At 73.6% G+C, this 55,757-nt stretch carries 43 protein-coding genes, 3 pseudogenes and 1 riboswitch; of the genes and pseudogenes, 19 read left to right on the forward strand and 27 right to left on the reverse strand.

What is annotated here, in order from left to right; translation table 11 throughout:
• Positions 1-115: 115 nt before the first annotated feature.
• Positions 116-1,669: an ABC transporter substrate-binding protein gene (locus ABZ945_RS29425; RefSeq protein WP_361275632.1), complete on the forward strand. Its 1,554-nt coding sequence runs from the start codon at positions 116-118 to the stop codon at positions 1,667-1,669.
• A gap of 64 nt (positions 1,670-1,733) precedes the next feature.
• Here the strand turns inward: ABZ945_RS29425 and ABZ945_RS29430 are convergent, their stop codons facing one another.
• The 5 genes from ABZ945_RS29430 to ABZ945_RS29450 form a co-directional block, all read right to left on the reverse strand.
• Positions 1,734-2,828 carry a hypothetical protein gene (locus ABZ945_RS29430; protein WP_361275635.1) on the reverse strand — a complete coding sequence of 365 codons (1,095 nt, stop codon included), beginning with the start codon at positions 2,826-2,828 and terminating at the stop codon, positions 1,734-1,736.
• Positions 2,829-2,861: 33 nt separating this feature from the next.
• Positions 2,862-3,893: an NlpC/P60 family protein gene (locus ABZ945_RS29435; RefSeq protein WP_361275638.1), complete on the reverse strand. Its 1,032-nt coding sequence runs from the start codon at positions 3,891-3,893 to the stop codon at positions 2,862-2,864.
• A gap of 282 nt (positions 3,894-4,175) precedes the next feature.
• Positions 4,176-5,231: an NlpC/P60 family protein gene (locus ABZ945_RS29440; RefSeq protein ID WP_361275641.1), complete on the reverse strand. Its 1,056-nt coding sequence runs from the start codon at positions 5,229-5,231 to the stop codon at positions 4,176-4,178.
• 324 nt (positions 5,232-5,555) lie between these two features.
• Positions 5,556-6,911, reverse strand: a complete 1,356-nt coding sequence (locus ABZ945_RS29445) for an NYN domain-containing protein (protein ID WP_361275644.1) — start codon at positions 6,909-6,911, stop codon at positions 5,556-5,558.
• Between the two features lie 112 nt (positions 6,912-7,023).
• Entirely contained in the window at positions 7,024-7,266 is a 243-nt protein-coding gene (locus tag ABZ945_RS29450; protein WP_361275646.1) for a hypothetical protein, read from the reverse strand.
• 155 nt (positions 7,267-7,421) lie between these two features.
• Between ABZ945_RS29450 and ABZ945_RS29455 the strand changes: the two genes are divergently transcribed.
• Together ABZ945_RS29455 and ABZ945_RS29460 are read left to right on the forward strand one after the other, a co-directional pair.
• On the forward strand, positions 7,422-8,117 hold the full coding sequence (locus ABZ945_RS29455) for a rhomboid family intramembrane serine protease (protein WP_361275649.1): 696 nt from the start codon (positions 7,422-7,424) through the stop codon (positions 8,115-8,117).
• Positions 8,114-8,398 (forward strand): Lrp/AsnC ligand binding domain-containing protein, encoded by a 285-nt coding sequence (locus tag ABZ945_RS29460; protein WP_361275652.1) that lies wholly within the window; start codon positions 8,114-8,116, stop codon positions 8,396-8,398. The genes ABZ945_RS29455 and ABZ945_RS29460 overlap by 4 nt, the downstream gene beginning before the upstream one ends.
• A gap of 754 nt (positions 8,399-9,152) precedes the next feature.
• Here the strand turns inward: ABZ945_RS29460 and ABZ945_RS29465 are convergent.
• From ABZ945_RS29465 to ABZ945_RS29490, 6 genes are all read right to left on the reverse strand, one after another.
• Positions 9,153-10,562 carry an aminotransferase class V-fold PLP-dependent enzyme gene (locus ABZ945_RS29465; RefSeq protein WP_361275655.1) on the reverse strand — a complete coding sequence of 470 codons (1,410 nt, stop codon included), beginning with the start codon at positions 10,560-10,562 and terminating at the stop codon, positions 9,153-9,155.
• 171 nt (positions 10,563-10,733) lie between these two features.
• Positions 10,734-10,851, reverse strand: a riboswitch (SAM riboswitch).
• A gap of 93 nt (positions 10,852-10,944) precedes the next feature.
• Positions 10,945-12,009, reverse strand: coding sequence for an anthranilate phosphoribosyltransferase (gene trpD, locus ABZ945_RS29470; protein ID WP_361275657.1), 1,065 nt, complete (start codon positions 12,007-12,009; stop codon positions 10,945-10,947).
• A 139-nt stretch (positions 12,010-12,148) separates the two neighbouring features.
• Positions 12,149-13,777, reverse strand: coding sequence for a ubiquinol-cytochrome c reductase cytochrome b subunit (locus tag ABZ945_RS29475; protein WP_361275660.1), 1,629 nt, complete (start codon positions 13,775-13,777; stop codon positions 12,149-12,151).
• The gene (locus ABZ945_RS29480) at positions 13,774-14,823 is read right to left on the reverse strand and encodes a Rieske 2Fe-2S domain-containing protein (RefSeq protein ID WP_361275663.1); all 1,050 of its coding nucleotides are present in this window, start codon (positions 14,821-14,823) and stop codon (positions 13,774-13,776) included. The genes ABZ945_RS29475 and ABZ945_RS29480 overlap by 4 nt, the downstream gene beginning before the upstream one ends.
• A complete protein-coding gene (locus ABZ945_RS29485; protein ID WP_361275666.1) occupies positions 14,820-15,629 on the reverse strand; it encodes a c-type cytochrome in 810 nt (269 codons plus the stop codon). The genes ABZ945_RS29480 and ABZ945_RS29485 overlap by 4 nt, the downstream gene beginning before the upstream one ends.
• A 63-nt stretch (positions 15,630-15,692) precedes the next feature.
• A complete protein-coding gene (locus ABZ945_RS29490; RefSeq protein WP_248635501.1) occupies positions 15,693-16,313 on the reverse strand; it encodes a heme-copper oxidase subunit III in 621 nt (206 codons plus the stop codon).
• Positions 16,314-16,513: 200 nt separating this feature from the next.
• Between ABZ945_RS29490 and ABZ945_RS29495 the strand changes: the two genes are divergently transcribed.
• Positions 16,514-16,915 carry a hypothetical protein gene (locus ABZ945_RS29495; protein ID WP_361275669.1) on the forward strand — a complete coding sequence of 134 codons (402 nt, stop codon included), beginning with the start codon at positions 16,514-16,516 and terminating at the stop codon, positions 16,913-16,915.
• A gap of 58 nt (positions 16,916-16,973) precedes the next feature.
• On the opposite strand, the gene ABZ945_RS29500 is transcribed toward ABZ945_RS29495, so the two are convergent.
• From ABZ945_RS29500 to coxB, 4 genes are all read right to left on the reverse strand, one after another.
• Positions 16,974-18,212 (reverse strand): Ig-like domain-containing protein, encoded by a 1,239-nt coding sequence (locus ABZ945_RS29500; protein WP_361275672.1) that lies wholly within the window; start codon positions 18,210-18,212, stop codon positions 16,974-16,976.
• Positions 18,213-18,361: 149 nt separating this feature from the next.
• Positions 18,362-18,760: a cytochrome c oxidase subunit 4 gene (locus tag ABZ945_RS29505; protein WP_361275674.1), complete on the reverse strand. Its 399-nt coding sequence runs from the start codon at positions 18,758-18,760 to the stop codon at positions 18,362-18,364.
• On the reverse strand, positions 18,757-20,508 hold the full coding sequence (gene ctaD / locus ABZ945_RS29510) for a cytochrome c oxidase subunit I (protein WP_361275677.1): 1,752 nt from the start codon (positions 20,506-20,508) through the stop codon (positions 18,757-18,759). Before ctaD ends, ABZ945_RS29505 begins: the two co-directional genes overlap by 4 nt.
• Positions 20,505-21,449 (reverse strand): cytochrome c oxidase subunit II, encoded by a 945-nt coding sequence (gene coxB, locus ABZ945_RS29515; RefSeq protein WP_361275680.1) that lies wholly within the window; start codon positions 21,447-21,449, stop codon positions 20,505-20,507. The genes ctaD and coxB overlap by 4 nt, the downstream gene beginning before the upstream one ends.
• A gap of 268 nt (positions 21,450-21,717) precedes the next feature.
• Here coxB and ABZ945_RS29520 point away from each other — a divergent pair, with 268 nt between their 5' ends.
• On the forward strand, positions 21,718-23,121 hold the full coding sequence (locus tag ABZ945_RS29520; protein WP_361275683.1) for an aminotransferase class V-fold PLP-dependent enzyme: 1,404 nt from the start codon (positions 21,718-21,720) through the stop codon (positions 23,119-23,121).
• A gap of 24 nt (positions 23,122-23,145) precedes the next feature.
• Here ABZ945_RS29520 and ABZ945_RS29525 read toward each other — a convergent pair whose 3' ends face one another.
• On the reverse strand, positions 23,146-24,120 hold the full coding sequence (locus ABZ945_RS29525) for a carbohydrate kinase family protein (RefSeq protein ID WP_361275686.1): 975 nt from the start codon (positions 24,118-24,120) through the stop codon (positions 23,146-23,148).
• A 128-nt stretch (positions 24,121-24,248) separates the two neighbouring features.
• On the opposite strand from ABZ945_RS29525, the gene ABZ945_RS29530 reads away from it, so the two are divergent.
• Together ABZ945_RS29530 and ABZ945_RS29535 are read left to right on the forward strand one after the other, a co-directional pair.
• Positions 24,249-24,455 carry a hypothetical protein gene (locus tag ABZ945_RS29530; protein WP_361275689.1) on the forward strand — a complete coding sequence of 69 codons (207 nt, stop codon included), beginning with the start codon at positions 24,249-24,251 and terminating at the stop codon, positions 24,453-24,455.
• Positions 24,456-24,673: 218 nt separating this feature from the next.
• Complete coding sequence (locus ABZ945_RS29535; RefSeq protein WP_361275691.1) at positions 24,674-26,248, forward strand: hypothetical protein; 1,575 nt, start codon at positions 24,674-24,676, stop codon at positions 26,246-26,248.
• Between the two features lie 127 nt (positions 26,249-26,375).
• Here the strand turns inward: ABZ945_RS29535 and ABZ945_RS29540 are convergent, their stop codons facing one another.
• Positions 26,376-26,732, reverse strand: coding sequence for an iron-sulfur cluster assembly accessory protein (locus tag ABZ945_RS29540; protein ID WP_105869238.1), 357 nt, complete (start codon positions 26,730-26,732; stop codon positions 26,376-26,378).
• A 296-nt stretch (positions 26,733-27,028) separates the two neighbouring features.
• On the opposite strand from ABZ945_RS29540, the gene nadA reads away from it, so the two are divergent.
• Entirely contained in the window at positions 27,029-28,216 is a 1,188-nt protein-coding gene (gene nadA / locus ABZ945_RS29545; protein ID WP_361275693.1) for a quinolinate synthase NadA, read from the forward strand.
• 138 nt (positions 28,217-28,354) lie between these two features.
• Here nadA and ABZ945_RS29550 read toward each other — a convergent pair whose 3' ends face one another.
• The 4 genes from ABZ945_RS29550 to ABZ945_RS29565 form a co-directional block, all read right to left on the reverse strand.
• Positions 28,355-31,519 (reverse strand): efflux RND transporter permease subunit, encoded by a 3,165-nt coding sequence (locus ABZ945_RS29550; protein ID WP_361275696.1) that lies wholly within the window; start codon positions 31,517-31,519, stop codon positions 28,355-28,357.
• Between the two features lie 229 nt (positions 31,520-31,748).
• A complete protein-coding gene (locus tag ABZ945_RS29555; RefSeq protein ID WP_361275699.1) occupies positions 31,749-32,426 on the reverse strand; it encodes a response regulator transcription factor in 678 nt (225 codons plus the stop codon).
• On the reverse strand, positions 32,423-33,709 hold the full coding sequence (locus tag ABZ945_RS29560; RefSeq protein WP_361275731.1) for a histidine kinase: 1,287 nt from the start codon (positions 33,707-33,709) through the stop codon (positions 32,423-32,425). Before ABZ945_RS29560 ends, ABZ945_RS29555 begins: the two co-directional genes overlap by 4 nt.
• Before the next feature lie 318 nt (positions 33,710-34,027).
• Positions 34,028-34,843: a PspA/IM30 family protein gene (locus ABZ945_RS29565; protein WP_361275701.1), complete on the reverse strand. Its 816-nt coding sequence runs from the start codon at positions 34,841-34,843 to the stop codon at positions 34,028-34,030.
• Positions 34,844-35,096: 253 nt separating this feature from the next.
• On the opposite strand from ABZ945_RS29565, the gene ABZ945_RS29570 reads away from it, so the two are divergent.
• The 4 genes from ABZ945_RS29570 to ABZ945_RS29585 all read left to right on the forward strand — a co-directional run bounded on the left by ABZ945_RS29570 (position 35,097) and on the right by ABZ945_RS29585 (position 40,084).
• Positions 35,097-35,696 carry a DUF3043 domain-containing protein gene (locus ABZ945_RS29570; RefSeq protein WP_361275704.1) on the forward strand — a complete coding sequence of 200 codons (600 nt, stop codon included), beginning with the start codon at positions 35,097-35,099 and terminating at the stop codon, positions 35,694-35,696.
• 41 nt (positions 35,697-35,737) lie between these two features.
• A complete protein-coding gene (locus ABZ945_RS29575) occupies positions 35,738-36,490 on the forward strand; it encodes a methyltransferase domain-containing protein (RefSeq protein ID WP_361275734.1) in 753 nt (250 codons plus the stop codon).
• A 624-nt stretch (positions 36,491-37,114) separates the two neighbouring features.
• Entirely contained in the window at positions 37,115-38,944 is a 1,830-nt protein-coding gene (locus tag ABZ945_RS29580) for an ABC transporter ATP-binding protein (RefSeq protein WP_361275736.1), read from the forward strand.
• A gap of 51 nt (positions 38,945-38,995) precedes the next feature.
• On the forward strand, positions 38,996-40,084 hold the full coding sequence (locus ABZ945_RS29585) for a trypsin-like peptidase domain-containing protein (protein WP_361275706.1): 1,089 nt from the start codon (positions 38,996-38,998) through the stop codon (positions 40,082-40,084).
• Here the strand turns inward: ABZ945_RS29585 and ABZ945_RS29590 are convergent.
• Positions 40,030-40,665 (reverse strand): hypothetical protein, encoded by a 636-nt coding sequence (locus ABZ945_RS29590; protein ID WP_361275709.1) that lies wholly within the window; start codon positions 40,663-40,665, stop codon positions 40,030-40,032. The two genes, ABZ945_RS29585 and ABZ945_RS29590, sit on opposite strands and share 55 nt — an antisense overlap.
• Positions 40,666-40,809: 144 nt before the next feature.
• Between ABZ945_RS29590 and ABZ945_RS29595 the strand changes: the two genes are divergently transcribed.
• Positions 40,810-42,372 carry a hypothetical protein gene (locus ABZ945_RS29595; protein ID WP_361275711.1) on the forward strand — a complete coding sequence of 521 codons (1,563 nt, stop codon included), beginning with the start codon at positions 40,810-40,812 and terminating at the stop codon, positions 42,370-42,372.
• Between the two features lie 85 nt (positions 42,373-42,457).
• On the opposite strand, the gene ABZ945_RS29600 is transcribed toward ABZ945_RS29595, so the two are convergent.
• Positions 42,458-42,682, reverse strand: coding sequence for a hypothetical protein (locus ABZ945_RS29600; protein ID WP_361275714.1), 225 nt, complete (start codon positions 42,680-42,682; stop codon positions 42,458-42,460).
• 81 nt (positions 42,683-42,763) lie between these two features.
• Between ABZ945_RS29600 and ABZ945_RS29605 the strand changes: the two genes are divergently transcribed.
• From ABZ945_RS29605 to ABZ945_RS29620, 4 genes and pseudogenes are all read left to right on the forward strand, one after another.
• Positions 42,764-43,963 (forward strand): bifunctional adenosylcobinamide kinase/adenosylcobinamide-phosphate guanylyltransferase, encoded by a 1,200-nt coding sequence (locus tag ABZ945_RS29605; RefSeq protein WP_361275716.1) that lies wholly within the window; start codon positions 42,764-42,766, stop codon positions 43,961-43,963.
• Positions 43,964-44,049: 86 nt separating this feature from the next.
• Positions 44,050-45,177: a nicotinate-nucleotide--dimethylbenzimidazole phosphoribosyltransferase gene (cobT, locus tag ABZ945_RS29610; protein WP_361275718.1), complete on the forward strand. Its 1,128-nt coding sequence runs from the start codon at positions 44,050-44,052 to the stop codon at positions 45,175-45,177.
• 596 nt (positions 45,178-45,773) lie between these two features.
• Entirely contained in the window at positions 45,774-47,534 is a 1,761-nt protein-coding gene (locus tag ABZ945_RS29615; protein WP_361275719.1) for a phosphatidylglycerol lysyltransferase domain-containing protein, read from the forward strand.
• Positions 47,531-48,184, forward strand: a pseudogene (locus ABZ945_RS29620) (hypothetical protein); the annotation flags it as partial. The gene ABZ945_RS29615 and the pseudogene ABZ945_RS29620, both read left to right, overlap by 4 nt.
• A 212-nt stretch (positions 48,185-48,396) precedes the next feature.
• Here ABZ945_RS29620 and ABZ945_RS29625 read toward each other — a convergent pair.
• Positions 48,397-49,134: pseudogene (locus tag ABZ945_RS29625) on the reverse strand (hypothetical protein); the annotation flags it as partial.
• 68 nt (positions 49,135-49,202) lie between these two features.
• On the opposite strand from ABZ945_RS29625, the gene ABZ945_RS29630 reads away from it, so the two are divergent.
• Positions 49,203-50,012: an adenosylcobinamide-GDP ribazoletransferase gene (locus tag ABZ945_RS29630; RefSeq protein WP_361275722.1), complete on the forward strand. Its 810-nt coding sequence runs from the start codon at positions 49,203-49,205 to the stop codon at positions 50,010-50,012.
• A 24-nt stretch (positions 50,013-50,036) separates the two neighbouring features.
• Here ABZ945_RS29630 and ABZ945_RS29635 read toward each other — a convergent pair whose 3' ends face one another.
• The 3 genes and pseudogenes from ABZ945_RS29635 to ABZ945_RS29645 form a co-directional block, all read right to left on the reverse strand.
• Positions 50,037-50,651: a spherulation-specific family 4 protein gene (locus tag ABZ945_RS29635; RefSeq protein ID WP_361275725.1), complete on the reverse strand. Its 615-nt coding sequence runs from the start codon at positions 50,649-50,651 to the stop codon at positions 50,037-50,039.
• Between the two features lie 657 nt (positions 50,652-51,308).
• Positions 51,309-51,572 (reverse strand): annotated as a pseudogene (locus tag ABZ945_RS29640) (DUF3492 domain-containing protein); the annotation flags it as partial.
• Between the two features lie 103 nt (positions 51,573-51,675).
• Complete coding sequence (locus ABZ945_RS29645) at positions 51,676-53,694, reverse strand: hypothetical protein (RefSeq protein ID WP_361275727.1); 2,019 nt, start codon at positions 53,692-53,694, stop codon at positions 51,676-51,678.
• A gap of 401 nt (positions 53,695-54,095) precedes the next feature.
• Here ABZ945_RS29645 and ABZ945_RS29650 point away from each other — a divergent pair, with 401 nt between their 5' ends.
• Positions 54,096-55,616, forward strand: a complete 1,521-nt coding sequence (locus ABZ945_RS29650; RefSeq protein ID WP_361275729.1) for a leucyl aminopeptidase — start codon at positions 54,096-54,098, stop codon at positions 55,614-55,616.
• The last annotated feature ends 141 nt before the right edge of the window (positions 55,617-55,757 follow it).

Genomic DNA, 55,757 nt, shown 5'->3' on the forward strand with positions numbered 1-55,757 from the left:
GTTCGGGCCGGCGGGGGCGTTCTCGGCGCGGTTCCCGCAGGTGGGGTGCGGGGGTGAGATGGCCGGGGGTGGTGGCTGGGCCACCCACCTCCCCCCACCCCCAAGGACTGAGGACATGCGGTTCTCACGCCTCACCCTCATCGTCGTCTGCACCGCCTTAATCGCGGCCGCCACCGTCTCCTGGCGGCTGTGGCCGCCAGGCGGCGACCGGACCGACCCGATCGTGGTCGGCACCACGGGCGCGGTCACCTCCCTCGACCCGGCCGGCGCCTATGACACCGGCTCCTGGGCGCTGTTCGAGAACGTGTACCAGAAGCTGCTGACCCTGGCCCCCGGGTCCACCAGCCCCGCCCCGGACGCCGCCGAGAGCTGCCGGTTCACCGGGCCGGGCATGCGGACGTACACCTGCCGGCTCCGCCGCGACCTGGTCTTCCCCGACGGCCGCCCGGTCACCAGTGCCGACGTCAAGTTCTCCATCGACCGGGTCCGCGCCATCGCCTCGCCGGTCGGGCCGGCCGCGGTGCTGGACACCCTGCGGGAGGTCCAGGCTCGGGACGGGGAGGTCGTCTTCCACCTCCGCACCCCCGACGCCACCTTCCCGCTCCGGCTGGCCACCGGGGCCGGCTCCATCGTGGACCGCGCCCACTACCCGGCGACCTCGCTGCGCCAGGGGAACACGGTGGACGGCACGGGGCCGTACCGCATCCGCTCGTACGAGCCGGGCAAGCGGATCGTCCTGACCCCCAACGACCGCTACCGGGGCGCCGTCCCGCGCCGGGGCTCCCCGGTGGAGATCCGGTACTACGACGACCCCGGCGAGCTGGCCCGGGCCTGGGACCGCCGCCGGATCGACGTGGTCAACCGCGGGCTGCCGCCGAAGATGCTCACCTCCTTCCTGGACGGCACCTCCGACGCGCAGGTGGACGAGGCGAGCAGCGGGGAGTCCCGGATGCTGGTGTTCAACCTGCGGGACCGCTCCCCCGCCGCGGACCGCGCGGTACGCCGGGCCGTGGCCGCGCTGGTCGACCGGCCCCGGATCGCCGCCGGGCCCTATCTCTCCACCGTCGACCCGCTCCTCTCCGTGGTGCCGCGTGGCTACGTCGGCCATGTGAACGCCTTCCAGGACGAGTACCCGCGCCCCTCGCCCGAGCGGGCCGCGCGGCTGCTCCGCGAGGCCGGGATCACCCCGCCGGTCCGGCTGACCTACGGCCACCGGGCCGGCCCGACCTTCGCCAAGGAGGCCGCGGAGCTGCGCCGGCAACTGGAGGCGGGCGGGCTGTTCCGGGTCACGGTGGCCTCCGCCGACTGGCCCGACTTCCAGCGGGGCTTCCTGGCCGGCCGCTACGACCTGTACGGCTTCAGCTGGACGCCCGACTTCCCCGACCCGGACAACTTCGTCCAGCCGCTGGTCGGCACCCGCAACGCGCTCGCCAGCCGCTACTCCAACCCCCGCATCGACACCCTGGTCTCGGCCACCCGAGGCCACGAGGAACGGGTGCGGGCCGTGGGCGACTTCCACACCCTCCAACGCGAGGTGGCCCGCGAGGTCCCCGTCCTGCCGCTCTGGCAGCGCAAGGAGTACGTACTGAGCACCCCGGACGTCACCGGCGCCCAGTACCTGGTGGACGGCGGCGGCGCCTGGCGCCTCTGGGAGCTGCGCTGGCTGTGAGGCCAGGTGACCACCGCCGGGCCCCTGGGGATGGCGCGGGGCCCCGGCCCGGACACCTGTGGCCTCACCGCCCCGCCCCGGGGCCCAACTCCTCCCGCACAGAGGCGCGCCAGCGAGCGGTGAAGGCCTCCGGGGTGGTGCCGAGCACCGTGCGCAGGGCCGTCGGGCCGCCGGACGTACCCGCGCGGCGGTACAGGGCGCGCAGCCGGTCCTCGCCCCACTCCTCGGCCACCAGCGCGCAGGCGAGGTGGGCGCCTTCGTAGGCGCGGGCCAGGGCGGGCGGGTCGCCGCCGAAGGCGAAGTCGTCGTCCTGGGGCAGGGTGTGCGGGGGGCCGGTACGGGTGAGTTCGGGAGCGATCTCGCGCGGGGCGAGCTTCCTGCCCCGCCAGGCCGCCCAGTCGGCGAAGCCCTCCGAGAGCCAGAGCGGGGTGCGCTCGGTGGTGGCGCGGCGGGTGGCCACATGGGTGGTCTCATGGGCGATCACCACCTCCCGGCCCAGCGCGCTCAGCCCGGCGTACTCCTCGGGGTTGACGACCACCCGGTCCGCGGGCGCCCCGGGGCCGGTGCGCCCGGTGGTCACCGCGGCGGTGCCCGCGTACGCGCTGGCCGACTGGCCCAGCAGGGCGCCCATGGCCGCCTGCGAGGGCGGCAGCAGGACCAGGACGCGGCGGGCCCAGGGGTCCGGCCAGGCGGCGGACGCGGCGGTGACGGCCCGGTCGGCGGCCCGGGCGACCTCCGCCAGCCGCTCCGGGAGCTGCCCCACCCCGAGGACGAGGGCGCGCGCACCGCGCCGCGCGCGTACCGGGCCCTGGTCCCAGGGCTGCGCGGCGGCGCCCGGCGCGGGGCGGTCGGCGTCCACCCGCCAGCCGTCGGCGGCGCGGTGAAGGTCCAGCGTGCGGGCGGCGGTGACCGGGGCGGTGTCGTATCCGGCGAGGCGGTACGTCAGTTCGGCGCTCGCGGTCGCCCGGTCGCCGTCCAGCCGGACGCCGGTGGGCCGCAGCGTCCAGGAGGCGAGCTCCGCCCCGCCCAGCGCGGAGGCGGGCCGCCCGGCGACGGCGGCGCGGACGGCGGCGGCCTCGTCCCGGGGCGCATGCCGCGCGCAGCCGCCGGCGAGCAGTCCGGCGGCCCCGAGAACGGCGGCCCGCCGGGAGATGGCCATCCCCCGATCGTACGGGGCGGCCCGCCGTACGCCTCAGACGCGGGTGACGGCGGAGACCGGCATCATGCCGACCGGGTCGTAGCGGACCGGGGCGCCCGGGTAGGGGGCGTGCACCACCTGGCCGTTGCCCATGTACATGGCGACATGGCTGGCGTCGTCGCGGTAGGTGACCAGGTCCCCGGGGCGGGCCTCGGCGAGCGGGACATGGCGGCCGGCGCCCCGCTGGGCCTGCGAGGTGCGCGGGATGCCGACACCGGCCTGGGCGTACGACCACTGCATCAGCCCCGAGCAGTCGAAGCCGTCGGGGCCGTTGGCGCCCCAGACGTACGGCCGGCCGACCGCCCCCCGGGCCGCGGCCACCGCGGCGGCGGCCCGCCCGGAGACCCCGCCGGCGACCGGCGGCAGGTCTTCGCGCCCACCGGAGCGGGAGGCCCGGTCAGCCCCGTCGATATCCTGCCGCTCCTTCGCGGTCAGCGCGTTGAGCACGGTACGGGCCTCGGCGAGCTTCCGCTCCACGGTGCGCTTGTGCGCGGCGACCGCGGCCCGGCTGCGCTCCAGATCGGCCAGCGTACGGGTGGCCTCGGCGCGCTGCTGGTCCAGCCGGCGCTGCTCGCGCCCCAGACCGGCCAGGACGCCGGCCTGCTGCTCGCCCATCCGGTCCAGGGCCGCGGCCCGGTCCAGGTAGCCGTCCGGGTCGGAGGTGAGCAGCAGCCGCAGAGCCGGATCCATCCCGCCGGAGCGGTACTGGGCGCCGGCCACGCTGCCGAGGACGCCCCGCATCCGGTTGATCCGCTCCTGGCCGCGGGCCACCTCGTCCTGGAGGGCGCCGACCCGCTCGCGCAGGTGGTCGCTGCGCTCGGCCGCCGCGTTGAACCCCTCGGTGGCCTTCTCGGCCTCCGCGTAGAGCCGGTCGACCCGCGCCTTGGGCCCGTCCGCGGGGGCGGTGGGCGCGGCGCCCGCCGGGGCGGCGGCGAGGGCGGCGGCGGTGGCCGCCGCGGCGGACAGGACGGTGGTTCTCGCGCTGCGGGTGAGCCCCGGCTGCGAGGACCGGCGATGGGACGCCACGGACCGCGCTCCCTTCACTGGACGGCTGGACGCGCACGCGCACGGATCCGTCCGGCGGGGCGGTCGGCCGCCCGGGTCGCCACTCGGTGCACGCGGTGCGCGGCAGACAGTAGCCAAGTGCGGGGGGTGCGGCCAGCGGCCGAAGGGGCCGGGAACGGCTCCGCCCCGCCGGAGACCACAGGTCACCGACGGGGCGGGGTGTCAGCTTGAGGGGCGGCGAACCACCCGATCGGGCGGGTGTGCCGGGCGCGCCGGGCGGTCTGCCGAACCGTCAGGCAAGCGTCAGATGCGGACGCCGAACTGGAAGTCGCCGAGCCACTCCATGGACTCGTAGCGCACCTGGGTGCCGGGCTTGGGGGCGTGCAGCACCTGGCCGTTGCCGGCGTAGAGGCCCACATGGGCCAGGTTGTTGAAGAACACCAGGTCGCCGGGCTGGAGTTGGCTGCGGCCGATCTTGGTGCCGTCGTTGTGCTGGGTGAAGGTGGTGCGGGTGATGCTCACCCCGGCCTGGCCGTAGGCCCACTGGGTCAGCCCGGAGCAGTCGTAGGCGTTGGGGCCTTCCTCGCCCGACTGGTAGGGCTTGCCGACCTGGGTGGCGGCGGCGGACAGCGCGGCAGCGGCCACACCCGAGCCCTTGACCGGGGGTGCCTCCGGCTTGCCGGCCTCGTCCTGCTTGCCGAGCTGGGCGCGCTCGCCGGCCTCGCGGCTGGCGCGCTGCTCCTCCTGCTGGATCTTGGCCCGCTCCTCGGCGGTGAGGGTGTTGAGGAGCTTCTGCGCCTCGGCCAGCTTGCCCTGGTAGGCCTTCTTCTTGGCGCCGATGGTCTTGCGGACGTCCTCCAGGTCGGCCAGCTTCCGGGTGGCCTCGGCGCGCTCCTGGGCGAGGACGCGCTGCTTCTCCTGGACCTCGGCGAGAGCCTCGGCCTGCTTGGCGCCGACCGCGTCCGCGGTGGAGGCCCGGTCGAGGTAGCTGTCCGGGTCGGAGGAGAGCAGCAGCTGGAGCGCCGGGTCCATGCCGCCGGAGCGGTACTGGGCGGTGGCGACCGAACCGAGGCCGTCACGCAGCTCGTTGAGCTCCTGCTGGCTGCGGGCCACCTTGTCCTGGAGGGCGTCGGCCTCCTTCTGGAGCTTGCCGCGCTGCTCGTCGGCGAGGTTGTACTGCTCGGTGGCGGCCTCGGCCTCGTGGTGCAGCTTGTCGACCTTGGCCTTGACCTCGTCCTTGGTCGGCTTCGGGGCGGCCTGAGCGGCCTGGGAAGTCAGGGCGACGGCAGCGGCGGCGGCCGCGGTGATCACGGTCACGCGGGCTCGACTCGGCTGCTTGGGACGGCGGTGGGACCCCACGGAGGCGAGCTCCTTCTTCCTCTTCCGGCCGCCTGCCGGGCCGACGGATCGGCACCCGGCCCCGTACCCGGCGCCCGGCTTCCCCCGCGAAGCGACCCCGGACCGTACGGAACTGGCGGTCCCTCCGCTGCCACTCCGGATGAGTGATCACCTGCGCAGAGGTTTGAGGCCAGACCCTAGTGACCATCTTGTGATCAGTTCAAATCCTGATGCGAAAAATCTCGCTCACGAAGCACTTTCTTTACATCTGTCACACGGACAGTCATGGCGAGTTGACCCACCGTTCAAACCCCGACGCCTCAATTCGGGCAAGTGGGCCAGGCGTTACGCAAGCCGCGAAAGCCGCTTCAGCAGCATCGCGGACGCCACCGGGCGGGCCCCGGACCGGGCCACCCCGTCGGCCACCTCCCGGTCGGTGGAGGCCACCACCACCGGCCGCCCCGGCGGTTCGGCCCGCACCAGCTGGCGGATCAGCTCGTCCGCGGTCACCCCCGGCTTGGAGAACAGCACCCGCACCCCGCGCGGCGGCGCCAGCAGCACCGGGGCGGCCAGCTCGGCCCCGTCGAAGACACAGGTGACCTCCGCCCCGGTCCGCGCCGCCAGCGCCGACAGACCGCCCAGCAGCCGCAGCCGCTGCTTCTCCAACGGCATCGTCGGATAACCGGTCTTGGTCACGTTGTAGCCGTCCACCACCAGATGCGCCTGCGGCAGCGCCAGCAACTGGTCGAGCAGCGCCGGATCGGTCTCCGACAGCGCCCGGGCCGCCACGTCCTTGGGCGACATCCGCCCCGGCCGCACCGCGTCCACGGTGTCCGCCGGGTGCGTACCGGCCGGCGGCAGCGCCAACTCCCGGCGCAGCCCCTGCGCCGACTCCAGCACGGTGTCCAGCAGCAGCCGCAGCCGCATGTCCTCCACCGAGCGACCCTCGCGGGCCGCCTTGCGCCCCGCCTCCACGGCCGACTCCGCCTCGCCCAGCCGGGCCTTCAGCCGGCGGTTCTCGCTCTCCGCGGCGGACAGCTGGTGGGCCGCCTCACCGCGGGCCGTCTCCCACTCCGCCTGGGCGCGGCGCAGCGCCGCCTCGCCCCGCTTGACGTCGCTGAGCGCGCTGCGCAGTTTGCGCTGAAGCGATTCGGCGTCCTTGCGGGCCGTCTCCAGCTCCGCCCGCAGCCGCTCGTTCTCACCCTTGCCGCGCTCCTTGGCCTCCGCCAGCTCGGCCCGTAGCCGCTCCAGCTCCCGCCGCCCGGCCTCGTCGGCCCGCTCGGCGTCCACCCGCTGGGCCTCCTCACCGGCGGCGGCGACCAGTTTCACCCAGTCCGCGGGGCGCAGGATGTACGCGGCCGCCGCGACGTCCACCGGGTCGGCCGCGGCCGGGACGGCGCCGGACTCCACCGCGCCGGCCAGCTCCGGCTGCCCCGATCTCAGCTTCTCGCCGATCCGCTGCCGGAACACCGTGTCCGACTCCAGCGCGGCCGCCATGGCGTTGCCGGCGAACTTCAGCCGGCGGCTCGGGGTGAACCGGGCGTACTGCCGCAGCTGCGCGGGCAGCTCGGCCACGGTCAGTCCGCCGAAGGCCTCCGCGACCAGCGCGACCACCCGGCGCCGCACCGCCTCGGGCAGCGGGCGGTCGAGCGCCTCGCCCGCACCGCCGGCCACCTCGGCGCCGTCACCGGGCTGCTCCACGATCCGTCACCTCTACCCGTCGTCCTCGCGCCCTGCCGGGCCCTGCGCCACCCCCCGTAGCCATACTCCGTACACCGCCCGCGATCCCCCGCGGGCCCCGCGCCCCTCGCCGCTACGAGACGGCGTCCGGCCGGTCCACCAGTTCGATCTGGTCCACCGCGTTGCACCAGCGGCAGCGGACCGACTCGATGGTCTCACTGACCACCTCGCGCTCCTCCACCTTCGGCTCCCCGGCCAGATCCAGATGGACGTACTCGACGACCTTGGACGAGCGGGTCACATCGAAGCGCGTGAGATTGCCGCACAGCGTGCAGCGCCAGCGGGTCGTCGCGGTCGGCAGGGGAACCGTCGTCATCGTGCCGTCTCTTCCCTCGTACGTACGGATGCGGGAGCCGCGGTGCGCCGTCGGACTGCGGTGTCTGGTGCCCGTAACCCTACGGCCTAGCGGGTACCCCCGTGGTGCGGCGAGGCACCCTGTCCCGCTGTTGCCGTTTACGTCATGATCTGTCCATGGTCGATCGCCGCGGACCGGTTGTGACGTACGGGCTGATCGTCGCCTGCGTCCTGGTCTTCCTGCTCAGCCCGGTCTCCGGACTGAACCCCACCCATGGCAGCGGTGACGCGCTGCTCTCCGCCCAGAGCGCCTACTTCCGCCGCTGGGGCGTGGTCCCCGCCGAGCTGCTCAGCGGCTCCCCCCGCGCCCTCCTCACCCCCCTCACCGCGCTCTTCGTCAGCGGCAGCTGGCTGCATCTGCTGGGCAACATGCTGTTCCTCTACGTCTTCGGCGCGATGGCCGAGGAACGGCTGGGCCGTGTCGAGTACGCCCTCTTCTACACCGGCTGCGGCTACCTGGCCCTGCTCGCCTACGCCCTCGCCCACGCCGACTCCACCCAGACCCTGGTGGGCGCGTCCGGCGCGATCTCCGGGGTCCTCGGCGCGTTCCTGCTCCTCTTCCCCCGCGCCCGGGTGACCAGCCTCTTCCCCTTCCTCTTCTTCCTCCCCCTGCGCTTCCCGGCCTGGGCGGTGCTGGTCTTCTGGTTCGTCCTCCAGTGGCTCGCCGCCCGCCAGGCCACCACCGGCCCGGGCGTCGCGTACCTGGCCCATGTGGTGGGCTTCTGCCTGGGCTTCCTCTACGCCTGGGTCCGCCATGGCCGTCCGGCTAGAGTGAGACGGCAAGCAGCGGCCCCCGAGGAAGGACAGCCGTGATCACCGCGATCGTGCTCATCAAGACCAGCGTGGACCGCATCCCCGAGATCGCCGAGTCGATCGCCTCCCTGGACAGCGTCAGCGAGGTGTTCTCCGTGACCGGCACCTACGACCTGATCGCCATGGTCCGGGTCGCCCGCCACGACGACCTGGCGGACGTCATCCCGGGCCGCATCAGCAAGATCCCGGGCGTCGAGGCGACGGACACCCATGTGGCGTTCCGGACGTACTCGCAGCACGACCTTGAGGCGGCGTTCGCGATCGGCCTGGACGGGGCCTAGAGCGGAGTGGGCGGCTGGCGCCGCCGGTGTCCGGGCCTGCCCGCTCCCGGTGGCTTCGCTGCCGCGGGTGGGTCTGTGCTCGGTTGCGGTCCGGTGGCCTGCCCGCTGCCCGGCGGTCTCGCTGACGCGGGTGGGTCTGTTCTGATTGCGGTCCGGTGGCCTTTCGCAGGTCCGGCGGTCGGGTCTGCGGTCCGGTGGGTGGGGGCGTGGGCACTCCGGGCTCACGTGCTCGCCGCTCGCGCTCACCGTTCGACGCTCAAACGACCGCCACATTACGCTCGGCGGCTCCGCGCGCGACCCTGCGTACCCCCACCCGACCGGCGGCGCACTGACCGATTCGCCGTGGCTGATGACCACCATCCCGGGCCAAGGGCCCGGATCGGTCGCCCGCCACCGCCCGGCGGTTGATACGGCCCACCGGGCCCCTGCCCCATACCGCCGCCTGGTGCTGAGACCCGCCCGGTGGGGGTGACTGCCTCTTTCACGGTGGCCCACCATCCCCGGGCCGAGGGCTCGCACCGGTGGGACGCTAGTGCCCGGCGGGTGGGACGGCCCCCCGGCCCGTACCGCCGGATGCGGCCCTTTCGGGCCTGGGGCCCGTACCGCCGCCCGGCTGTTTCCCGGCCGTCAGGCCGGGGTCGTGCCACCGGGGGTGCAGTCGCCCTCCGAACGTTGGGTGGGGTACGCAGGGTTGCGCGCGCTGGGGGCACCCCCTGGACGAAGTCCTTGGGGGAGAGGCCACCGGGCCGCGGGGTTACCGGCCAGCCACCACCCCGGAGGGGACACAGCGGCCGTCTTCGGTGTGGTAGTTCCAGCGGGCCCCGTTGCGGACGAGCTCCTTGACGGCGCGGACGAAGCGGTCGATGTGCTCGTCGGGAGTGCCCGCGCCGAAGCTGACGCGGATGGCGTTGAGGGATCGCTCGCCGGGGGCCGCCTCGGGGGCGCCGCATTCGCCGACGACCTGGGGGTCGCTGCCGAGGAGGGTGCGGACCAGGGGGTGGGCGCAGAACAGGCCGTCGCGGACGCCGATGCCGTACTCCGCGGAGAGCGCCGCCGCGAAGTGGGAGCTGTTCCAGCCCTCGACGACGAACGAGAGGACCCCGACCCGGGGGGCGTCGTCGCCGAAGAGGGAGAGGACGCGCACCTCGGGGACGTCGGCCAGGCCGGAGCGGACCGCCTCGATCAACTGCTGCTCGCGGGCGACGAGGTGGTCGAACCCGGCCTCGGTGAGGGCCTTGCAGGCGGAGGCGATGGAGTAGACGCCGATGACGTTGGGCGAACCGGCCTCGTGGCGGGCCGCGGTGGTGTGCCACTGGACGTCCACGCCGCCGTCGGCGCGGCGGGTGACGGTGCGGGAGGCGCCGCCGCCCGCAAGGTAGGGCTCGGCGTCGCGCAGCCAGTCGGCGCGGCCGGCGAGGACGCCGGAGCCGAAGGGGGCGTAGAGCTTGTGGCCCGAGAAGGCCACCCAGTCGACGTCCAGGTCGCGGACGGACACCGGGTGATGCGGGGCGAGTTGGGCCGCGTCCAGGACGATCCGGGCGCCATGGGCGTGGGCCGCGGCGGCGAGTTCGCGGACCGGCCACAGCTCGCCGGTGACGTTGGAGGCGCCGGTGACGCAGACCAGGGCGGGGCCGTAAGGGTCGCGGGAGGCGAGGGCGCGTTCGAGGATCTCGACGGCCTGCGCGGGGGTGCGGGGCGCGTCGAGGTAGGTGACGCGGTGGGCGCTCCAGGGGAGCAGCGAGGCGTGGTGCTCGGTCTCGAAGACGAAGACCTGGCAGTCGGCGGGCAGCACCGCGGCGAGCAGGTTGAGCGAGTCGGTGGTGGAGCGGGTGAAGACGACCTGGTCGTCCACTCGGCAGTCGAGGAACTCGGCGACGGTGGTGCGGCTGTTCTCGAACAGGTCGGTGGAGAGCTGGGAGAGGTAGCCGGCGCCGCGGTGGACGCTGCCGTAGTAGGGGGCGTACGCGGCGACGTCGTCCCAGACGCGCTGGAGGGCGGGGGCGCTGGCGGCGTAGTCGAGCGCGGCGTAGACCACTTCGCCGCCGGTGACGAGCGGGACGGTGACGTCGCGGCCGAGCACCGGCAGCGGGGCGGCGCAGGCGGGGTCGGCGTCGGCGGAGGGGGCGGAGACGGCGGCAGGCGTGGCGGTGGCGTCGACGGACATGGCGAAACTCCCGTTGCAGGCAGGCGAGTTCACACGCACGGGGCCGAAGGAAGAAGGGGCCCGGCGGTGCGTGGAGAAGGAAGGGGGTGCGAAGAGGGGGCTGTCGCCCTATCGCATTCGCTTGCTCACGAGGCTGCTCCCTTGAGGACCAGGACCCCAGGGTTACGCAGGGGTCCGCGCTTGCCACTGACGTTGTCGTCAGCGGCCTGGTCTTCACCCGGGGCACCCCGCCACGGACGGAGGGTTGCCGGACAGCGGGCCGGGGCCGTGTTCGCTGTCACTCATGACCTTGCAGAGCATCCTGCCATACGTCTCGGAATGCGCAAGGCGCGGTCCGGGATGTGGACCGCGCCGTGCATCACATGGGGAGTGTGGCTGGGGGCTATGACTGGGTGGCGGTGACCCAGCGATCGAGGGCGGTGCGGGCGGCGCCGGAGTCGATGGCCTCGGCGGCGCGGGCCATGCCGGCGCGGATCTGGTCGTTCAGGGGGGCGGGGGCGGGGTCGAGGGCGACCAGCGCGGCCGCGGCGTTGAGCAGGACCGCGTCGCGGACCGGGCCGCGTTCGCCGGCCAGGAGGCGGCGGGCGACCTCGGCGTTGTAGGAGGCGTCGGCGCCGCGCAGGGCCTCGACGGGGACGAGGTCGATGCCGACGTCGCGGGGGTCGAAGGGCTGCTCGGTGACCCCGCCGCCCTGGACCACCCAGACCCGGGAGGTCGCCGTGGTGGTGAGCTCGTCCAGGCCGTCGTCGCCGCGGAAGACCAGCGCGGAGGAGCCGCGTTCGGCGAGGACCCCGGCGAGGATGGGCGCCATCCGGGCGTCGGCGACCCCGGTGGCCTGGGCGCGGACCCGGGCCGGGTTGGTGAGCGGGCCGAGGAAGTTGAACGTGGTGCGGATGCCCAACTCCTTGCGAGCGGCGGCGACATGGCGCAGCGCGGGGTGGAACCTGACCGCGAAGCAGAAGGTGATGCCGGCCTCCTCGGCGACCTCGGCGACCCGGCTGGGGCTCAGTTCGAGGTTGACGCCGAGCTTCTCCAGGACGTCGGAGGCGCCGGAGGCGGAGGACGCGGCGCGGTTGCCGTGCTTGACGACCTTGGCTCCGGTGCCGGCGACCACGATCGCCGACATGGTGGAGATGTTGACGGTCTTGGCGCCGTCGCCGCCGGTGCCGACGATGTCCACGCAGCGGCCGGGGACCTCGATGACCCGGGCGTGCTCGTACATGGTGCGGACCAGGCCGGAGATCTCCTCGACGGTCTCGCCCTTGGCCCGCAGGGCGACCGCGAAGCCGGCGATCTGGGCGTCGGTGGCCTCGCCGCGCATGATGCGGTCCATGGCCCAGGCGGTGTCGTCGGCGCTCTGGTGGCGGCCCTCCAGCAGTCCGTTGAGGACCTGGGGCCAGGAGCGGCCCGCCGCGGTCGGTCCTCCAGCGGGGTACACAGCGCTCATGGTCGCTCCTGGGCTTGGTGTCGGGGCTCGATGGCAACCCTATCCAGTCCCGGGGACGGCGAAGAGCCCCGTCCGTGGACCGGACGGGGCTCTTCTCCGTGGCGGGTCACCGGCTCGCGCGGCCGGTGGGGTCAGCGGGTCAGTGGTGGCCTCCGTGACCGCTGCTGATCTCCCGGTACTCCTCGGCGGTGGCCTTGGAGACCTGGTTGCCCTCGCCGTAGTAGCCCTTGCTGAGCTTGGCGCGGAGCTTCTCGCCGCGGGTGAGCTTGCGCTCGACGCCGTTCTCGTCGACCGCGGGGCCGATCTCGACCGGCTCGTACTGCTCGTGCGCGGTGAGGGAGTAACGCTGCGACTGGCTGAGCGGCTCGTGGATCTCCACGAACTCGCCGTGCGGCAGGCGCTTGATGATGCCGGACTCGCGTCCGTGTAGCACCTTGTCGCGGTCGCGGCGCTGGAGGCCCATGCAGATCCGCTTGGTGACGATGAACGCGATGACCGGTCCGACGAAGTAGAAGATCCGGACGAACCAGGTGATCGAGTTGATCGACAGATGCAGGTGGGTGGCGAAGATGTCGTTGCCACCGCCGATCAGCATGACCATGTACGAGGTCACCCAGGCGACGCCGAGCGCGGTGCGGGTCGGGGCGTTGCGCGGGCGGTCCAGGATGTGGTGCTCGCGCTTGTCGCCGGTGATCCACGACTCGATGAACGGGTAGACCGCGATCGCGGCGAGGACCAGGCCGAAGACGACCAGCGGGATGAACACACCGAGGACCAGGGTGTGGCCCCACAGGTTGATCTCCCAGCCCGGCATCACCCGGACCAGGCCTTCGGCGAAGCCCATGTACCAGTCGGGCTGGGCGCCGGTGGACACCTGGTCCGGCCGGTACGGGCCGAGCGCCCAGATCGGGTTGATCGTGAACAGTGCCGCGATCACCGCGATGACGCCGAAGACCAGGAAGAAGAAGCCTCCGGCCTTGGCCATGTAGACCGGCAGCAGCGGCATGCCGACCACGTTCTTGTTGGTCCGGCCGGGGCCGGGGAACTGCGTGTGCTTGTGGTAGAAGACCAGGATGAGGTGGGCCACCACGAGGCCGAGCATGATGCCCGGCAGCAGCAGGATGTGGATCGAGTAGAACCGGGCGATGATGTCGTGGCCCGGGAACTCCCCGCCGAACAGGAACATCGAGATGTACGTGCCGACGATCGGCACGGACAGGATGGCGCCCTGGGTGAAGCGGACACCGGTGCCGGAGAGCAGGTCGTCCGGGAGCGAGTAGCCGGTGAACCCGGTGAACATGCCGAGGGCGAACAGCAGGAAGCCGAACAGCCAGTTGATCTCACGCGGCTTGCGGAACGCGCCGGTGAAGAAGACGCGCATCATGTGCACGAACATGCCGGCGATGAAGATCAGCGCCGCCCAGTGGTGGATCTGCCGGATGAGCAGGCCGCCGCGGACGTCGAAGCTGATGTCAAGGGTCGACGCGTACGCCTCGGTCATCCGGATGCCCTGCATCGGGACGTACGAGCCGTGGTAGTGGACCTCGTTCATGCTCGGGTGGAAGAACAGCGTCAGGTACACACCCGTGAGGATGATGATGATGAAGCTGTAGAGGCAGATCTCGCCCAGCATGAAGGACCAGTGGTCCGGGAAGATCTTGCGCATGTTGGCCTTGGCCAGGGAGTAGATCCCGAGCCGGCCGTCCGCCCAGTCGGCCACCCGCTCACCGGCGGGCGCCTTGCGCTTGGCGTCGGTCGTGGTGCTCATCCGCGCTCCCAGAATGCAGGGCCGACGGGCTCGGCGAAGTCGCCGAGCGCTTGGAGGTTGCCCTCGCCGTTCACACCGATCCGCAGCTGCGGCAGCGGATGGCCGGCCGGACCGAAGATGACGCGCGCGCCGTCGGAGAGGTCGAAGGTGGACTGGTGGCACGGGCAGAGGACGTGGTGCGTCTGCTGCTCGTACAGCGAGATCGGGCAGCCCACGTGGGTGCAGATCTTCGAGAAGGCGACGATGCCCTCGTGCGACCACTCCAGCTCGCGGCGGTCCTTGATGTCCTGCGGCTGGATCCGCACGATCATCAGGGCGTCCTTGGCGATCTTGTTGTTGAAGTTCTCGTCGTCCTCCTCCAGGCCCTCGGGCTTGGCGAAGGTCAGCGAGCCCACCACGACGTCCTCGGGACGCAGCGGCTCGTTGGTGTTCATGTTGATGAGCTGGAGGCCCTTCTTCCACGAGGTGTGGAAGAGCTTCTTCTCGGGCAGCGGGCCCAGCTCGCGCAGCAGCACCACGCCGGAGAGCGGCACCATGGCCAGCGCGCCGAGCATGGTGTTGCGGATCAGCGGGCGGCGGCCGATCGCGGACTCCCGGGCGCCGTCGGCGAAGTCGGCCATGACCTTGGCCTTGACCTCGGGGGTCGCCTCGATCGCGTGCCGGTCGTCGGCGACCTCCTCGTCCGACATCAGGGTGCGGGCCCAGTGGACCGCGCCGGCGCCGATGCAGAACAGCGCCACGCCCAGGGTCAGACCCAGGGACAGGTTCGTCGCGCTGACGTGGCCGATCGGCCACACGTAGACGATCTTGTCGACCGGGAAGACGACGAAGGAGGCGATGAAGCCGATCGTCGCCAGCATCGACAGGGTGAACAGCAGGGCGACCGTGCGCTCGGAGCGCTTGGCGGCCCGCTCGTCCACATCCTGGATGCGGGGCTTGTGGGGCGGCAGCCCCGGGTCGGCGAACGGGTTCTCGGCTACCGCCGTGCCGTGCGCGCTGCCCTGCTCGTGCGGCAGGTTCTTGTCTGAAATCTCGTGGCTACTCATGACTTCTTGGCCTTAGCGGTGTGGGCCGCGACCCAGATGGCGACAGCGATGAGGGCACCCAGACCGAAGATCCATCCGAAGAGGCCCTCGCTCACCGGACCGAGTCCGCCGAGCGCGAAGCCGCCGGGGGTCGGCGTCTCGTCACCGTTCACGGACTTGACGTACGCGATGATGTCCTTCTTCTCCTTCTCCGGCATCGTGGTGTCGGGGAAGGACGGCATGTTCTGCGGGCCGGTCTGCATGGCCTCGTAGATCTGCTTGGGAGTGGAGTCCTCCAGGCTCGGCGCGTACTTGCCCTTGGTCAGGGCGCCGCCCTCACCGGTGAAGTTGTGGCACTGGGCGCAGTTGGTGCGCCACAGGTCGCCGCCGCGCGCGATGTCCGCGCCCTCGGGGTTGTACTGCTTCTCGGTCGGGGTGACCGGGCCGGGGCCGAGGGAGGCCACGTACGCGGCGAGCTGGTCGATCTGCGCCTGGTCGTAGATGACCGGCTTCTTCGGCACCTGGGCGCCGGGCTGCTGCGCGGGCATGCGCCCGGTCGCGACCTGGAAGTCGACGGCGGCGGAGCCCACGCCGACCAGGGACGGGCCGTCAGTGGTGCCCTGACCGCCGGTTCCGTGGCAGCTCGCGCAGCCGACGGAGTAGAGCTTCTTGCCCTCCTCGATGGCGAGGGACTGGGCGGATTCGTCTGCCTGGGCCTTGCTCGCGGGCGCGAACGCGGCGTACAGCCCCCCGGTGGCCGCCAGCGCGAGGAGTAGGACGACGACAGCCGCCAGCGGATGGCGTCGTCGTGCGGAGAGCTTTTTCACGGATTACCCCGGTGTCAGGATCTTCTGCGTCGGTGCTTGCTGGATGTCGGGTGCCGGAGCCGACTACTTGATCATGTAGATCGTGGCGAAGAGGCCGATCCAGACGACATCGACGAAGTGCCAGTAGTAGGACACGACGATGGCGGCGGTTGCCTGCTCGTGGGTGAATCTCCGGGCCGCGTACGTCCGGCCGAGGACCAGCAGGAACGCGATGAGGCCACCGGTCACATGCAGTCCGTGGAAGCCGGTCGTCAGGTAGAACGCCGAGCCGTAGGGGTCGGAGGAGAGGGAGAGCCCGTGCTCCTTGACCAGCTCGGTGTACTCGAAGACCTGGCCTCCGATGAAGATCGCACCCATGACGAACGTGATGATGAACCACGCCCGGAGCTTCTTCACGTCACCGCGCTCGGCGGCGAACACGCCGAGCTGGCAGGTGAGTGAGGAGAGCACCAGGATCGTGGTGTTCGTCGCCGAGAACGGGAAGTTCAGGTAGCTGGCCTTCTCGGACCAGAACTCGGCGCCCGTCACCGATCGCAGGGTGAAGTACATCGCGAAGAGGGCCGCGAAGAACATCAGCTCGGAGCTCAACCAGATGATGGTTCCGACGCTGGTGAGGTTCGGCCGGTTGACCGACGGGTGCGCGTGCCCGGTTTCTACTGTCGTTGCTGTCGCCACGACCGACATTATGTCGGTCGCTTATCCCGCCCTCACTCCGGGGGGTGCCGTTCGGAGTGTTGATGGGCTCTGTCCAGCCCGAACGGCCCATCCCGGGGCCCGGACAAGGCCCCTCGAAGGGGTGATCGGACCGGTGCCCGGGGAGCGGTGGACGGAGTAGCATCCGGCGCATCGGATCCGCCCGCACCGCCGACGTCCTCGGAGGAACCATGCAGTCGAGTGCCACCGTGCTGGTCTACAGCGACGATGCGAACACCCGCTCCCAGGTGCGGCTCGCGGCCGGGCGCAGGCCCGCCGCGGACATCCCCCCGGTGGAGTACGTGGAGTGCGCCACGCTGCCCGCCGTGCTGGCCCACCTGGAGGCCGGCGGGATCGACGTCTGCGTGCTGGACGGCGAGGCGGTGCCCGCGGGCGGCATGGGCGTGGCCCGGCAGATCAAGGACGAGATCTTCCGCTGCCCGCCGGTGCTGCTGCTGATCGGCCGCCCGCAGGACGCCTGGCTGGCCACCTGGAGCCGCGCGGAGGCCGCGGTGACCCTGCCGGTGGACCCGGTGGAGCTGGCGGACGCCCTGGCGGCGCTGATCCGCTCCCGGTTGTCGGTGGAGGCCTGATGCCGGTGTCCCCTGTCCGGCGGTCGCGGACAGGGGACACCGGCGCGCTGCCGGGGAGCTAGACCCCCGGGCTGAGCCTGAGGGGGGCGGTGTTGGGGGCGCCGGCCTTGGCGGAGCTGCCGGTCTGCCACTTGTCCCAGGACAGGTTCCAGTCGCCGTAGCCGTTGCCGAAGTGGTTCATCTCGTCGCCGCCGCTGTTGACGACCTTGACGATGTCGCCCTCCTTGACGGTCTCGTAGAACCAGGACGCGTTGGCGGTGGACATGCCCACGCAGCCGTGGCTGACGTTGGCCGAGCCGTGCGAGCCGGCCGACCAGGGGGCGGCGTGCACGTACTCGCCGCTCCAGGTGACCCGGGTGGCGTAGTACACCGGCAGGTCGTAGCCCTCGCTGCTGCCGGCCGCGATGCCGACGGTGGTGCCGCGCATACGGACGAAGTACTCCTTGCCGAGCACCACCTTGACGCCGTTGCGGGTGTCGAAGCCGGGCTTGCCGGTGGTCACCGGAATGGTGTTGATCACTTCTCCGTTGCGGAACACCGTCATCTCGTGCGCGGACGCGTCGGTGACGGCCTCGATCCGGTCGCCGATGTCCAGCTTGAGGACGCCGGGGTCGGCCCCGTAGAGGTCCTTGCCGATCCGCACCCCGGCGAGGGTGCCGGAGACGGTGACCTTGGCACCGGTCGGCCAGTACTCCTTGGGCCGGAAGTGCAGCTTCTCGTCGTCCACCCAGTACCAGGCGCCCTCCACGGCGGGGGTGGAGCGCACCTTCAGGGAGCGCTCGACGGCGGCCCGGCCCTCCTTGGAGGAGACCGGCTCGCTCAACTCCGCGGTGATGGGCTGCCCGACGCCGTAGGTGCCCTCCTCCGGACCGAACGCGACCCGCAGGACCTTCTTGGCGGCGGCCGTCTGGAAGGTCTGCGTACGGGCGCCCGGGGCGCCCTTGGCGTCCTCGGTGGCGACCCGCACGGTGTAGCGGGCACCGGCGACCAGCGGGGCGGTGGAGCGCCAGCGGGTGCCGTCGGCGGACAGCTCGCCGGCCAGGAAGTGGCCGGCCGCGTCGACGGCGGTGACGTCGGTGATCCGGCTGTCCTTCTCCCGGGCGGTCACCTCCAGCGGCTTGTCCAGCGGGGCCTTGGCGGCGCCCGAGGTGTTGAACGCCACCTGGGCGGCCGCGTCGGCGGGGCGGCCGGCGAGGGGGTGGCCGTCCGGCTGACCGCACGCGGTCGCGGCCGCGCCGGTGACGGCGACCAGCAGGGTGCAGCTGATGGCGGTGCGCAGACGGGGTGTGTCGTTCATACGCTCAACGTACGAACGGGCGTTGGCAGCGGCACCCGGTGTGAGCCGAAAGGGTGACCCACCTGGGTGATACCGGGCCGGAGAACGCCGCACCGGCGGCCTCCCTGAGGGAGACCGCCGGTGCGGGTGGTGCGGGGTGGGCGCGGAACCTACTGGTTCTGGTTCTCGCCCCGGTAGTACTCGAACACCCAGCCGAAGAGCCCGACGAGGATCAGCGGGAGGGAGAAGTACAGCAGCCACCAGCCGATGGCCACGCCGAGGAAGGCGAACCCGCCGCCGATGGCGAGCGAGAGCGGCTGCCAGCTGTGCGGGGAGAAGAAGCCGACCTCGCCGGCCTCGTCCGCGACGTCCGCCTCCTTGTCGTCCTGCGCCATGGCGTCGACCCGCTTGGCCGTGAAGGCCAGGTAGAAGCCGATCATCACGGTGAGGCCGAAGGAGAGGAACAGGGCGGTGGTGCCGACCGGCTCCTTGGACCACAGGCCGTACAGGATGGCCATGGCGAGCACGAAGGCGCTCAGCCAGAGGAACATCTTGCCCTGGATCTTCACTTGCCCGCCTCCTTGGCGCCGCCGAAGAGGGCGGTGTCCTTCTGCTCGTCGTTTTCGAGCTGGCCGACGGCCGCGATCTCAGGGTGGTGCAGGTCGAACGCCGGGGATTCGGACCGGATGCGCGGCAGCGTGAGGAAGTTGTGCCGCGGCGGCGGGCAGGAGGTCGCCCACTCCAGCGAACGCCCGTAGCCCCAGGGGTCGTCCACCTCGATCTTCTTGCCGTACTTGGCCGTCTTCCAGACGTTGTAGAAGAACGGCAGGATCGACAGGCCGAGCAGGAACGAACTGATCGTGGAGACCGTGTTCAGCGCGGTGAAGCCGTCCGCGGCCAGGTAGTCCGCGTACCGGCGGGGCATGCCCTCGGCGCCCAGCCAGTGCTGCACCAGGAAGGTGCCGTGGAAGCCGATGAACAGCGTCCAGAAGGTGATCTTGCCGAGGCGCTCGTCCAGCATCTTGCCGGTGAACTTCGGCCACCAGAAGTGGAAGCCGGCGAACATCGCGAACACCACGGTGCCGAAGACCACGTAGTGGAAGTGCGCCACCACGAAGTACGAGTCGGAGACGTGGAAGTCCATCGGCGGCGAGGCCAGGATGACACCGGTCAGACCACCGAAGGTGAAGGTGACCAGGAAGCCGATCGTCCACAGCATCGGTGTCTCGAAGGACAGCGAGCCCTTCCACATGGTGCCGATCCAGTTGAAGAACTTCACACCGGTCGGTACCGCGATCAGGAAGGTCATGAAGGAGAAGAACGGCAGCAGCACACCGCCGGTGACGTACATGTGGTGCGCCCACACCGTCACCGAGAGGCCGGCGATCGCGATGGTGGCCGCGATCAGACCGAAGTAGCCGAACATCGGCTTGCGGCTGAAGACCGGGATGATCTCCGAGACGATGCCGAAGAACGGTAGCGCGATGATGTACACCTCTGGATGGCCGAAGAACCAGAAGAGGTGTTGCCAGAGCAACGCGCCGCCGTTGGCGGCGTCGAAGATATGGGCACCGAACTTGCGGTCCGCCTCCAGGGCGAACAGCGCGGCCGCCAGCACCGGGAAGGCGAGCAGGACCAGCACACCGGTCAGCAGCACGTTCCAGGTGAAGATCGGCATCCGGAACATCGTCATGCCGGGGGCGCGCATGCAGATGATCGTGGTGATGAAGTTGACCGAGCCGAGGATGGTGCCGAAGCCGGAGAAGGCCAGACCCATGATCCACATGTCGGCGCCGACGCCCGGCGAGCGGACCGCGTCCGACAGCGGGGAGTAGGCGAACCAGCCGAAGTCGGCCGCACCCTGCGGAGTGAGGAAGCCGGCCACCGCGATCAGCGAGCCGAACAGGTAGAGCCAGTAGGCGAACATGTTCAGCCGCGGGAACGCCACATCGGGCGCGCCGATCTGCAGCGGCATGATCCAGTTGGCGAATCCGGCGAACAGCGGCGTCGCGAACATCAGCAGCATGATCGTGCCGTGCATCGTGAACGCCTGGTTGAACTGCTCGTTCGACATGATCTGCGTACCCGGCCGGGCCAGCTCGGCGCGCATGAAGAGCGCCAGCAGACCGCCGATGCAGAAGAAGGCGAACGAGGTGACCAGGTAGAGCGTGCCGATGGTCTTGTGGTCGGTGGTGGTGAGCCACTTGATGACCACGTTGCCCGGCTGCCGGGTCCGCAGCGGAACCTCGTTCTCGTACGGCTCACCCGCGCCGCCGGGCTTGGTGGCGGCACCCTGGGGTTCGTTGAGGATGCTCACAGTTGGTTCGTCTCCGTGTTCCGGGCCGGGTCCGTCTGCGCGATGCCCGACGGGATGAAGCCGGTCTGCCCCTTCTCGGCCAGCTCCTTCAGGTGCTGCTGGTAGCGCTCCGGGGAGACCACCTTCACGTTGAACAGCATCCGGGAGTGGTCGACGCCGCAGAGCTCGGCGCACTTGCCGCGGAAGGTGCCCTCCTGGGTGGGCGTCACCTCGAACACGTTGGTGTGGCCGGGGATGACGTCCTGCTTGAAGAGGAAGGGCAGCACCCAGAAGGAGTGGATGACGTCACGGGAGGTCAGGACGAGCCGGACCTTCTCCCCCTTCGGCAGCCACAGGGTCGGGCCCGGGTTGCCGTTCTGCGGGTTCCGCGTGCCGGGGATGCCGTAGTCGTAGACGCCCTCGGCGCCCGCCGGGAAGGCCTTCTGGTACCGGTCCGGGATGGCGGACAGGTTCTCGTTGCCCTTGGCGGACGTCTGGGCGTTGCCGTCGACGTCCTCGATGTAGTTGAAGCCCCAGCTCCACTGGTAGCCGACCACGTTGACCGTGTGGGCCGGCTTGTCCGAGAGAGTCAGCAGCTTCGACTCGTCCCGGGCGGTGAAGTAGAAGAGCACCGAGACGATGATGAGGGGGGTCACCGTGTACAGCGCCTCGATGGGCATGTTGTAACGGGTCTGCGGAGGAACCTCGACCTTGGTGCGGCTGCGCCGGTGGAAGACGATGCTCCACAGGATCAAACCCCAGACCAGCACGCCCGTGACGAGCGCAGCCGCCCACGAGCCCTGCCAGAGGGAGAGGATGATCGGAGCCTCTTCCGTCACCGGGGTCGGCATACCGAGGCGGGGGAAGTCCTCCCAGTTGTACGAGCAACCGGTCGCGGTAGCCAGGATCAGGCCCGCAGTCAGCGCCTGCGGCAGCTTCCGCCGCAACGGGCGCCGCGACATGGGGGTACCGCCCCCGCCCTTCAGGCGGTGGGGGAGGTCGGAGCCGTTGGGACTCACGTAGCGCCTTCCCGAGAGTCTCGCCCGCGCGACCGGCCGCGGCCGTCACGCTGGTCGGTCGCCGGGCCCTGACGCGGGCAGGGGTTTGGATGTTTATGCGGACCAAACCCTACTGGACGCTATTTGGGGTCGCGCGGGGAGGGTGCCCAACGCGCGGGGGGAGCCTTCTTTTGGGGGTGAGGGGCCCGTCGGCTCCCGTCAAAATAGGGGTGTGACCTACTTCGACGCCGCATCCTCCGCTCCCCTGCACCCCGTGGCCCGGCAGGCGCTGGTCGCTGGGTTGGATGAGGGGTGGGCCGATCCGGGGCGGCTGTACCGGGAGGGGCGGCGGGCGCGGCTGCTGCTGGACGCGGCGCGGGAGGCGGCGGCGGAGGCGGTGGGGTGCCGTCCGGACGAGCTGACGTTCACTCCTTCGGGGACGGCCGCGGTGCACACCGGAGTTGCCGGGGCGCTGGCCGGGCGGCGGCGGGCGGGGCGGCGGCTGGTGGTCTCGGCGGTGGAGCACTCCTCCGTACTGCACGCCGCCGCGGCGCACGAGGCGACCGGCGGGGCGGTCGTGGAGGTGGGCGTGAACCGGGCGGGGCGGGTGTCCCCGCAGGCGTACGCGGAGGCGCTGGGCGAGGAGGGCGAGGGCACCGCGCTGGCCTGCCTCCAGTCGGCCAACCACGAGGTGGGCACCGAGCAGCCGGTGGCGGAGGTGGCCGGGGTGTGCCGGGCGGCGGGGGTGCCGCTGCTGGTGGACGCGGCGCAGTCGCTGGCCTGGGGGCCGGTCGCGGGTGACTGGTCGCTGCTGACCGGCAGCGCCCACAAGTGGGGCGGGCCGGCCGGGGTGGGGCTGCTGGTGGTGCGCAAGGGCACCCGGTTCGCGGCCCAGGGGGCGGCGGACGAGCGGGAGTCGGGGCGGTCGGCCGGGTTCGAGAACATCCCGGCGGTGGTGGCCGCGGCGGCCTCGCTGCGGGCGGTACGGGCGGAGGCGGCGGCCGAGGCGGCGCGGCTGCGGGGGCTGGTGGACCTCATCCGGGCCCGGGTGCCCGGGCTGGTGGCGGACGCGGAGGTGGTGGGCGACCCGGTGCGGCGCCTGCCGCATCTGGTGACGTTCTCCTGTCTGTATGTGGACGGGGAGACACTGCTGCATGAGCTGGACCGGGCCGGTTTCTCCGTTTCGTCCGGATCCTCCTGTACGAGCTCCACGCTGACGCCCAGCCATGTGCTGCGCGCGATGGGGGTGCTGTCGGAGGGGAACGTCCGGGTGTCGCTGCCGCCGGGCACCGAGGAGGCGGAGGTGGCGCGGTTCCTTCAGGTGCTGCCGGGCGCGGTGGCCGGGGTGCGCGAGCGCTTCGGCGCCCCGGTGGCGGAGGCGGCCGTCCAGGGGGACGCCCCCGAGGAGGGCGGGGAGCTGGTGGTGGACGCGCTGGGGCGGCGGTGCCCGATCCCGGTGATCGAGCTGGCGAAGGTCTTCGGCGAGGTGCCGGTGGGCGGCCTGGTGACGGTGCTGTCCGACGACGAGGCGGCCCGGCTGGACATCCCGGCCTGGTGCCAGATGCGCGGGCAGGAGTACGTGGGCGAGCGCCCGGCGGAGCGCGGTACGGCTTACACGGTCCGCCGGACGTCCTAGCTACCTCTAGCTACGCGGGCGGGCTCAGCCCAGGTGGGAGCGGACCTCGGCGGCGGCCTCGTCGCCGTACGCCTTGGTGAAGCGGTCCATGAACTGGGTGCGCCGCAGGGTGTACTCCTGGGTGCCCAGGGTCTCGATGACCAGGGTGGCGAGCATGCAGCCGATCTGCGCCGAGCGCTCCAGGCTGACGCCCCAGGTCAGTCCGGACATGAAGCCGGCCCGGAAGGCGTCGCCGACACCGGTGGGGTCGACCTTGGCCTCCTCGTCCGGGGTGCCGACCTCGATGGGCTCCTCGCCCACCCGGTCGATGCGGACACCCCGGGCGCCGAGGGTGGTGACCCGGTGGCCGACGCGGCCGAGGATCTCCTCGTCGCTCCAGCCGGTCTTGGACTCGATGAGCCCCTTCTCGTACTCGTTGGAGAAGAGGTAGGTGGCCCCGTCCAGCAGGGTGCGGATCTCGTCGCCGTCCATGCGGGCGATCTGCTGGGAGAAGTCGGCGGCGAACGGGATGCCCCGACCGCGGCACTCCTCGGTGTGGCGGAGCATCGCCTCGGGGTCGTCGGCGCCGATGGAGACCAGGTCCAGCCCGCCGACCCGGTCGGCGACGTGCTTGAGCTCGATCTGGCGGGCCTCGCTCATGGCGCCGGTGTAGAAGGAGCCGATCTGGTTGTGGTCGGCGTCGGTGGTGCAGACGAAGCGAGCGGTGTGCAGCACCTCGGAGATCCGGACCGAGTCGGTGTCCACTCCGTGCCGGTCGAGCCAGGCACGGTACTCGTCGAAGTCGGCGCCCGCCGCGCCGACCAGGATCGGGTGGGCGCCGAGCTGGCCCATGCCGAAGCAGATGTTCGCCGCCACCCCTCCCCTGCGGACGTCGAGGTTGTCGACCAGGAAGGAGAGGGAGACCGTGTGCAGCTGGTCGGCGACCAGCTGGTCGGCGAAACGGCCGGGGAAGGTCATGAGGTGGTCGGTGGCGATGGAGCCGGTGACTGCGATTCGCACGGCTGTGCTCCTGCGGCTTCAGGGGAAGTCGGTCGCTTGAGGCTATCGGGTCCCCGGACCGGCCAACGCTGGAAACTACCCGATAGTAGGCCTTTTTCGGTCGCCTTTCCGCTGCGTACGGTGCCGTTATGGCGACAAACGACGTGGTGCGTGAGCAGCGGGAGTCCGAGTACGACCTGGTGGAGCTGAGGGGGCAGAGCGCGCGGATGGCGCCGCACTGGGCGCCCCCGGTACGGACGGCGCCCGCCCCGGTGCCGCCGTCGCGGATCCACGGGGTGGTCGTCTCCCCCGCCTCCGCCCGGCTGGTGGACTCCCTCGGCGGATACGGGGTCTGAGGGCTGATACGCGTACGGGGGTAGGCGTAGGGCTTCCGGCGCCGGTGCCCGTGCGGGAGGTCTCGGCCCGACTGGTGCGGGCCGGTCGCGCGGGCGCCGGCCCCTTCCGCGTACCCCTTCCGGCGTAATCGCGGCGCCGGTGGGGAACCGCTCGCCCGCCGCCTCCGTCCCAGGGGTGTCCCGGGGCGACGGCGTCCCGGCGGTCGAAGGAGCGAGCGGTGAGTGGTGGCACGGAGCGGACAGGGCCGACCGGAACCGCGCCTCGCCGAGGGCGTTCCCCGCTCGCCGTCGCCTCGGTGGCGGCGGCGGTGCTGCTCGTCGGCGGTGGCGGCGCGTATCTGGCGACCGCGGCCCCGGATGACGGCAAGGAGCGGCACGGGGCGGCTCCGGCGGGGGACGTACCGCCTCCGCCGCTGGTGCTGGACGGCCATGGCGGATCGGATGGGGAGGACACCGCCGCGGGTATCGCGCCGGGTGAGCCCGACCCGTCCGGGGTGGAGTACGTGGCCAAGGGCGTGCTGCCGAAGGGCCCGGGGCGGGCGCCGGTGTACCGGGCGACGGACGAGGTGGACGCCGGGCAGGTCACCCGGCTGGCGCGGGCGCTGGGGCTGAAGGGCGAGCCCCGGGCGGTCGGCGCGGTGTGGAAGGTGGGTCCGGACAAGGGCCGCCCGGGGGCCGCGCTGGAGGTGGAGCGGCAGGCGCCCGGCACCTGGTCGTTCGGTGACTTCGGCGGCGCGGTGGACGGGACGACCGGGGACAACTGCCTGAAGGGCAAGATCTGCGACCCGAGCGGCGGTGGTACGCCCGAGGGGAGCTCCGTACCGGGCAGCGGCAAGGGCACCGGGGGCGACCCGGTGGACGAGGCGGCCGCGCGCACGGCGGCCGCCCCGGTGCTGGAGGCGGCCGGGCAGGGCGGTGCGGCGCTGGACGCGTCCCAGGTCACCGGCTCGGTGCGGTCGGTCAACGCCGACCCGGTGGTGGGCGGACTGCCCACCTACGGCTGGGCGACCGGCGTCCAGGTAGGCCCGGACGGCCGGGTCACCGGGGCGAGCGGGCGGCTGGCGGCCCCGGAGCGGGACGCGGTGTACCCGGTGATCGGCGCGGACCAGGCACTGAAGCTGCTGAACCGGCCCGCCCAGGGCGCCCCGCCGTCCATCGGCGGCTGCGCCACCCCGGTGCCGGCCGGGAAGGACGGCGGCAAGGACGGCGGCCCGGCGGTGGAGAAGGACCCGCTGAAGGGGGACGTGGCCTGTGATCCGGCGAAGCCCGCGCTGACGCAGAAGGTGACGGTGGAGCGGGCGGTCTTCGGGCTGGCCGCGGCCGCCTCCTCGGGCCGGCCGGTGCTGGTGCCGTCCTGGCTGTTCGAGGTGCGGGCCGGGTACGAGGGCCGGCCGTTCACCATCACCTATCCGGCGGTGGACCCGAAGCACCTGGCACCCGCGGAGTCGGCGACCCCGGACCCGTCCGCTTCTCCGGACCCGGGCGCGAGGGAGCCCGGATCGAACGAGCCCGCGCCGCAGGAGCCGGGTTCCTCGCCGCGGGTGGAGTCCTTCACGGCGGACGGGAAGACGCTGACCGCCCGGTTCTGGGGCGGGGTGTGCTCCACCTTCACGCTGCGCGCCGAGGAGACGGCGGAGCGGGTGGCGCTGACGGTGGTGGAGAAGCCGAGCAGCCCGGGCCGCGCCTGTATCGCGATCGCCGAGGAGCAGACGGTGGAGGTCACGCTCAAGCAGCCGCTGGGCGACCGGCGGGTGGTGGACGCTCGCAGCGGTGAGCGGGTGGAGCGGCGCTGAGCCGCGCCTGACGGTGGCATGACTCACGGCATGGCTCGTGGCATGACGAAGGCGGCGGCCTTCCGGATACGGGATCCGGGGCCGCCGCCTTCGTCGTTCCGTCGCGGCGGGTGGTGCCGCGGGCGGGTCAGCTGAAGGAGTCGCCGCAGGCGCAGGAGCCGGTGGCGTTCGGGTTGTCGATGGTGAAGCCCTGCTTCTCGATGGTGTCGACGAAGTCGATGGAGGCGCCGCCCAGGTAGGGGGCGCTCATCCGGTCGGTGACCACGCGGACGCCGTTGAAGTCCTTGACGACGTCACCGTCGAGCGAGCGCTCGTCGAAGAAGAGCTGGTACCGCAGGCCCGAGCAGCCACCGGGCTGCACGGCGACGCGCAGCGCCAGGTCGTCGCGGCCTTCCTGGTCGAGCAGGGCCTTGACCTTGGCCGCGGCGGCGTCCGACAGGAGGATGCCGTCGCTGACAGTGGTCTTCTCGTCCGATACGGACATCTGCTTCTCTCCCGGGGTGTACGGAGACTGCTTGCCGACGGGTACAACCGGCGGAGCCATGGATTCATTCCGAGCGGATTCGTTCCGGGGCGGATTCGCTCCGGGCGGATTCGTCCCAAGCCGGGCCGGGCCGGACTTCGGCTCGTCCTTTCATGCTCGCACACCCGGCCGGGGAGGGGCACCGGCCGGGAGCAAGGGGGTGCGTCACATCGACACAATGGCCATCGTCAAAGTGACGTGAATCAGCTACCATGGATAGCGTCAATTAGACGAAAAGACTGTGGAAGAAAGGGTAGGTGCGTGACGTGACCACCGCCCAGCCCCTGGATGTCCAGCCGACGCCGCTCGCTCTGCTGCTGCTCGGCCGGGAGGCCGACCCCAAGAGCGAGCGGGGTGTGGAGTGCCCCGGCGACCTGCCCTCGCCCTCCGACCCGGACCTGGTCGAGCGCGCCCGCGCGGCCAAGGAGAAGCTGGGCGAGAAGGTGTTCGTGCTCGGCCACCACTACCAGCGCGACGAGGTCATCCAGTTCGCGGACGTGACCGGCGACTCCTTCAAGCTCGCCCGGGACGCGGCGGCGCGGCCGGAGGCCGAGTACATCGTGTTCTGCGGTGTGCACTTCATGGCCGAGTCCGCCGACATCCTCACCTCCGACGACCAGCGGGTGGTGCTGCCGGACCTGGCGGCGGGCTGCTCGATGGCCGACATGGCCACCGCCGAGCAGGTCGCCGAGTGCTGGGACGTGCTGGCCGAGGCCGGTGTGGCGGAGGCGACCGTGCCGGTCGCGTATATGAACTCCTCCGCCGACATCAAGGCCTTCACCGGCAAGCACGGCGGCACCATCTGCACCTCCTCCAACGCCAAGCGGGCCCTGGACTGGGCCTTCGAGCAGGGGGAGAAGGTGCTCTTCCTGCCCGACCAGCACCTCGGGCGGAACACCGCGGTCCGCGACATGGGGATGTCGCTGGAGGACTGCGTGGTCTACAACCCGCACAAGCCGGGCGGCGGGGTCACCCCGGAGCAGCTGCGCGCCGCCAGGATGATCCTGTGGCGCGGGCACTGCTCGGTGCACGGCCGGTTCTCGCTGGAGTCGGTCGAGGACGTGCGGGCGCGGATCCCGGGTGTCAACGTCCTGGTGCACCCCGAGTGCCGGCACGAGGTGGTGGCGGCCGCGGACTACGTGGGGTCCACGGAGTACATCATCAAGGCGCTGGAGGCGGCCCCGGCCGGTTCCACGTGGGCGATCGGCACCGAGCTGAACCTGGTCCGGCGTCTGGCGAACCGTTTCGCCGCCGAGGACAAGAAGATCGTCTTCCTCGACAAGACGGTCTGCTTCTGCTCGACCATGAACCGGATCGACCTGCCCCATCTGGTGTGGACCCTGGAGTCGCTGGCCGAGGGCAAGCTGGTCAACCGCATCGAGGTGGACCGGGAGACGGAGAGCTTCGCCAAGCTGGCGCTGGAGCGGATGCTCGCCCTGCCGTAGCGGCACAGCGATGACGAGAGGGGCGCCCCGCCGGCTGCGGGGCGCCCCTCTCGCCGTACCGCCCCGGATCCGGGAACCGGGCACGTCCCGGACCCGGGAGTCGGGTGGCCCGGGACCGTGTCCCCGAGCCGGGGTCGGTCAGGCGCGGGCCGGGGTCGGGTCGCGGTCGGTGGAGGGGTCGGCGGAGGGGTCGGGGCCGTCCTGGCCGGCCTTGGCCGCGCGCTTGGCCTGGCGCTTGGCGCGCCGGCGCTCCTTGCGGAGCTCCACCATCGCGTAGAGCGTCGGCACCAGCAGCAGGGTGAGCAGGGTGGAGGTGATCAGTCCGCCGATCACCACCACCGCCAGCGGCTGGGCGATGAAGCCGCCCTGGCCGGTGACCCCGAGTGCCATCGGGAGCAGGGCGAAGATGGTGGCCAGGGCCGTCATCAGGATCGGGCGGAGCCGGTGCCGGCCGCCCTCGACCACCGCCTCCACCACGCCCAGGCCCTGGGCCCGGTACTGGTTGATCAGGTCGATCAGCACGATGGCGTTGGTGACCACGATGCCGATCAGCATCAGCAGGCCTATCAGCGCCGGAACGCCCATCGGGGTGCCGGTGGCCAGCAGCAGGCCGATGGCGCCGGTCGCCGCGAACGGGATGGCGACCAGCAGGATCAGCGGCTGCACCAGTGAGCGGAACGCGGCCACCAGCAGCAGGAAGACCAGCGCGATGGCCGCCAGCATGGCGAGCCCGAGGCTGCTGAACGCCTCCTGCTGGTCCTCCGAGACGCCGCCGATGGAGGCGGTGGCGCCCTCCGGCAGGTCCAGCGCGTTGATCGCCTTCTGGAGCTCGGCGCTGACCGCGCCGGTGTTGTCGCCGACCGGCTTGGCGGTGATCGTGGCGGCTCGCGCCCCGTCGATCCGGGTGGTGGAGACCGGCCCGTCGACCAGCTCCACCTTCGCCACGTCGCCGAGCGTCACCGGTCCGAGCGGCAGCTTCCGCAGCTCGGCGGTGGTGGCGGCCGAGGTCGCGGAGGTGAGCACGACCTCGCGCTCGACGCCGTCCAGCAGCGCGGTGCCGGCCGGGGTGCCGCGTACCGCCTGGGTGACGGCCGCGCCGATCGCCGCCTGGGTCAGACCGGCCTCGGCGGCCCGGTCGTCGGCGGTGACCGAGATCCTCGGCACCGACTGGGACAGGTCGCTCTGCACACCGGTGACGTCGTCCAGCTCCGCCACCCTCTCCCGTACCCGGTCCGCGGCCTTCTCCAGGGTGCCGGCGTCGGAGGCCTTCACCACCACGCTGAGGTCCTGGCCACCGAAGCCCTCGCCGGCCGCGATCGTGGTGTCGCCGACGCCGTCCAGCTTCGCCAGTTCCGCGTCGATGGCGTCCTTGGCCCGGTCGTAGGAGGCGGAGTCGGCCAGCCTGACCTGGTAGGTGGCCTGGTTGGCGCCGGTGCCGCCGCCGAAGGCCGCCAGGAAGTCGGAGGAGCCGACGGTCACCTGGTAGTCCTTCACCTCGTCCAGCGAGCCGAGCACCTTCTCGACCTTGCGGGCCGCCTGGTCGGCCGCCTCCAGACTCGTGCCGGCCGGCAGCTCCTGACGCATCGACAGCACGTCCTGGTCGCCCGGGTCGAAGAAGTTGGTCTTCAGCAGCGGCATCATCCCGAAGGTCGCGAAGAGCACCGCCACCGCGATCGCCACACTGGTGAGCCGGCGGCGGGTGGCGAACCGGAGCACCGGGACGTAGGCGCGCTGGAGCCGGCTGCGCCGCTCCTTCTCCTCCGCCGCCTCACGGGCGGCGTCCGGGTCGCCGGGCGTGCCCTTGGGGGCGCGCAGGAACCAGAACGACAGCACCGGGACCACCGTCAGCGACACCAGCAGCGAGGCCAGCAGCGCCGCGGTGACGGTGAGGCTGAAGGAGCCGAACATCTCCCCGACGATCCCGCCGACCAGCCCGATCGGCAGGAAGACGGCGACGGTGGTGAGGGTGGAGGAGGTGACCGCGCCGGCCACCTCCCGTACCGCGGTGAGGATCGCCGAGGAGCGCTCCTCGCCGTAGCCGAGGTGCCGCTTGATGTTCTCCAGCACCACGATGGAGTCGTCCACCACCCGGCCGACGGCGATGGTCAGCGCGCCCAGGGTGAGCATGTTCAGCGACAGGTCCCGGGTCCACAGCACGATCAGCGCCAGGACGACGGAGAGCGGGATGGAGACCGCGGTCACCAGGGTGGAGCGGAGCGAGGCCAGGAACACCAGGATGACGATCACGGCGAAGACGAGCCCGAGCGCGCCCTCGGTGGTCAGCCCGGAGATGGCCTGGGAGACCGCCGGGCCCTGGTCGGAGACGACCGTCAGGGTGGCGCCGGAGCCGAGGTCGGCCCGGAGTCCGGGCAGCTTGTCTTGGACGGCCTCGGAGATGTCGACGGCGCTGCCGTCCTTGTCCATGGTGACCGTCACGGACAGGCTGGGCTCCCCGTTGGTACGGGTGACGGAGACCCGGCGGGACTCCTGCTGCGCCACCTCGGCGACGTCCCCGAGGCGGACCGCCTCGGCCTGGGGGGCCTTGCCCCCGGACGCCTTCGGGGCCGCGATCCGCAGCTCCTCGATCTGGCGCAGCGAGGTGTAGGCGCCGCCGACCCGCACGGTGCGGCTCTTGCCGTCCTCTTCGAGCGCGCCCGCGGGCACGGTGGTGCCGCCCGCCTGGAGCGCCTCACCGAGCGCCCGGGCGTCCAGCCCGGCCTTGGCGAGGGCACGGTCGTCGGGGGTGACGGAGACCTGGAGGTCCTGGACGCCGTCCACCGCGACCTTGCCGACGCCCTCGATGTCCTCCAGCGCCGGGACGACGGTGCGGCGCAGCCGTTCGGCGAGCGCCTGCGGGTCCTGCTCGGCGGTGGCGGCGAGCACCACGGTCGGCAGGTCGTCGGTGGAGCCGGCCACCACCTCCGGGTCCACGGTGGCGGGCAGCCGGGCGCCGGCCCGGTTGACCGCCTGCTGGACGTCCGCCACCAGCTGCCGGGTGGACTGCTCGCCGTAGTCGAAGGTGGCCATGACCACGGCGCTGCCCTCGCCGGCCGTGGCGGTGACGCCGGTGATGCCGTCCACCGAGGCCAGCGCGTCCTCGATCGGCTCGACGACCTGCTGCTCCACCACGTCCGGTGAGGCACCCTGATAGGGGGCGAGCACCGAGACCACGGGTAAGTCGATGGAGGGCAGCAGCTGCTGCTTGAGCTGGGGGATCGTGATCGCCCCGAAGACGATCACGAGGAGGGACACCAGACCCGTGAGGGCCCGTTGCCGGAGGCTGAGTTGGGACAGCCAGGACATGGGTCTCGACTTCCTTCGGTGGCTGTGGTGACGGCCGCGGCTGCGGATCTCGATGCGCCGGTGGTGGCTTCGGTCTCCTACGATCGGCCATCGCAAGGGCCGGGCCGTCGGCCCCAGGTCCGAATTCCTTACGCTGTATATACAGCGGATGGAGTAGTGCGCGCCCCGCTCGCGCTCCTCCGGGCGGCGCGAGAGGCGGCGCGGGCGCCGCGGGCGGCGGGGCGGGGGTTCAGTCGCCGCGCGGGCGGACCAGACCGGACTCGTACGCGGTGACCACCAGCTGCGCCCGGTCGCGGGCGCCCAGCTTGGCCATGGCCCGGTTGACGTGTGTCTTCACGGTGAGCGGGCTGACCTTCAGCCGGTCGGCGATCTCGTCGTTGGTCAGTCCACCGGCCACCAGCACCAGCACCTCCCGCTCCCGCGCGGTGAGCACGGCGAGCCGCTCGGCGTACGCGGACGCCCCCTCGCCGTCGGGGCTCTGCGCCAGGAAGCGGGCGATCAGCCCCTTGGTGGCGGCCGGCGAGAGCAGCGCCTCTCCCCCGGCGGCGATCCGGATGGCGCCCAGCAGCTCCTCCGGCTCCGCGCCCTTGCCGAGGAACCCGGACGCCCCGGCGCGCAGCGCCCGCACCACGTACTCGTCCACCTCGAAGGTGGTCAGCACCACCACCCGCACCCCGGCCAGCTCCGGGTCCTCGCCGATCAGCCGGGTGGCGGCGAGCCCGTCGGTGCCGGGCATCCGGATGTCCATCAGCACCACGTCGGCCCGGGTGGCGCGGGCCAGCGCCACGGCCTCGGCGCCGTCGGCGGCCTCCCCGACGACCTCCATGTCCGGTTCCGAGTCGATCAGCACCCGCAGCGCACTGCGCAGCAGCGCCTGGTCGTCGGCGAGCAGCACCCGGATCGTCACACGGCCTCCCCTGGTCCCGGGACGGTTCCCCCGGGCACGGCCCGGTCGGCGCCCGCTCGGCGCGGAGTCGGCGGCGCGGGGTCGGCCGGTGGAGCGGACAGGGGCAGTATCGCCTGCACCCGGAAGCCGCCCCCGTAGCGGGGTCCGGAGGTCAGCTCGCCGCCAAGCGCGGTGACCCGCTCCCGCATGCCCAGCAGCCCATGCCCGCCGCCGGTGCCGGTGTCGGTGCCGGGCTCGTCGTCTACGGCGTCGGTACGGGCGGAGGCGCGGCCGCCGTCGTCCAGGACGGTGACCTCGACCGAGCCGCCGAACCGCAGCACGCTCACCTCGGCGCGGACGCCCGGCCCGGCGTGCTTGCGGACGTTGGTCAGCGCCTCCTGGATGATCCGGTACGCGGCGAGGTCCACGGCCGAGGGCAGCGGGCCCTCGTCGGGGCGGGCCAGCTGGACCGGCAGCCCGGCATGGCGGAAGCCCGCCAGCAGCTCGTCCAGCAGGGCGAGTCCGGGCGCCGGTTCGGTGGGCGCCTCCGGGTCGCCGGACTGGCGGAGCAGCCCGACGGTGGTCCGCAGCTCGTCCAGCGCCGAGCGGCTGGCGGTGCGGACGTGCGCCAGCGCCTCCTTGGCCTGGTCCGGGCGCCGGTCCATGACATGGGCGGCGACCCCGGCCTGCACATTGACCAGGGCGATCAGATGGGCCACCACATCGTGCAGGTCGCGGGCGATCCGCAGCCGCTCCTCGGCGACCCGGCGGCGGGCCTCCTCCTCCCGGGTGCGCTCGGCCCGCTCGGCCCGCTCGCGGATGGCGTCCACGAACGCCCGGCGGCTGCGGACCGCGTCCCCGGCGGCCGCCGCCATCCCGGTCCAGGCGAAGACCGCCAAGTTCTCCTGGGCGTACCAGGGGTCGGGCCCGCAGATCATGGCGGTGCCGGTGAGCACCGCCATGGTGGCCAGGCCGACCCGCCAGGTGGTGGGCCGGTCGGTGCGGGCGGCGACGGTGAAGAGGGCGACGACCGCGCCCATGGCGACCGGGGCGGCGGGGTCGCCGCCGGCGAACTCCAGGCCCGTCACCGCGCCGGTGCACCCCAGCGCGACGAGCGGGGCCCGACGCCGTACCAGCAGCGCGGCCGCGCCGACCGCCATCAGCAGCACACTGGGCAGATCCGGCGCGCGGTCGCCGAAGAGGGTCCCGTTCGGCCGGTGCGGATCGGCGTAGGAGCCGGCCACCATGCTGACCAGCACCGCGAGCGCGATCGCGGAGTCCAGCGCGAAGGGGTGCTCGCGCAGCCACCGCCGGTGGCGAGCCCCGGGGGGCGGCCGGTCGGCCGGGCGGGAGGGAGAGGTGGTGAGGGGGGCGGAACCGTCGGCGGGCGCGGGGGCGGGGCCGGGTGAGGCCAGGGGGGCGGGTGAGCGGGTTCGGCCGGTGTGTTCGTTCTCCCCCGGCACGGCGTCCCCCTTCGGTCTCACGGGCCCTGCTGTCCCACGGCCCTCTCGGATCTCACCGGCCGCATGCGCGCGGCACCCGAGCCGGGCCGGTGGGCGGCCTGCGGGTCGGGTGCCGTGGCGGGTCGGAGTGCGGTGCGGGCCGGGCCCGGGGCGCGGCGGCTACTGCTTGTCGAACCTGGGGGGCCGGTGGTCCTGCTGCGTCCCGTGGGACGGGGCCTGGTCCTGGGCGGCGGCGCCCTGGCCGCCCTCGATGGCCTGCTGCCGGTCGGTGCCGCCGGCCAGCTCGGCCTTCATCCGCTGGAGCTCCAGCTCCACGTCCGTACCGCCGGAGAGCCGGTCCAGCTCGGCCTGGATGTCGTCCTTGGCCAGCCCGGAGTGGTCGTCCAGGGCTCCGGAGGCCAGCAGCTCGTCGATGGCCCCGGCCCGCGCCTGGAGCTGGGCCGTCTTGTCCTCGGCGCGCTGGATGGCGACGCCCACGTCGCTCATCTCGTCGGAGATGCCGGAGAAGGACTCGGCGATCCGGGTCTGCGCCTGGGCGGCGGTGTAGGTGGCCTTGATCGTCTCCTTCTTGGTGCGGAAGGCGTCGACCTTGGCCTGGAGCCGCTGCGCGGCCAGCGTCAGCTTCTCCTCCTCGCCCGCCAGGGTCTGGTGCTGCGTCTCCAGGTCGCTGACCTGCTGCTGGAGCGCGGCCCGCCGGGACAGCGCCTCGCGGGCCAGGTCCTCGCGGCCCAGCGCCAGCGCCTTGCGGCCCTGGTCCTCCAGCTTCGCGGACTGGGTCTGCAGCTGGTTGAGCTGGAGCTCCAGCCGCTTGCGGGAGGTGGCCACGTCGGCGACCCCCCGGCGTACCTTCTGCAGCAGCTCCAGCTGCTTCTGGTACGAGTAGTCGAGCGTCTCGCGCGGGTCCTCGGCCCGGTCAAGAGCCTTGTTGGCCTTCGCGCGGAAGATCATCCCCATACGCTTCATGACACCGCTCATGGGCTGCGCGCGCCCCCTTTTCTGACGGACTCGACACCGGCACTCCAACAGAACCCACAGTACGGGGCCCACATCCATTACCGCACCGTCCGGACCCGGATGCGCTCATCCCCAAGGACGACTGCGCCCCCCGCCGCTCCGGCGCAGGGAGGAGCGCCGCCCCCGACCCGCGGGGGCAGGCGAGGGGGGCGTTGCGCGATCGTTCTCGGGTGGAACTGGGGTACCCGCGGCCGACCCCGTACCCTTGGGCTTTGTGTTCCGTAGCCGTTCGAAGGACGAGAAGGTCTCCGCCGTGAAGGTGCCGGCGGACCTTTCCACGCAGCCCCGCGACCCGCAGGCCCCCAAGGGCCGCCCCACTCCCAAGCGGAGTGAGGCCCAGACCCAGCGCCGCCGTGCGCAGACGAGCGCGCCGCTCGACCGCAAGGAGGCCGCGCGCCGCCAGCGGGATGCCCGCCGGCAGGACATGGCCCGCCAGCGCCAGGCGCTCGCCAGCGGTGACGAGCGGTACCTGCCGGTCCGGGACAAGGGCCCGGTGCGCAAGTTCGTCCGCGACTTCGTGGACTCGCGCTTCTGCGTCGCGGAGTTCTTCCTGCCGATGGCGGTGATCATCCTCATCCTGTCGACGCTCCCCTCGCCGCAGCTGAAGAACATCTCGCTGCTGCTCTGGCTCGGCGTCATCGCCATGATCGTGGTCGACTCGATCGGCATCTGGCTCCGGCTGAAGAAGCAGCTGGCCGCCCGCTTCCCGAACGAGCCGAAGCGCGGCGCCGTCGCGTACGGCCTGATGCGCACCCTGCAGATGCGCCGGCTGCGGCTGCCGAAGCCGCAGGTCAAACGCGGAGAGCGGCCCTGAGCACCCAGGTCTCGGGCTTCGCGGGCGCGTCCGCCGGCCGGCTGGACGGCCTCGGCGGGCTGCGCGCGACCGTGCGCCAGGAGCTGGTGGCCCGCCAGCTCGACGAGCAGATCACCTCCCGGTACCCGGTGGGGCAGCGGCTGCGGATCCTGGACGCCGGGATGGGCCAGGGCACCCAGGCGCTGCGACTGGCCCGGGCGGGCCACACGGTCACCGGCCTGGAGGCCGACGAGGCGCTGCTGCGGGCCGCCCGTGAGGCGCTGGCCGGGGAACCAGCCGGCATCCGCGAGCGGGTGCGGCTGCTCCAGGGCGACGGCAGCGAGACCGGTGTGCACTTCCTGCCGGGCAGCTTCGACGTGGTGCTCTGCCACGGGGTGCTGATGTACGCCGAGGAGCCGGACGCCATCCTGGCCGGGCTGGCCCGGATGCTGGCGCCCGGCGGGCTGCTGTCGCTGCTGGTGCGCAACGGCGACGCGCTGGCGATGCGCCCGGGCACCGGCGGGGACTGGCGCGGGGCCCTCTCCGCGTACGAGTCGGCGACCGATGTGGACCGCTTCGGGCAGCGGGTGCGCGCCGACCGGCTGGCCGAGCTGACGGCGACCCTGGCCGGCATCGCCGCGCCGCTCCAGGCCTGGTACGGGGTGCGGGTCTTCACCGACAACGTGCCCAGCGAGGTCGGGCTGCCCCCGGCCGACGAGCTGGAGCTGCTGCTCGCCGCCGAGGAGCAGGCCGGGCGCACCGAGCCGTACCGCCGGGTGGCCGCGCTGCTCCATGTCTGCGGGGTGCGCGGCTAGCGCGCTGGTTCACCGGGCGTCCGGCCGCGCGGGCGCCGAGCGCGCGTGTCCTGAGCCGAGCTGGGCGTCGCCTTGGCCGAATCCGGCCGCGCGGGCGCCGAGCGCGCCCGGACCCCGGCCGCGCGGGCGGCGGGCCTTAGGCTGCCCGGCATCCCGGGCGCCGGGCGTTCCCGGGCTTCGGCCCCACGCGGGCGGCGGGCCCTCAGGCGCCGCAGGCATCCCGGGCGCCGGGCGCGCCCGGACTGCGACCACTCGGGCGCCGAGGGATCGAGGCCGCCGGCCACTCGGGCGCCGGGTGGGAGCCCATGGCCGCCGGCCGTGCAGGCACCGGTCCGCAGGCCAACGGCCCCTCGGGCGCCCGAGGGGCCGACCGCAGCCACTTGGGCGCCGCTCCGTGGGCCGTCGGCCGTCCGGCCGCGCGGGCGCGGGGCGGCAGGCCGCGGGCCACTCGGGCGCCGGGGGCCGGGGCCGCCCGAGCCGGGCGACTGCCCTTCGGCCCCTCGGGCGCCGGGTGGCGGGCTGTCGTCGGCCCACCGGCGGCCCGGCGGGTGCCTGTGCTCCCCGGGCTCAGGTGGGGGGCGGGGTTTCGCGTCCTCTTCTGATGTGACCATCCCCGATGTGACGATCACTGACTCCGCCGCCGATCCGGGCAAGCCTCCCGCCCCCGTCAAACTGCCCGCGCGCGAGACCTGGCGGGTGCTGTACCGGCACTTCCGGCCGCATCGCTGGGCGGTCGCCCTGGGCACCCTGTTCGCGCTGGTCGGCGCGGTGACCGCGCTGCTCCAGCCGCTCGCGGCGAAGGAGCTGGTGGAGCGGCTGGGCGACGACCGGTCGATCACCGGGATCCTGCTGGTGCTGACCGCCCTGGTGGTGCTCGGCACGGCGATCGAGTCGGTGGGCTCGTACATCCTGGAGCGGACCGCCGAGTCGGTGGTGCTGGCCGCCCGGCAGGGCCTGGTCGGGCGGCTGCTGCGGCTTCGGCTGCCGGAGGTGGAGCGGACCACTCCGGGCGATCTGATGTCCCGGATCACCTCCGACACCACCCTGCTGCGTTCGGTGACCACCGATTCGGTGGTGGCCGCGGTGACCGGTGGGCTGGCCTGTGTCACCACCCTGGTGATGATGGCCGTGCTGGACGCGGTGCTGCTGGGCGTGGTGCTCGGGGTGATCGTGCTGATCGGCGGGGCGATGGCACTGGTGCTGCCGCGGATCTCCGAGGCCACCCGGCGCTCCCAGGAGGCCGTGGCGGAGATATCGAACCGGCTGGAGCGGGTCTTCGGGGCGTTCCGCACGGTGAAGGCGTCCGGCGCGGAGGCGCGGGAGACCGCGGCGGTGGGCGAGGCGGCCGAGGAGGCCTGGCGCCAGGGGCTGCGGTCGGCGCGCTGGCAGGCGGTGGCCGGCTCCTCGGTGGGCCTGGCGGTGCAGGTGTCGTTCCTGGCGGTGCTGGGGATCGGCGGGGCGCGGGTGGCGTCCGGGGCCATCACGGTGGCCGACCTGGTGGCCTTCCTGCTGTATCTGTTCTATCTGACCGACCCGGTGTCCAAGCTGGTGTCGGCCGCCACCGAGTACCAGATGGGCGCGGCGGCGGTGGCCCGGATCGAGGAGGCCCGGCGGCTGGCCGCAGAGGATCTGGAGGGGGCGAGTGCCTCGGGACCGGCGGAGGGCGAGGGGCCGGCCTCGGTGGTCTTCGAGGATGTGGTGTTCCGCTACCGGGACGGGCTGCCGGACGTCCACCGCGGGGTGTCCTTCGAGGTGGCGGGCCCCGGGATGACGGCCTTCGTCGGGCCCTCGGGCGCCGGCAAGACCACGGTGTTCGGGCTGATCGAGCGGTTCCACGAGGTGACCGGCGGCCGGGTGCTGGTGGACGGCCGGGACGTACGGGACTGGGCGCCGACCGCGCTGCGGGCGGCCATCGGCTATGTGGAGCAGGACGCCCCCGTACTGGCCGGGACGCTCCGGGAGAACCTGCTCTTCGCGGCGCCGGAGGCGAGCGAGGACGAGGTCCGCGAGGTGCTGGTCCGGGCCCGGCTGAAGGAGCTGGTGGAGCGGCTGCCGGAGGGGCTGGACACCCCGGTCGGGCACCGCGGCTCGCAGCTGTCCGGCGGTGAGCGGCAGAGAGTGGCGATCGCCCGGGCGCTGCTGCGCAGGCCCCGGCTGCTGCTCCTGGACGAGGCGACCTCGCAGCTGGACGCGGTCAACGAGCTGGCGCTGCGGGACGTGGTGGCGGAGGTGGCGCGGGAGACGACCGTGCTGGTGGTGGCGCACCGGCTGTCCACGGTGACCCTGGCGGACCGGATCGTGGTGATGGACGCGGGCCGGGTACGGGCGGTGGGCACCCATGCGGAGCTGGTGGCCGCCGATCCGCTGTACGGGGAGCTGGCCGCCACCCAGTTCCTGGCGGCGGGAGCGGGCGGGGCGCCGCAGGCCGGGCCCGCGGTGCGCGCCGCCACCTGATCGGGTGCGCAGCGGGCGCCGCCCGGGCGGACGGAACGGGATACTCCGGACATGACTGCCCTACGTACGCTGGTGACCGTGTCCGCCGGGGTCTGCGCGGCGGTGCTGGTGGGCGGCTGCTCGCTGGTCGCTCCCCCGGCACCCCGGCCGCAGGCGCCCGGCCCCGGGGACCGGGTGGTGGCGACGGCCCGGGCGGCGGCGCCCGCCGCCCCGCGCCGGGCGGCCCAGTTGGAGGAGGACTACCGGACCGTCATCCGCGAGGTGCTGCCCTCGGTGGTGCAGATCGACGCCCGGGAGGGGCTGGGCTCCGGGGTGGTCTTCGACGCCAAGGGCAACATCGTCACCAACGCGCATGTGGTCGGCGACGAGAAGTCCTTCCGGGTCACCGTGGCCACCGGAGAGGAGCCGCTGCCCGCACGGCTGGTCTCCAGCTACCCGGAACAGGACCTGGCCGTCATCCGGCTGGAGCGGCCCCCGGCGGGGCTGAAGCCGGCCCGGTTCGGTGACTCCTCGAAGGTGGAGGTCGGGCAGATCGTGCTGGCCATGGGCTCCCCGCTGGGGCTGGCCGGCAGTGTCACCCAGGGCATCGTCTCGGCGACCGACCGCACGGTGAGCGAGAGCCAGTCGGGCGGCGGCACCGGGGCGACCCTCGGCAACATGGTGCAGACCTCGGCCGCGATCAACCCGGGCAACAGCGGCGGCGCGCTGGTGAACCTGAGCGGCGAGATCGTCGGCATCCCGACCCTGGCGGCGGCCGACCCGAGCGTGGGCAGCGCCGCGCCCGGTATCGGCTTCGCCATCCCGGTGTCCATGGTCAAGAACATCGCCGGGCAGATCGTGCGCGACGGCCGGGTCACCGACTCGGGGCGGGCCGCGCTCAACGTCACCGGCCGCACGGTGCTGGACGAGGAGTACCAGCCGGCCGGCGTCGCCGTGGTGGAGGCCGCCCGGGGCGGGGCGGCGGCGGACGCCGGGATGCGCGCGGGCGACATCATCACCAAGGTCGACTCCAAGCCGATCACCACCATGACCTCGCTCCTGGAAGCGCTGGCCGGGAAGCAGCCGGGCGACCGGGTGACGATCGCCTACACCCGGGGCGGCCGGGCGGCCACGGCACGGGTGACGCTCGGGGAGATGTAGGTCGCGGGGGGAGCGCCCCTGCCGGTACGGCGAGGGCAGGGGGCCGCCGCCGGGGGCTCGCCACTGCTCGCCGCTCCCGGAACGGCGGTCAGGGCCTCCAGGGTGCCGAGCGGAATGCCGAGCACGGCGGCGAACCCCCGCAGCAGCTCAGAGTCCAGCTCCCTGACGCCGCGTCCGACCGCGCCGATCGTCGCGGGCGACAGATAGACGCCCGACAGGAGGTACATCACCTTGGCTCCCGACGACCACCCCAGGTTCCGCAGGGCGAGCATCCGTACGAGGAGGGAGCCGCAGCCGGGCGGATAGTCCTCCCAGGGCCGTTCCCGCACCGGCGCCGTCGGGGGCAGGGCGGGCCGGGACAGCGCGACCTCGCGCAACCGCCGCCTCCCGGACGAGGTCAGCGAGAGTGCGCCGCGCACCAGCCGGGGCAGCTCGCGGCCGGCTTCCTCGTCGAACTGCCATCCGTCGTCCGGAACGGAAAGCCCCGCCACGAGGTGGATCTCCTGGCTCCGCATGCCGACCCGCTGGGCGAGACGTGCCAGGAGCACGTCGGGGCCGGGGTGTCTCGGGTTGTCGTCCATCGTCTCCGCCGTATCGATGGGAACGCGCTGGTCTGGTGCTCGTTCTCCCCGGGCCGGCATGCCGCATCCCCTGAGCCGCTGGGCCGTTGTACCAGGACGGCACCGGGGACAGGCCCGGGGCGTGCGGGAAGGGAAGAAGAACCGGTGGAGATCATCGCGCGCGAGCCGGAGGAGCGGCCGCCGGGGCGGCAGTGGGCGGTGCGGCTGGACAGTGCCGGGCGCGGCACCGCGGCCGTCGTGGTCGTCTGCGGCCATCCGTCCTGCCCACCGCAGCGTCTGCCGTCGGCCGCCGAGGGGCGCCGGGCCGCCGCCGAGCATCTGGCCGCCCATCTGCGCTCCGGCGGCGTACCGCGCCCCCGGGCCGCCTGTGTGTGCAGGTCCGAGGAGTGCCGTACACACACCGGCGCCGGTCCTCGCCCACGGGTCGGGGAGGGCGCCTGGCGCTGCGGTGGCCCGGTCGTGCTCGCCGTGCTGACCGACCGGGCCGGGCGGCTGTGGCGGGCCATCGAGTGCTGCGCCCGGTGCGCGGCCGCCACCCCGGGCGCCCGGGTGGCCGCCACCGCGCCGAACACCCCCGCGACGCGGGAGCGCCCCACCGGCGCGGGCGACGAGGAGCGGCCAGGCACCGGCGCTCCGGCGTTCGGGCCGCGGTTCTCGCATCCGCAGGGGGCAGGGGCGGGGGCGGGCCCGGCCGTCGCGCTGCCGTCGCCGCGCCGGGCCGGGCGGTCCGAGCGCCCCCGGCCGGGCGGCAGGATCGGCCAGCGCACCGTGCCGGACGATCTGCACCCGGCCGAGCTGCGCGAGGAGCTGATCGACCTCGGCCGGCGGTACCGCGAGTACCAGCAGCGCACCGAGCCCGACCTCGCCCTCCTGGCCGAACTGCACCGCCGCAAGGCCGCCGCCTTCGCCCACTGGGCCGAGGTCACCCACGACGCCGGGCTGCGGCTGGAGGCCGAACGGGCCGAGCAGGCCGCGGCCACCACCCTCCACCAGCACCGGCACCGCACCGGCCAGGTCGACGGCGAGGAGTCGGGTGTGCAGCGCCTGCTGAGCGCCCCGGGGCAGTGGCGGTACGCACGGGACGTCCTCGGCCATGTCGCCGAGCACCCTCCACTGCCGGGCGCCGAGGCGCGGCTGGTCGCGCTGGTGCTGACCCTGCGCACCGCGCTGACCGGCGTCGGCAACCTCGTCGGCCAGGATCTCACCGCGCTGCCGCTGACCGACCCCGAGCGGCTGGTCGAGGAGCTGACCGGCTCCGGCTGGCTGACCCTGCCCGGCAGCGCCGCCGAACTGCTCGCCTCCCGCCCGGAGACCCCCACCAAAATCACCGTCCCCTCCCTGATGCCGACGGAGGACGACCCCGGCCCGTTCACCTTCGGCCGCAAGACCCGTCCCAAGCTCAGCGGCTGGGCCCAGCGGGTCATCGGCGACAAGAAGCTGCGCAAGGCGAAGACGGCGGCCGAGGTGCGGCTGCTGGCGCTCACCCTGGCCACCTGGGCCGAGGCCGACGGCCGGCTCGGGCCCGAGGGCGGGGGCCTGGACATCGGCCGGCTCGCCGACCGCTGCGCCACCGCCCCGGAGGGGCTGCCGGAGCTGGTGGAGCGGCTGACCGCCGCCGACTGGCTGGCGGAGGCCTCGGTGGCCGACGGCCGCCTCTGCGGACGGCTCAGCGAACGGGTCCTGCCCCTCGGCTGCCCGCCGTACTGAGACAGCTCCTGACACGGCAAGGGCCCGCCCGGTGACGGCGTACGTCCGTCCGCACCACCGGGCGGGCCCTCCGCGCGCCTCCTGGCTACTCCTCCGCGGCGGCCGTCTCGCCGTCCGGGTGGAGGCTCATCGCGTAGATCTTCGTACCGTCCTCGTAGAGCTCGACCTGATCGGCGCCGCCCTCCTGGAGCGCCTTCCAGTACTCACCGATCCAGGATTCCGCGTCGCCCTGGGTGGTGAACTCCTCGGGCTCGACCGCCGGCTGGACCTCCGCCCCGCCCGACCCTTCGAACCGCCACGTCCATGCCATGTGGACCTCCAGATGATCGGTTTCCTGCCCGCAGCGTAGCCGGGCGCGCACCCGCCGCGGGGACACGGGAGGATCATCCCTGTGGATGTGACTCTGCTCGGCACCGGAGCCCCCGAGGGACTGCCCCGCCCCGACTGCCCGTGCGCCGCCTGCGCGGCCGCCCGCGGTCCTGCGGTCCGCGCCGCCACCGCGCTGCTGGTGGACGGCGCGCTGCTGCTGGACCTGACACCCGGGACGGTGCAGGCGGCGGCCCGGGCGGGGCGGTCGCTGGGCGGGGTGCGGCAGGTGCTGCTGACCCATCCGCACGACGGCCCGCCGGTGGAGGTGCCGCCCGGGCTGCCCTCGGCGGGGCGGGTGCCGGACGGCCGGGAGCTGACCCTGATCAGCGGCCACCGGGTGCGGGCGGTGCCGATGGACGCCCCGGGCACCGGATACGAGGTGGCCTCCCCTGAGGGCGCCACCCTGCTGTATCTGCCGCCCGGCGGCGCCCCGGCCGGACTGGGCGGTCCGCGCCGCCCGTACGGGATGGTGCTGGCGGACGTGGTGGGGCGACCGGACGCGCCGGCCCGGCTGCGGGAGGCCGGGGCCATCGGGCCGGAGACGGAGCTCGTCGCCGTACATCTGGACCATGGCGTCCCGCCGGGGGCGGAGCTGGACCGCCGGCTGGCGGCGGCCGGGGCGCGGGCGGTGCCGGACGGCACCACGCTGGCGGTCGGCGCGCGGCCGGGCCCACCGCCGGTGCCGCGGCGCACCCTGGTGACCGGCGGTGCCCGCTCGGGCAAGTCGCTGGAGGCCGAACGCCGGCTGGAGTCCTACCCCGGGGTGGTCTACGTGGCGACCGGCGGCACCCGCGCCGGGGACCCCGAGTGGGCCGACCGGGTCGGCGCCCACCGGGAGCGGCGGCCGTCCTCCTGGCGTACCGAGGAGACCTGCGACCTGGTGCCGCTGCTGGCCGCCGGGGGCCCGCCGCTGCTGGTGGACTGCCTGTCGCTGTGGCTGACCGACGCCATGGACCGGGTGGGCGCCTGGGACGACGAGGTGTGGGAGAAGAGCGGGCGGCGGGAGCTGCGGGAGCGGGTGGGCGAGCTGGTGGCGGCGGTACGGGCCACCCGGCGCACGGTGGTGGCGGTGACCAACGAGACCGGCTCGGGCGTGGTGCCGGCGACCGCGTCGGGGCGGCGGTTCCGGGACGAGCTGGGCCGGCTGAACGCCGCCTTCGCCGGGGAGTGCGAGCAGGTGGTGCTGGTGGTGGCGGGGCAGGCGCTGGTGCTGCGCGGCTGAGGGCCGGGGCCGCGCGCCACAAGCCCTTACCGCCCCCGCCCCGGGGCGGAGTCCGGCGGTCACCGGCGACCGGTACTGTGCGACGAATGAGCAGGCTGAATCTCGACGACTTCTCCGATCTGATCGAGCGCCCCGACGGGGCCGTGCGGCGTGACGCCGAGGACCGCCGGGAGCGGCTGGCGGTGCCGCCGGGGGCGCTGGGCCGCCTGGACGAGCTGGGCGAGTGGCTGACGGCCGCTCAGGGCGCGGTGCCGGTGCGGCCGGTGGAGCGGCCCCGGGTGGTGCTGTTCGCCGGGGACCACCAGGTGGCCTCGCTGGACGTCTCGGGCCGCCCGGCCGGCGGGGCGTACGCGCTGGTGCGCTCGGTGCTGGACGGGGCGAGCCCGCTGGCGGTGCTGGCCCGGCGGATGGACGTCCCGGTGCGGGTGGTGGACGCGGGTCTGGACTGCGACCCCGAACTGCTGCCGGAGGACGTGGTGCGCCGCCGGGTGCGCCGGGGCGGCGGGCGGATCGACATCGAGGACGCGCTGACCCTGGAGGAGGCCGAGCAGGCGGTACGGCTGGGGATGGCCGTCGCCGACGAGGAGGCCGACTCGGGGACGGACCTGGTGGTGCTCGGCGACCTGAGCGTGGGCGGCACCACCGCGGCCGCGGTGCTGATCGCCGCGCTGTGCGGGACGGACGCCTCGGTGGTGACCGGCCGGGGCGGCGCGGGCATCGACGATCTGGCCTGGATGCGCAAGTGCGCGGCGGTCCGGGACGCGCTGCGGCGGGCCCGGCCGGTGCTGGGCGACCAGCTGGAGCTGCTGGCCGCGTCGGGCGGCGCGGACCTGGCGGCGATCACCGGGTTCCTGCTGCAGAGCGCGGTGCGGCGGATGCCGGTGATCCTGGACGGGGTGGTGTCGGCGGCCTGCGCCCTGGTGGCGCAGCGGGCGGCCTTCCGCGCCCCGGACTGGTGGCTGGCCGGGCAGCTGAGCGGGGAGCCGGCGCAGGCCAAGGCGCTGGACCGGATGGCCCTGGAGCCGCTGCTCGACCAGAAGGTGACGGTCGGTGAGGGGGTCGGGGCGCTGCTGGCGCTGCCGCTGGTCCAGGCGGCGGCCGCGTTCGCGGCGGAGCTGCCGGAGCGGGAGCCGGAGCCGGAAGCGGTCCCTGAGGCGGCGGTGGCGCCGGAGGATCCGGGGGCGGTGGAGAAGGCGGAGGCGGGCGAGGGGTGAGCCCGCGCTGCTGACGGCCGTACGGGCAGGGGGCGCGCGAGGGACCATGCCTCGGCCCTGGCGGCCGTACGGGCCGGGGCGCGGCGGGGACTCCCTGGCGGCGACCCCGGGGCCCCGTCCGGACACGCGGGCCGGGGTGCGGCGGGGCTCCCTGCCGGTAGGCCCGGGGCCCCGTCCGGACATACGGGCCGGGGCGCGGCGGGGTCCCCTGGCGGTCACCGGGCGGGGTCCCCTGGCGGCGGCCCCGGGCCCCGTCCGGTGACCGGCACCCGGCCCTGCGGGGGCGCCCACCCCCCGGGCTCCCCGGGCGGCCCTGCGCGAGGGCCCGTTCCCCGGGCGACCCTGCGAGGGTGCCCGCTCCCCTAGGCGACCCTGCGAAGGCGCCCACTCCCCGGGCGACCCTGCGAAGGCGCCCACTCCCCGGGCGGCCCTGCGGAGGCACCCGCTCCCCGGGCTCCCCGGACGGCCCTGCTAGGCGGCCCTGCGAGGGCGCCCACTCCCCCGGACGGCCCTGCTAGAGGTCCCGCTCCCCGCCCGGCCCTGCGGGGGCGCTCGCTCCCCGGGCCGGGCCCCCGAAATCCCCATATCATCCGATCATGGGAGAAGTTCGGCCGACCGTCGCCGAGGCGCCCGGCGGTACGCGGTTCTCGCGGCGCGCGGCCTCGGGTGCCGTCTGGTATCTGCGGGCCGTCGCGTTTCTGAACCTGCTGGGCGCGGTGTGGGTCTCCTTCGGGCAGGACATCCGGCGCCACAACACGGACGAGTTCTTCACCCCGTATCTGCTGGCGGCCGGGTTCTTCTCCGGGGCGTTCGCGGTCTTCCTGGCGATCACCATGCGGCGCCGCAAACGGGCCGCCTGGCTGCTGAACCTGGTGCTCGCCGGGCTGTTCCTGGTGCTGTTCGCGCTGCTGTTGGTCCTGCCCGAGTACCGGGGGCACGCGCAGAACTGGGTCTCGCTGGTGCTCACCGCCGCCTTCCTGGCGGCCCTGCTGGCCGGGCGGCGGGAGTTCTACGCCAAGGGCGACCGCTCCAACGTCCGGCTGGCGGCCGCGGTGGCGGTCGGCGGCCTGGTGCTGGTCTCGCTGGCCGCCACGCTGCTGGTCGCCGCCACCGACACCTCCCGGGCCGGCGGCTTCGGGGCGCGCTGGCGGTACGCGGCCACCCATCTGGTCACCCTCACCCCGGACGACAGCCGCGCCGCCGCCGTGGACACCCCCGGCTGGGTGGACGTCATCATCAACATCCTGGCCGCGCTGCTGCTGATCGCCGTGCTCTACGCGGCCTTCCGCTCCCGGCGGGCGCTGGCCCCGCTGACCGCCGAGGACGAGGCGCGGCTGCGGGAGCTGCTGGCCCGGCACGGCGAGCGGGACTCGCTGGGCTACTTCGCGCTGCGCCGGGAGAAGAGCGTGGTGTGGTCGGCGAGCGGGAAGGCCGCGGTGCCCTACCGGGTGGTGGGCGGGGTGTGTCTGGCCTCCGGTGACCCGATCGGCGACCCGGAGGCCTGGCCCGGGGCGATCGAGCCCTGGCTGCTCCAGGCCCGGGAGCACGGCTGGGTGCCGGCGGTGATGGGGGCGGGCGAGGAGGCCGGCACGGTGTGGGCCCGGCACGGGCTGGACGCGCTGGAGCTGGGCGACGAGGCCATCGTGGAGATCGCCGAGTTCACCCTGGAAGGCCGGGCCATGCGCACGGTCCGCCAGGCCTACAACCGGGTCAGACGGGCCGGGTACGAGGTGCGGATCCGGCGCCATGAGGACGTACCCCCCGAGGAGATGGCGGAGGCGGTGCGGCTGGCCGACGCCTGGCGGGACGGGGCCACCGAGCGCGGCTTCTCGATGGCGCTCGGCCGGCTGGGCGACCCGGCGGACGGGCGGTGTGTACTGCTGGAGTGCGCCGACGCCGAGGGCCGGCCGCGCGCGTTGCTGTCCTTCGTCCCGTGGGGGCCGGGCGGGCTGTCGCTGGACCTGATGCGCCGGGAGCGGGACGCCGACAACGGGCTGACCGAGTTCATGGTGATCGACCTGCTCCAGCGGGCCGGGGAGATGGGGATCACTCAGGTGTCACTCAACTTCGCCATGTTCCGCTCGGTCTTCGAACGTGGTGCGAAGCTGGGGGCGGGCCCCGTGCTCCGGCTGTGGCGGTCCCTCCTCACCTTCTTCTCCCGGTGGTGGCAGATCGAGTCGCTCTACCGTGCCAACGCCAAGTACCGACCGATCTGGGAGCCGCGTTACATGCTGTTCGAGAAGAGTGCCGACCTGCCCCGCATCGGGCTGGCCGCCGCCCGCGCGGAGGGCTTCCTTGAGCTGCCCGGGCTGCCGGCCTGGGCACGCGGCCACCGGCACCTGGAAGGCCGCCGTTGAACGGCAGACGGGCGACGGGGGGCTTTCGCGCCTTCGCGCGCCGGGAGTGGGGGCCGCTGGTCGAGGTGGTGCGCTCGGGGCTGCGGGAGCGGGGGTGGCGGGCGCTGCCCCTGTCGCTCGGGGCGGTGGCGCTGACCGCGCTCTGCCACGCCGTACAGCATCAGGCGTTCGGCGACTGGGGGCACGGGCTGGTGCGGGCCGCCGGGGCGGTACAGGCGCAGGACCCGCTGTGGCTCTCGCTGCTGCGCACCCCCCTGTCGCTGTTCGTCCCGGCGCTGCATCTGCCCGTGTGGGGGGCGCTGGCGCAGGTGCTGCTGGTGTTCGGGCTGGCCGAGCTGACCCTGGGCCGGTGGCGGACGGTGCTGGTGGCGTACGCCGCGACGCTGGCCGGGACGCTGTACGCGCGGCTGGGCATCGCGCTCGGCCCCGGCTCCCCGCTGGGGCTGCCCGCCTCGGACGCCCAGGTGGTGGACACCGGCCCCTCGGCGGCGGTGCTGGGGCTCGCGGTGGTCGTCTGCTGGCGGTTCGGGGCCCGGGTGACCGGCGGTCTGGTGGTACTGGCCATGGTGATCGAGGTGGCCATCCTGCCGAATCTGGCGGGCCGGGAGCATCTGGCCGCCATCGCGGCGGTGAGCGCGGGCTGCGCGGTGGCGGCCCGGCGTCAGCGCCGCCGGTCCTCGCCGGAGGAGGAATCCTCGGGAGGCTCCGATGACGGCTTGCGCCCGGGGCGGGGTGGTTCTTCGGAGCCGGGTGGTTCGGTGGAGCCCGGCGGCTCCCCGGAGGACGGCCCCCGGTGGCTGCCGCCGGAGTCCCCCGGCAGCTCCGACGGCCGCTTGCGCTCGGAGGTCGCGGCGGCCGGCAGCTCGTCGTTGGGGCGGCCGGCCACCAGGTCGCCGAAGCGGCGGCCGATGGCGTCCCAGCGCCGATCGTGGTGGTAGGCGCGCAGCCCCGCCCTGGCGCGGGCGCGCGGGCGGCGGCGGTAGAGCCGGCGGGCCCACCAGGAGCCGGGGCGGGCCAGCCGGACCGCGCCGACCAGGGCGACCAGCGGCACCAGCACCCCGACCACCGCCATCCGGAACTTGCCCTTCGTCAGGGTGGCCAGCACAAAGAGGAAGTTGACCACCACCGTCGACACGAACGAGGCCCGGCCCTGCGCCTGGTCGGCGGTGAGCGAGTCCACGCCCAGCGGTGAGGAGCCGATCAGCAGCAGGAGCAGCAGGGCGGCGGTGAGCGCCACCGCCTCCACGCTCTGCCGGCCCTGCTCGGTCCAGTAGACGTCGTCCAGATGGACGATCAGCGCGAACTCGTCCAGGATCAGCCCCGCGCCGATGCCGAAGAGCACCGCGCAGAACGCGGAGGCGGCCCCGTACTGGCTGGTGGCGACCCCGCCGAAGCCGCCGAGCAGGGCGAGGACGACCCCCGGCACCACATGGTGGATGTGCAGCCCGCCGGGGGTGACGTTGCGGAACGGGCCCCGGCCGGCCCGGATCATCCGGGTGATGGTCCGGGTGACCAGGAAGGTCACCACGAACGAGCCGAGCGCCAGCAGCAGCGGCAGCTTCCCCGGCTCGACGATGTTGCGGTAGAACCAGTGACCCATCCCACCCACTCCCGTACGCCCTGTATCGACCGGTATGGGCAACCTACCGGCCGGGAGCAGCGACTACTGTGCGCGCGGTGACGACTTCCCGTGTCCCCGCCCGTACGCGCACCGACGGCCTGCGGTTCGCCTTCGGCACCCTCACCGTGCTGCCGGTGCGGATCGGCCGCTGGGACCGGACGGCGGCCCGGTCCGGGATGCTCTGGGCGCCGCTCGCCGGGCTGGTGGTGGGGGCCGCCGCGGCGGCGGCCGGCACCGCGCTGCTGCTGGCCGGGGCGGGGGCGCTGCTCGCCGCGGTGGCCTCGGTCGCGGTCCCCGCGGTGCTCACCCGGGGGCTCCATCTGGACGGGCTGGCGGACACCGCCGACGGGCTGGGCAGCGCCAAGCCGGCCGGGGACGCGCTCGCCATCATGAAGCGCTCGGACATCGGCCCGTTCGGGGTGGTCACCCTGCTGCTGGTGCTGCTCGGCCAGGTGGCGGCGCTCTTCCGGCTGTACGGGGAGGGGTGGCTGCCCGGGGCGCTGGGCGCCGTCCTCGCGGCCACCGCCGCCCGTCTGGCGCTCACCTGGGCCGCCCGCACCGCCGTCCCGGCGGCCCGCCCGGAGGGGCTGGGCGCGGTGGTGGCCGGCACCGTCCCGGTGGGCGTCGCGCTGGGCACGGCCGCCCTGGTCACGGCGGCCGCGGCCGGGGCCGGCTGGGCGGCCGGCGGCCCGTACCGGGCGGTGGGCTGCGCCCTCGCGGTGCCCGCCGCCCTGGGCGCGGCCGAGCTGCTGCTGCGGCGGTGCCTGCGGCGGCTGGGCGGGGTGAACGGGGATGTCTTCGGGGCGGTCGCGGAGACGGCGGCGACGGCGGCGCTGCTGGTGCTGACGCTGGGTTAGACCCGGATCCGGGTCAAGGGCCCGTCACAGCTCCAGCTCGTGCGGGAGGGCGGCCCACTCATGGGGCCGGGCGACCGGGACGGCGCAGCGGACCCGGGTGGCGAGGCGGGCGTGCGCGGGGGCCGCGTAGACCAGATGGCAGTGGTGGTCCTCGGCCGCCCGGTCGGGCAGCCCGAGCGCCCGGTAGGTCTCCCAGCTGCCCTCGAAGGTGACCAGCAGATCGGCGGCGGCCGCGTACCCCGGATCGGGCGCGGTGCCGTGGTTGAGCACCACGGTGGCGGCCCCGGCGGCCCGGGCGGCCACCCGCAGCCGCCGGTAGTACGGGATGAGCTCCGCGCTCGCCGCGGCCTGGTCCAGGAAGGCGCCGTCGGCCCCGTACCAGTCGCGGTGGCGCAGCAAGTCGGTGACCACCTCGGCGTGCGGGCGGCGGCCGTAGTCGGTGTCGGCGTAGCCCAGGACCCGTACCCCGGCCATCCGCAGCCGCCCGGCCACCTCGGCGAACGCCGGGTCGCGGAAGGTGCCGGCGCCGCTGGCCGGGTTGACGATCACCCCGTAGAGCCGGGGCGCGGCGGCGATCAGCGCGTCCCACTCGGCGGGGCGGACGGCGGGGTGCTCGTAGTAGGGGACCAGCAGGTCCACGGGGTTCTTCCTTCTTCTTGCAGGTCAGCGGCGGTGGGCGGTGGCCCGGCCGAGCAGGGCGCAGCCGAGGAGGACGAGCAGCAGGGCGGCGGCTCCGGTGGTGTGCGGGCCGGTGGTGAGCGGGTCGCCGGTGCCGGTGGCGAGCGCCGCGGTCTGCGCCCCGGCGGCCGCCAGGCAGACCAGCGCGGCCGGCAGCACCGCCCCGAAGGACTGGAGCAGCAGTGCGGTCCACAGCACGGTACCGAGCAGCAGCAGCGCGGTCAGCCGGGGGCCGGTCGATCCGGCTGTGTCCGGGGCGAGTTGGGCGCCGAGCACGCCGAGCAGAGCCAGCACGGCCAGACAGCCGCCGAGGCAGGCCGCCAGGGCGGCGGTGGTGGAGCGGGCGAAGGCCCTCGGGGTGGTGGCGGCCCGCAGCCCGGCCGGGCCGGCCCGGCGGAAGCGGTGCGGCAGCCACTCGGCGGGGCCCATGGAGAGGGTGAGCGCGGCGGCGGTGGTCAGCCCCAGGGCGGTGGCCTCGGTGCCGGCGGGTGCCCGGCCGGCGGCGAGCAGGTCGCCGACCGCCGCGTACAGCACCAGTCCTCCGGTGCCGAGCCCGAACAGGGCGTACGGCGGACAGCCCGTCAGCCGGGGCGCCACCCCGCTGCGCTGCCGGGCACCGTAACGGCGCCGCTCCCGGCCGGGCAGAGGGGGCAGTCCGCGCGGCTCGGCCGGTCCCCACAGCGGGAGGACGCGGTGCCGGTGGCGGTGGGGCGGCAGCTCCCGGACGACCGGTTCGCGGCCGCTCCCGGTGAGCGCCAGGACCTGGAAGTCCACCTCGGGCATGCCGCGGATCAGGTGGTCGCACCAGGTGCTGACGCCGCCGTGGACGTGCGGGGAGGTGCCTTCGGTGAGCGTGGTGACATGGCGTCCGCTGGACGGCATGGGTGGTTCCCCCCGGTGGTACGGGTCGTGCGTGTTTCTCTCGCGGCGCGGGGCTCCGGTACGGCGGTGGTGGCGCCGTACCGGAGCCCGGGGGCCTCGTCGGTCAGGCGCCGGCGGGCAGCGTCAGGGTGACGGCGGACTGGAGCAGGTCGGGCGAGGTCCAGTCGGAGCGGGTCCCGGCGTAGGCGGTGCCGAACACCGAGCTGCCGAGCAGGGCCCGCTTGCGGGTGCCCTCGGGCGCGGTGACCGGGGCCACGACTCCGCTGGGCGCCTTGACGGTGACGGTGTCGCCGATGCGGTAGGCGGTCACCCTGCCCTCGGCGAGGGCCTTGTCCCAGGCGGCGCGGCGGGAGAACTCGGTGCCCACCTCGCTCTGCCGCGGGTTGACCAGCGGGGTGTTGTCCGCGTACAGCGCCCGGTAGTCGGCCAGCACCTTGTCCAGCACCGGGTAGAGCAGCCGCTCCTCGGCCAGGTTGGACTGGTGGACGTAGTGCGGGCGGGGGTCGTTGGCGACGACATGGCCCAGGGCGATCCGGGCCTCCTGCGGCACGATGTACGCCGCGTAGCCGGTGGCCGGGTCCAGCGGCTCGGCCAGGCAGGTGGAGGTGGCCGGGTTGTCCTCGCAGATCCCGCTGCCGCCGTCGGCGCGCGAGGTGTAGATCCAGTTGTACTCGTCGGTCATCTCGGCGGCGGTGCCCACGTTGTAGTAGACGTTCATCGGGTGCCTGGGCACCGTCCTGGCGTTGCCGACGGCCCGCTGGGCGGAGTCGCGGGAGTTGTCCGAGGCGATCCACTTCACCCCGTTGTCGGCGAGCGCCCCGGCGAGGTTCGGGTTGTCGGCCGGCTGCTGCGGCAGGATCTTCAGCCCGGAGTGCTCACCGGTGACCAGCTCGCCGCGGTCCACCGAGATGCCCTTGCCCACCGCCCAGTTGTGGTTGTCGCGGATCTGGGCGGAGATCTCGGCGCGGGTCACGTACTTCGTGGTGCCGTTGGCGTTGGTGGCGCACCGCCAGGGGACCACGGTGACGTCCTGGACGCAGCCGAGGAAGGGGTGGGTGTAGGTGTGGTTGATCCAGCGGTACCGGGCGCGGTCGGCGAGGAGCTGGGCGGTGAGCGCGTCGGTGCCGCCGTGCTCGCTCTTCCACAGCTCGCCGGAGCCGGCGTTGTAGACCATGTCCAGGGTGAAGCCGCTGGAGCTCTGCCAGGCCGCCGCGTACCGGGCGTCCTCGGCGGTCATCCGGATCTCCGGGACCTCCTCCTCGCCCGGCCCGCCGGCGCAGTCGATGTCCCCGGGGGTGCAGTTGCGCTCGGTGTCCCAGCGGGCGTCCGGCGCGAAGACGTCGTCCACGTGCACCGAGAAGTAGTTGCGGCCGCGGCCCAGGTGGACGCCCTGGGTCAGCCACTCCACGATGCCGCGGGCCAGCACCCGGAACTGCCGCTGGTACTGGTTGTAGGCGAAGGTGACGACCAGTTCGCGCCGCCCGTCCTTGGCGTACTCGCCGATCAGGCTGGCCCGGCCGCCGCCGTCCACCGGGAGGTCGAGGTAGCTGGTGTAGCCCTCCCGGGGCCGCCCGGCGTAGCCGTAGCTCTCGGCGATCTGCGGTGCGTTGTCCTCGAAGACCACCGGTCCGTCGAGATAGCGGAACGGCCCCGCCTTCCCGGCCGCGGTGACGTCCGTGCGCACCCCGTCCAGCACCCCGGAGAAGCCGCCGTCGCTGGTGTAGTCGAGCCCGACGCCCGGGTGCGACCAGGTGTAGGCGTCCACCTGCGGAACGGCGTAGGTCTTCTGGTACGCGGTGAGCGCCGACTGCTCGGCCGCACTGAGCCCGCCGGGCGCCTCGCTCGGCAGCACCACGCCCTGGAACTTGGCACGCGGCCGCCCGTCCACGGTGTCGGCGAGGAACGCCGCGGTGATGGCCGGCCGGCCCTGCTCGCCGAGCTTCACCGTCCTGTACGGCACGCCGGTGCTCTTGAGCTCCGCGGCGATGGCGCCGACCGCGCCGCCGCCGTCGTCGACCACCAGCACGGTGAGGTCGACGCGCGGGGCGGGGGCGGCGGCGACGGCCGAACCCGCCGGAACGGCGCCGGCCAGCAGCGCCGCCGCCAGCAGCGTGCCGGCCATCCGGCCGCCGCGTCCGGCGCCCTGTCTCGCGCCCGGGCGCCCGCCCTGGAACCGAAGTCCCCTTGACTGCATGGGTCATTCCCCCCTCGTCACGCCCTCCGGGCGCGGAGGAGCGCGAGGAGGATCTGTGGAGATGATGCAAAGAGGGAGGTGCGCTCCCCCGGTGATTCCCGGGAGTGTGACGCAGCTCTCATTGGTTGAGCAGGCAAACACCGCGGACGGGCCACGGGCGGGTGAACTGCCGCCCCTGTGAGCGAAAGCCGCACCGCGCGTAGGCTCGTCCCCGGCGCTCCGGGGCCGCCCCGAGGAGCCGTACCACCCCCGCATACGATGCGGCTGGCCCGGTCGGCCCATCCCTCGACCGCCCTCAGTCAACTCAACGGAAGCGAGAAATCACCACCGTGACTGCTCTCACTCTCAGCACCGCCGGCGCGGCGACCCTGCGCGCCGACGCTCTCGTCGTCGGCGTGGCCAAGAGCCCGCAGGGCGGGAAGGAGCTGCTCCTCGCACCCGGCGCCGACGCCGTGGACAGTGCCTTCGACGGGAAGCTCGCCGACGTCCTCGCCACGCTGGGCGCCACCGGCGCCGAGGGCGAGACCACCAAGGTCCCCTCCCCGGCCGGCCTCAAGGCCCCCGTCGTCCTCGCCGTGGGCCTCGGCCCGGCCCCGGAGAAGGACGAGCAGTTCGACCCGGAGAAGCTGCGCCGCGCCGCCGGTAACGCCGCGCGCGCCCTGACCGGCGTCAAGAAGGCCGGCTTCGCCCTGCCGCTCACCGGCCCGGACGACGTGCAGACCGTGGCCGAGGGTGCGCTGCTCGGCGCGTACGCCTTCACCGCGTACCAGGACCGCGGCAAGGACGCCAAGGGCCCCCTCGGCGAGGTCGCCCTGCTCGGCGCGAAGCCCCGGGACAAGTCCTCCAAGGCCGCGGCCGAGCGCGCGATCGCCCTCACCGAGGAGATCAACCGGGCCCGGGACCTGATCAACACCCCGCCCAACGACCTCACCCCCGAGGCCTTCGCCGCGATCGCCACCGCCGCGGGCAAGGAGCACGGCCTGAAGGTCCAGGTCCTGGACGAGAAGGCGCTCACCAAGGGCGGCTACGGCGGCATCCTCGGGGTCGGCGCGGGCTCGGCGAACCCGCCCCGGCTGGTGAAGATCTCCTACACCTCCTCCAAGGCGGCCAAGCACCTGGCCCTCATCGGCAAGGGCATCACCTACGACTCGGGCGGCATCTCGCTCAAGCCGGCCGGCCACAACGAGACCATGAAGTGCGACATGAGCGGCGCGGCGGCGGTCTTCGCGGCGGTCGTCGCGGCGGCGCGGCTCGGGCTGGAGGTCAATGTCACCGGGTGGCTCGCCCTCGCCGAGAACATGCCCTCCGGTACCGCGACCCGCCCCGGTGACGTGCTGCGGATGTACAGCGGCAAGACGGTCGAGGTGCTCAACACCGACGCCGAGGGCCGGCTCGTCCTGGCCGACGCGATCACCCGCGCCTCGGAGGAGGCCCCGGACGCGATCGTGGACGTCGCCACCCTCACCGGCGCGATGGTCCTCGCCCTGGGCAACCGGACCTTCGGCATCATGGCCAACGACGACGCCTTCCGCGCCGCGATCCACGAGATCGCCGAGGAGGTCGGCGAGGCGTCCTGGCCGATGCCGCTCCCGGCCGACCTGCGCAAGGGCATGGACTCCTCCACCGCCGACATCGCCAACATGGGCGAGCGGATGGGCGGCGGCCTGGTGGCCGGGCTCTTCCTGAAGGAGTTCGTCGGCGAGGGCATCACCTGGGCCCACCTCGACATCGCCGGCCCCGCCTTCCACGAGGGCGCGCCCTACGGCTACACCCCCAAGGGCGGCACGGGCTCCTCGGTCCGCACCCTGGTCCGCCTGGCCGAGCGCACGGCAGCGGGCGAGCTGGGCTAGGACGCCGAGGGCTAGAGCGCCCGGCGGCCAGGTCGAGGGGCGCGGGTCCATGGGACAGGAAGGAGGCGGCGACCCAGACGTCCTCCGCCTCCTTCACGTGGGAGTCGACTGGGAGTCGACGGTGGTGTCCGGGGTCCAGGC

This window comes from Streptomyces sp. NPDC046887 (assembly GCF_040644755.1).
Lineage (GTDB): Bacteria > Actinomycetota > Actinomycetes > Streptomycetales > Streptomycetaceae > Streptomyces > Streptomyces lichenis.

Bases quoted from the DNA above. Each gene is read 5' to 3' on its own strand.
- ABZ945_RS29590 (WP_361275709.1), bottom strand. From the start codon at position 40,665: ATGGACGACAACCCGAGACACCCCGGCCCCGACGTGCTCCTGGCACGT.
- ABZ945_RS29455 (WP_361275649.1), top strand. From the start codon at position 7,422: ATGGTCGATCGCCGCGGACCGGTTGTGACGTACGGGCTGATCGTCGCC.
- ABZ945_RS29585 (WP_361275706.1), top strand. From the start codon at position 38,996: ATGACTGCCCTACGTACGCTGGTGACCGTGTCCGCCGGGGTCTGCGCG.
- ABZ945_RS29450 (WP_361275646.1), bottom strand. From the start codon at position 7,266: ATGACGACGGTTCCCCTGCCGACCGCGACGACCCGCTGGCGCTGCACG.
- ABZ945_RS29430 (WP_361275635.1), bottom strand. From the start codon at position 2,828: ATGGCCATCTCCCGGCGGGCCGCCGTTCTCGGGGCCGCCGGACTGCTC.
- ABZ945_RS29495 (WP_361275669.1), top strand. From the start codon at position 16,514: ATGCAGTCGAGTGCCACCGTGCTGGTCTACAGCGACGATGCGAACACC.
- ABZ945_RS29540 (WP_105869238.1), bottom strand. From the start codon at position 26,732: ATGTCCGTATCGGACGAGAAGACCACTGTCAGCGACGGCATCCTCCTG.
- trpD (WP_361275657.1), bottom strand. From the start codon at position 12,009: ATGAGCGCTGTGTACCCCGCTGGAGGACCGACCGCGGCGGGCCGCTCC.
- ABZ945_RS29615 (WP_361275719.1), top strand. From the start codon at position 45,774: ATGGGAGAAGTTCGGCCGACCGTCGCCGAGGCGCCCGGCGGTACGCGG.
- ABZ945_RS29490 (WP_248635501.1), bottom strand. From the start codon at position 16,313: ATGTCGGTCGTGGCGACAGCAACGACAGTAGAAACCGGGCACGCGCAC.
- ABZ945_RS29465 (WP_361275655.1), bottom strand. From the start codon at position 10,562: ATGTCCGTCGACGCCACCGCCACGCCTGCCGCCGTCTCCGCCCCCTCC.
- ABZ945_RS29480 (WP_361275663.1), bottom strand. From the start codon at position 14,823: ATGAGTAGCCACGAGATTTCAGACAAGAACCTGCCGCACGAGCAGGGC.
- ABZ945_RS29500 (WP_361275672.1), bottom strand. From the start codon at position 18,212: ATGAACGACACACCCCGTCTGCGCACCGCCATCAGCTGCACCCTGCTG.
- ABZ945_RS29425 (WP_361275632.1), top strand. From the start codon at position 116: ATGCGGTTCTCACGCCTCACCCTCATCGTCGTCTGCACCGCCTTAATC.
- ABZ945_RS29530 (WP_361275689.1), top strand. From the start codon at position 24,249: ATGGCGACAAACGACGTGGTGCGTGAGCAGCGGGAGTCCGAGTACGAC.
- ABZ945_RS29645 (WP_361275727.1), bottom strand. From the start codon at position 53,694: ATGGCCGGCACGCTGCTGGCGGCGGCGCTGCTGGCCGGCGCCGTTCCG.
- ABZ945_RS29550 (WP_361275696.1), bottom strand. From the start codon at position 31,519: ATGTCCTGGCTGTCCCAACTCAGCCTCCGGCAACGGGCCCTCACGGGT.
- coxB (WP_361275680.1), bottom strand. From the start codon at position 21,449: ATGTCGCGGCGCCCGTTGCGGCGGAAGCTGCCGCAGGCGCTGACTGCG.
- ABZ945_RS29600 (WP_361275714.1), bottom strand. From the start codon at position 42,682: ATGGCATGGACGTGGCGGTTCGAAGGGTCGGGCGGGGCGGAGGTCCAG.
- ABZ945_RS29565 (WP_361275701.1), bottom strand. From the start codon at position 34,843: ATGAGCGGTGTCATGAAGCGTATGGGGATGATCTTCCGCGCGAAGGCC.
- cobT (WP_361275718.1), top strand. From the start codon at position 44,050: ATGAGCAGGCTGAATCTCGACGACTTCTCCGATCTGATCGAGCGCCCC.
- ABZ945_RS29475 (WP_361275660.1), bottom strand. From the start codon at position 13,777: ATGAGCACCACGACCGACGCCAAGCGCAAGGCGCCCGCCGGTGAGCGG.